The sequence below is a fragment of the Salinibacterium sp. genome (assembly GCF_031364185.1).
Classification (GTDB): domain Bacteria; phylum Actinomycetota; class Actinomycetes; order Actinomycetales; family Microbacteriaceae; genus Rhodoglobus.
Window position 1 is genome coordinate 1 of record NZ_JANLVV010000200.1, and the last position, 49,759, is coordinate 49,759.

At 63.5% G+C, this 49,759-nt stretch carries 52 protein-coding genes, 2 tRNA genes and 1 pseudogene; 16 read left to right on the forward strand and 39 right to left on the reverse strand.

Going from position 1 to position 49,759, the window contains the following annotated elements:
* The coding region (locus RMN95_RS08565) for a DUF6791 domain-containing protein (protein ID WP_309616512.1) at nucleotides 1–627 on the reverse strand (627 nt) is incomplete at its 3' end.
* On the reverse strand, nucleotides 602–889 hold the full coding sequence (locus RMN95_RS08570; RefSeq protein ID WP_309616513.1) for a multiubiquitin domain-containing protein: 288 nt from the start codon (nucleotides 887–889) through the stop codon (nucleotides 602–604). The genes RMN95_RS08570 and RMN95_RS08565, both read right to left, overlap by 26 nt.
* 247 nt (nucleotides 890–1,136) lie before the next feature.
* Here RMN95_RS08570 and RMN95_RS17155 point away from each other — a divergent pair, with 247 nt between their 5' ends.
* From RMN95_RS17155 to RMN95_RS08585, 3 genes are all read left to right on the forward strand, one after another.
* Nucleotides 1,137–1,358 carry a hypothetical protein gene (locus RMN95_RS17155; RefSeq protein ID WP_397545271.1) on the forward strand — a complete coding sequence of 74 codons (222 nt, stop codon included), beginning with the start codon at nucleotides 1,137–1,139 and terminating at the stop codon, nucleotides 1,356–1,358.
* A 14-nt stretch (nucleotides 1,359–1,372) separates the two neighbouring features.
* The gene (locus tag RMN95_RS08580; protein ID WP_309616515.1) at nucleotides 1,373–2,500 is read left to right on the forward strand and encodes a HigA family addiction module antitoxin; all 1,128 of its coding nucleotides are present in this window, start codon (nucleotides 1,373–1,375) and stop codon (nucleotides 2,498–2,500) included.
* A 166-nt stretch (nucleotides 2,501–2,666) separates the two neighbouring features.
* Entirely contained in the window at nucleotides 2,667–3,353 is a 687-nt protein-coding gene (locus RMN95_RS08585; protein WP_309616562.1) for an Abi family protein, read from the forward strand.
* A 265-nt stretch (nucleotides 3,354–3,618) separates the two neighbouring features.
* Here RMN95_RS08585 and RMN95_RS08590 read toward each other — a convergent pair.
* Nucleotides 3,619–3,694 (reverse strand) — tRNA-Arg (locus RMN95_RS08590).
* A gap of 217 nt (nucleotides 3,695–3,911) precedes the next feature.
* Between RMN95_RS08590 and RMN95_RS08595 the strand changes: the two genes are divergently transcribed.
* From RMN95_RS08595 to RMN95_RS08605, 3 genes are all read left to right on the forward strand, one after another.
* Entirely contained in the window at nucleotides 3,912–5,141 is a 1,230-nt protein-coding gene (locus RMN95_RS08595) for an aminotransferase class V-fold PLP-dependent enzyme (RefSeq protein WP_309616516.1), read from the forward strand.
* 67 nt (nucleotides 5,142–5,208) lie between these two features.
* Nucleotides 5,209–6,855: a hypothetical protein gene (locus tag RMN95_RS08600; protein ID WP_309616517.1), complete on the forward strand. Its 1,647-nt coding sequence runs from the start codon at nucleotides 5,209–5,211 to the stop codon at nucleotides 6,853–6,855.
* Nucleotides 6,856–7,266: 411 nt separating this feature from the next.
* A complete protein-coding gene (locus RMN95_RS08605) occupies nucleotides 7,267–7,902 on the forward strand; it encodes a hypothetical protein (protein WP_309616518.1) in 636 nt (211 codons plus the stop codon).
* A 4-nt stretch (nucleotides 7,903–7,906) separates the two neighbouring features.
* Here RMN95_RS08605 and RMN95_RS08610 read toward each other — a convergent pair whose 3' ends face one another.
* The 6 genes and pseudogenes from RMN95_RS08610 to RMN95_RS08635 all read right to left on the reverse strand — a co-directional run bounded on the left by RMN95_RS08610 (nucleotide 7,907) and on the right by RMN95_RS08635 (nucleotide 16,234).
* Complete coding sequence (locus RMN95_RS08610) at nucleotides 7,907–8,515, reverse strand: DedA family protein (protein ID WP_309616519.1); 609 nt, start codon at nucleotides 8,513–8,515, stop codon at nucleotides 7,907–7,909.
* Between the two features lie 935 nt (nucleotides 8,516–9,450).
* Nucleotides 9,451–10,011, reverse strand: coding sequence for a hypothetical protein (locus tag RMN95_RS08615; RefSeq protein WP_309616520.1), 561 nt, complete (start codon nucleotides 10,009–10,011; stop codon nucleotides 9,451–9,453).
* A gap of 2 nt (nucleotides 10,012–10,013) precedes the next feature.
* Nucleotides 10,014–11,852: a DUF1349 domain-containing protein gene (locus RMN95_RS08620; RefSeq protein ID WP_309616563.1), complete on the reverse strand. Its 1,839-nt coding sequence runs from the start codon at nucleotides 11,850–11,852 to the stop codon at nucleotides 10,014–10,016.
* A 12-nt stretch (nucleotides 11,853–11,864) separates the two neighbouring features.
* Nucleotides 11,865–14,783: a ThuA domain-containing protein gene (locus tag RMN95_RS08625; protein WP_309616521.1), complete on the reverse strand. Its 2,919-nt coding sequence runs from the start codon at nucleotides 14,781–14,783 to the stop codon at nucleotides 11,865–11,867.
* Between the two features lie 502 nt (nucleotides 14,784–15,285).
* Nucleotides 15,286–15,795: pseudogene (locus tag RMN95_RS08630) on the reverse strand (IS21 family transposase); the annotation flags it as partial.
* Nucleotides 15,796–16,144: 349 nt separating this feature from the next.
* Nucleotides 16,145–16,234: transfer RNA gene (locus RMN95_RS08635), tRNA-Ser, on the reverse strand.
* 45 nt (nucleotides 16,235–16,279) lie between these two features.
* Here RMN95_RS08635 and RMN95_RS08640 point away from each other — a divergent pair.
* Nucleotides 16,280–17,005 carry an SGNH/GDSL hydrolase family protein gene (locus RMN95_RS08640; RefSeq protein ID WP_309616522.1) on the forward strand — a complete coding sequence of 242 codons (726 nt, stop codon included), beginning with the start codon at nucleotides 16,280–16,282 and terminating at the stop codon, nucleotides 17,003–17,005.
* Nucleotides 17,002–17,358, forward strand: a complete 357-nt coding sequence (locus RMN95_RS08645) for a hypothetical protein (RefSeq protein ID WP_309616523.1) — start codon at nucleotides 17,002–17,004, stop codon at nucleotides 17,356–17,358. The genes RMN95_RS08640 and RMN95_RS08645 overlap by 4 nt, the downstream gene beginning before the upstream one ends.
* Here the strand turns inward: RMN95_RS08645 and RMN95_RS08650 are convergent.
* Nucleotides 17,345–17,629 carry a hypothetical protein gene (locus tag RMN95_RS08650; RefSeq protein WP_309616524.1) on the reverse strand — a complete coding sequence of 95 codons (285 nt, stop codon included), beginning with the start codon at nucleotides 17,627–17,629 and terminating at the stop codon, nucleotides 17,345–17,347. The two genes, RMN95_RS08645 and RMN95_RS08650, sit on opposite strands and share 14 nt — an antisense overlap.
* The gene (locus tag RMN95_RS08655) at nucleotides 17,626–18,117 is read right to left on the reverse strand and encodes a hypothetical protein (protein WP_309616525.1); all 492 of its coding nucleotides are present in this window, start codon (nucleotides 18,115–18,117) and stop codon (nucleotides 17,626–17,628) included. The genes RMN95_RS08650 and RMN95_RS08655 overlap by 4 nt, the downstream gene beginning before the upstream one ends.
* A gap of 167 nt (nucleotides 18,118–18,284) precedes the next feature.
* Here RMN95_RS08655 and radA point away from each other — a divergent pair, with 167 nt between their 5' ends.
* Nucleotides 18,285–19,631 carry a DNA repair protein RadA gene (gene radA / locus RMN95_RS08660; RefSeq protein ID WP_309616526.1) on the forward strand — a complete coding sequence of 449 codons (1,347 nt, stop codon included), beginning with the start codon at nucleotides 18,285–18,287 and terminating at the stop codon, nucleotides 19,629–19,631.
* A 55-nt stretch (nucleotides 19,632–19,686) separates the two neighbouring features.
* On the opposite strand, the gene RMN95_RS08665 is transcribed toward radA, so the two are convergent.
* The gene (locus tag RMN95_RS08665; protein WP_309616527.1) at nucleotides 19,687–20,865 is read right to left on the reverse strand and encodes a DUF2510 domain-containing protein; all 1,179 of its coding nucleotides are present in this window, start codon (nucleotides 20,863–20,865) and stop codon (nucleotides 19,687–19,689) included.
* Between the two features lie 147 nt (nucleotides 20,866–21,012).
* Here RMN95_RS08665 and RMN95_RS08670 point away from each other — a divergent pair, with 147 nt between their 5' ends.
* The 4 genes from RMN95_RS08670 (at nucleotide 21,013) to RMN95_RS08685 (ending at nucleotide 23,152) form a co-directional block, all read left to right on the forward strand.
* A complete protein-coding gene (locus RMN95_RS08670; protein ID WP_309616528.1) occupies nucleotides 21,013–21,711 on the forward strand; it encodes a hypothetical protein in 699 nt (232 codons plus the stop codon).
* Between the two features lie 6 nt (nucleotides 21,712–21,717).
* Complete coding sequence (locus RMN95_RS08675) at nucleotides 21,718–22,287, forward strand: ATP/GTP-binding protein (protein WP_309616529.1); 570 nt, start codon at nucleotides 21,718–21,720, stop codon at nucleotides 22,285–22,287.
* Complete coding sequence (locus RMN95_RS08680; RefSeq protein ID WP_309616530.1) at nucleotides 22,280–22,678, forward strand: roadblock/LC7 domain-containing protein; 399 nt, start codon at nucleotides 22,280–22,282, stop codon at nucleotides 22,676–22,678. Before RMN95_RS08675 ends, RMN95_RS08680 begins: the two co-directional genes overlap by 8 nt.
* Nucleotides 22,679–22,792: 114 nt before the next feature.
* On the forward strand, nucleotides 22,793–23,152 hold the full coding sequence (locus RMN95_RS08685; protein ID WP_309616531.1) for a hypothetical protein: 360 nt from the start codon (nucleotides 22,793–22,795) through the stop codon (nucleotides 23,150–23,152).
* A gap of 49 nt (nucleotides 23,153–23,201) precedes the next feature.
* Here the strand turns inward: RMN95_RS08685 and RMN95_RS08690 are convergent, their stop codons facing one another.
* From RMN95_RS08690 to RMN95_RS08730, 9 genes are all read right to left on the reverse strand, one after another.
* Entirely contained in the window at nucleotides 23,202–23,339 is a 138-nt protein-coding gene (locus RMN95_RS08690) for a hypothetical protein (RefSeq protein WP_309616532.1), read from the reverse strand.
* A 76-nt stretch (nucleotides 23,340–23,415) separates the two neighbouring features.
* Complete coding sequence (locus tag RMN95_RS08695; protein WP_309616533.1) at nucleotides 23,416–24,567, reverse strand: DUF2510 domain-containing protein; 1,152 nt, start codon at nucleotides 24,565–24,567, stop codon at nucleotides 23,416–23,418.
* Nucleotides 24,568–24,664: 97 nt separating this feature from the next.
* Nucleotides 24,665–25,555: an aminodeoxychorismate lyase gene (locus RMN95_RS08700; protein WP_309616534.1), complete on the reverse strand. Its 891-nt coding sequence runs from the start codon at nucleotides 25,553–25,555 to the stop codon at nucleotides 24,665–24,667.
* Nucleotides 25,556–25,568: 13 nt separating this feature from the next.
* Nucleotides 25,569–27,050, reverse strand: coding sequence for an MFS transporter (locus RMN95_RS08705; protein WP_309616535.1), 1,482 nt, complete (start codon nucleotides 27,048–27,050; stop codon nucleotides 25,569–25,571).
* A gap of 47 nt (nucleotides 27,051–27,097) precedes the next feature.
* On the reverse strand, nucleotides 27,098–27,487 hold the full coding sequence (locus tag RMN95_RS08710; protein WP_309616536.1) for an SseB family protein: 390 nt from the start codon (nucleotides 27,485–27,487) through the stop codon (nucleotides 27,098–27,100).
* Complete coding sequence (locus RMN95_RS08715; protein WP_309616537.1) at nucleotides 27,487–28,098, reverse strand: hypothetical protein; 612 nt, start codon at nucleotides 28,096–28,098, stop codon at nucleotides 27,487–27,489. Before RMN95_RS08715 ends, RMN95_RS08710 begins: the two co-directional genes overlap by 1 nt.
* Before the next feature lie 63 nt (nucleotides 28,099–28,161).
* On the reverse strand, nucleotides 28,162–28,932 hold the full coding sequence (locus RMN95_RS08720) for an LLM class flavin-dependent oxidoreductase (protein WP_309616538.1): 771 nt from the start codon (nucleotides 28,930–28,932) through the stop codon (nucleotides 28,162–28,164).
* On the reverse strand, nucleotides 28,929–29,435 hold the full coding sequence (locus RMN95_RS08725; protein ID WP_309616539.1) for an amino-acid N-acetyltransferase: 507 nt from the start codon (nucleotides 29,433–29,435) through the stop codon (nucleotides 28,929–28,931). The genes RMN95_RS08720 and RMN95_RS08725 overlap by 4 nt, the downstream gene beginning before the upstream one ends.
* Before the next feature lie 76 nt (nucleotides 29,436–29,511).
* On the reverse strand, nucleotides 29,512–31,989 hold the full coding sequence (locus RMN95_RS08730; protein WP_309616540.1) for an ATP-dependent Clp protease ATP-binding subunit: 2,478 nt from the start codon (nucleotides 31,987–31,989) through the stop codon (nucleotides 29,512–29,514).
* 418 nt (nucleotides 31,990–32,407) lie between these two features.
* Between RMN95_RS08730 and RMN95_RS08735 the strand changes: the two genes are divergently transcribed.
* Complete coding sequence (locus tag RMN95_RS08735; RefSeq protein WP_309616541.1) at nucleotides 32,408–33,037, forward strand: hypothetical protein; 630 nt, start codon at nucleotides 32,408–32,410, stop codon at nucleotides 33,035–33,037.
* A complete protein-coding gene (locus RMN95_RS08740; RefSeq protein ID WP_309616542.1) occupies nucleotides 33,037–33,258 on the forward strand; it encodes a helix-turn-helix domain-containing protein in 222 nt (73 codons plus the stop codon). The genes RMN95_RS08735 and RMN95_RS08740 overlap by 1 nt, the downstream gene beginning before the upstream one ends.
* A gap of 513 nt (nucleotides 33,259–33,771) precedes the next feature.
* Here the strand turns inward: RMN95_RS08740 and RMN95_RS08745 are convergent.
* The 17 genes from RMN95_RS08745 to tilS form a co-directional block, all read right to left on the reverse strand.
* Entirely contained in the window at nucleotides 33,772–34,662 is an 891-nt protein-coding gene (locus RMN95_RS08745; RefSeq protein WP_309616543.1) for a hypothetical protein, read from the reverse strand.
* 180 nt (nucleotides 34,663–34,842) lie between these two features.
* A complete protein-coding gene (locus RMN95_RS08750; protein ID WP_309616544.1) occupies nucleotides 34,843–35,043 on the reverse strand; it encodes a hypothetical protein in 201 nt (66 codons plus the stop codon).
* 98 nt (nucleotides 35,044–35,141) lie between these two features.
* The gene (locus tag RMN95_RS08755) at nucleotides 35,142–35,285 is read right to left on the reverse strand and encodes a hypothetical protein (protein WP_309616545.1); all 144 of its coding nucleotides are present in this window, start codon (nucleotides 35,283–35,285) and stop codon (nucleotides 35,142–35,144) included.
* Nucleotides 35,285–36,811, reverse strand: a complete 1,527-nt coding sequence (lysS, locus tag RMN95_RS08760; protein ID WP_309616546.1) for a lysine--tRNA ligase — start codon at nucleotides 36,809–36,811, stop codon at nucleotides 35,285–35,287. The genes RMN95_RS08755 and lysS overlap by 1 nt, the downstream gene beginning before the upstream one ends.
* A 12-nt stretch (nucleotides 36,812–36,823) precedes the next feature.
* Nucleotides 36,824–37,180, reverse strand: coding sequence for a TraR/DksA C4-type zinc finger protein (locus tag RMN95_RS08765; RefSeq protein WP_309616547.1), 357 nt, complete (start codon nucleotides 37,178–37,180; stop codon nucleotides 36,824–36,826).
* Between the two features lie 150 nt (nucleotides 37,181–37,330).
* Nucleotides 37,331–38,194 carry a pantoate--beta-alanine ligase gene (gene panC / locus RMN95_RS08770; protein WP_309616548.1) on the reverse strand — a complete coding sequence of 288 codons (864 nt, stop codon included), beginning with the start codon at nucleotides 38,192–38,194 and terminating at the stop codon, nucleotides 37,331–37,333.
* A 94-nt stretch (nucleotides 38,195–38,288) separates the two neighbouring features.
* Nucleotides 38,289–39,005: a DUF2520 domain-containing protein gene (locus RMN95_RS08775; protein WP_309616549.1), complete on the reverse strand. Its 717-nt coding sequence runs from the start codon at nucleotides 39,003–39,005 to the stop codon at nucleotides 38,289–38,291.
* Nucleotides 39,005–40,594: a PH domain-containing protein gene (locus RMN95_RS08780; protein ID WP_309616550.1), complete on the reverse strand. Its 1,590-nt coding sequence runs from the start codon at nucleotides 40,592–40,594 to the stop codon at nucleotides 39,005–39,007. The genes RMN95_RS08775 and RMN95_RS08780 overlap by 1 nt, the downstream gene beginning before the upstream one ends.
* A complete protein-coding gene (locus RMN95_RS08785; protein WP_309616551.1) occupies nucleotides 40,591–41,076 on the reverse strand; it encodes a PH domain-containing protein in 486 nt (161 codons plus the stop codon). Before RMN95_RS08785 ends, RMN95_RS08780 begins: the two co-directional genes overlap by 4 nt.
* Nucleotides 41,073–41,597, reverse strand: coding sequence for a DUF3180 domain-containing protein (locus RMN95_RS08790; protein ID WP_309616552.1), 525 nt, complete (start codon nucleotides 41,595–41,597; stop codon nucleotides 41,073–41,075). Before RMN95_RS08790 ends, RMN95_RS08785 begins: the two co-directional genes overlap by 4 nt.
* Nucleotides 41,594–42,103 (reverse strand): 2-amino-4-hydroxy-6-hydroxymethyldihydropteridine diphosphokinase, encoded by a 510-nt coding sequence (folK, locus tag RMN95_RS08795; RefSeq protein ID WP_309616553.1) that lies wholly within the window; start codon nucleotides 42,101–42,103, stop codon nucleotides 41,594–41,596. The genes RMN95_RS08790 and folK overlap by 4 nt, the downstream gene beginning before the upstream one ends.
* A complete protein-coding gene (gene folB, locus RMN95_RS08800) occupies nucleotides 42,100–42,519 on the reverse strand; it encodes a dihydroneopterin aldolase (RefSeq protein WP_309616554.1) in 420 nt (139 codons plus the stop codon). The genes folK and folB overlap by 4 nt, the downstream gene beginning before the upstream one ends.
* Nucleotides 42,516–43,325 (reverse strand): dihydropteroate synthase, encoded by an 810-nt coding sequence (gene folP, locus RMN95_RS08805; RefSeq protein ID WP_309616555.1) that lies wholly within the window; start codon nucleotides 43,323–43,325, stop codon nucleotides 42,516–42,518. Before folP ends, folB begins: the two co-directional genes overlap by 4 nt.
* Nucleotides 43,322–43,888 carry a GTP cyclohydrolase I FolE gene (folE, locus tag RMN95_RS08810; RefSeq protein WP_309616556.1) on the reverse strand — a complete coding sequence of 189 codons (567 nt, stop codon included), beginning with the start codon at nucleotides 43,886–43,888 and terminating at the stop codon, nucleotides 43,322–43,324. Before folE ends, folP begins: the two co-directional genes overlap by 4 nt.
* 7 nt (nucleotides 43,889–43,895) lie before the next feature.
* Nucleotides 43,896–45,899: an ATP-dependent zinc metalloprotease FtsH gene (ftsH, locus tag RMN95_RS08815; RefSeq protein WP_309616557.1), complete on the reverse strand. Its 2,004-nt coding sequence runs from the start codon at nucleotides 45,897–45,899 to the stop codon at nucleotides 43,896–43,898.
* Between the two features lie 143 nt (nucleotides 45,900–46,042).
* Nucleotides 46,043–46,594, reverse strand: a complete 552-nt coding sequence (hpt, locus tag RMN95_RS08820) for a hypoxanthine phosphoribosyltransferase (RefSeq protein ID WP_309616558.1) — start codon at nucleotides 46,592–46,594, stop codon at nucleotides 46,043–46,045.
* Nucleotides 46,595–46,613: 19 nt separating this feature from the next.
* On the reverse strand, nucleotides 46,614–47,594 hold the full coding sequence (gene tilS, locus RMN95_RS08825; RefSeq protein WP_309616559.1) for a tRNA lysidine(34) synthetase TilS: 981 nt from the start codon (nucleotides 47,592–47,594) through the stop codon (nucleotides 46,614–46,616).
* Nucleotides 47,595–47,644: 50 nt separating this feature from the next.
* Between tilS and RMN95_RS08830 the strand changes: the two genes are divergently transcribed.
* Nucleotides 47,645–48,139 carry an inorganic diphosphatase gene (locus tag RMN95_RS08830; protein ID WP_309616560.1) on the forward strand — a complete coding sequence of 165 codons (495 nt, stop codon included), beginning with the start codon at nucleotides 47,645–47,647 and terminating at the stop codon, nucleotides 48,137–48,139.
* A gap of 199 nt (nucleotides 48,140–48,338) precedes the next feature.
* Here the strand turns inward: RMN95_RS08830 and RMN95_RS08835 are convergent, their stop codons facing one another.
* A complete protein-coding gene (locus tag RMN95_RS08835; RefSeq protein WP_309616561.1) occupies nucleotides 48,339–49,646 on the reverse strand; it encodes a C40 family peptidase in 1,308 nt (435 codons plus the stop codon).
* Nucleotides 49,647–49,759: the final 113 nt, after the last annotated feature.

Here is a 49,759-nt window from a genome sequence, read left to right on the forward strand (position 1 = left end):
GACGTCGGAATCCCACAGGTGAATCGCTGGCACCGGTGTCTTGGCCACAAGATCGAGGATGTACGAGCCTGTTCCTCCGAGCCCTACAATCCCTACTGAGCGAACTCTCAATCTGTTCGTGATCGGGCTGATTCCGGCGCGGCTAGAGGCGGAGTCCGGGTAGGCAAAGACGGACTCTTCCGCATCCGATACGATCGGTCGGAAAGTTCGGGATGTAACCGACGGATCCACGGCCTCGGCCCATCCGCTGATCATCTTGATGTATTGGGTGAGCTTGGCGTGGTAGTCGTCGTAGTGGCCGATCTGCGGCTTGCTCGACAGATAACTCTGAGCGATGAGCCCGCCGACGGATTCCTGCGGCGCGATGCTGTTGATGATCTTGTGCAGAGGTTGCCCATCAAGATCGTGGGGCACCCCGGTAAAAAGCACCGTATGAGGATCGGGTCGCTCTGCCGCGTCCCCGGATATCTTGATTTCGGAGATCAAGGACCCGAACTGAACGGCGCGGGTCGCGGTCAGGAAGGGCACGTGATGCGCGATCACGTGCCCTTCGATGAACTCGAGTTCGTATCCCTCGTCGACCAGGCGCTGCAGATCGGGACTATGACTTACCAGTGGGAGAGACATCGAACGTCGTGCCCTTCTTCTTAACGGTGATCGACTGTCCCTGCACGAGTTCGCCTTCGTGACGACGACCCTTCGCGTTGCCGAACGTGACGGTGTAGGTGGTGTCCGGTGACGGATCTACCGGGAAGGCGATCGTGACTACCTGCTCGAAACTGACGAGCTCGTCGTCAACGATTGAGGATTCGCCGTTCACGACAATTGCGAACTTCTCCTTGGGCTTCTTCGCGTCTTCCGCTGCGAGACCTGTGGTTGTGCTACTCATGGGTGTGTCACTTTCTGCGCCAGTAAGCGCGATGGACGGCCTTCGAGAAAAGCGCCGCAATTTTGTTACACCTGTTCGGTGTAGAAAAATAATAACACACCAAGTAGGTGTATAGTTCTATTGGAGGAGCGACATGGACGTTGGCTTCTCATCGCCCCGTATCGCTAAGGTCTGCACAAACGCCGGCCTAAGAGTCCGCCGGCTAGGGTCCGAAAGGGCAGACAAAGTGCTTCGGCGACTCGACCAGATGACCGCAGCCCACGATCTAGCCGAATTCCGAGACCTTCCCCAGGCTCGGTGCCACCAACTCAAGGGTGACCTCGATGAACAGTTCTCGGTAGACCTCGATGGTCCTTACCGGCTCCTCTTCGAAGTTGCCGACTTTCCGGTACCTCGGCGGCCCGACGGCGGCATCGACCTGATACAGGTCCGAGCAATTCGGATCACCGACATTCAAGACACCCACTAATCGAGGAGAACCACATGTCTGAGCAAAGCTCGGAGGACCGAACCTGGATTCCCTATGCCCCCGACCGGGTGAGCAGCCCAGGGGAAACCTTGCGCGAAACTCTCGAAGCGCTACCCATGTCTCAGACTGATCTGGCGGTGCGAACCGGGCTGTCGATGAAGCACATCAACCAGATCGTCTCCGGAACCGCAGCGCTCTCGCATGAAACCGCAATCAAGCTTGAGCGGGCGACCGGAGTTTCGGCACGCTACTGGAACGCTCTCGAGTCCCAGTACAGGGATTGGCTCGCGCGTGAAGCGGAGAGATCAACATTGTCTGCCGATCTCAGCTGGCTCAAAAAGATGCCATTGGCCTCACTGAGAAAGCGCGGGATCCTCACCGCGACCGCAAAAGAACCGACCCGTCAACTCCAAGAGGTCCTCGCTTTCTTCGGGGTGTCTACGGTTGCGGCGTGGGAAGACGCGTGGGCGATTCCGTCCGCTGCGTTTCTGCAGTCGGCAGCATTTGAAGCCGACCCCGGGGCTGTCGCCGCCTGGTTACGGCTTGGAGAAATGCAGGCATCGAAAATGCCGACAAGGCCCTTCGATCGAAGCGGGCTGAAGCAGGCAATCCCCGAACTCAGGGCACTAACGGTGCTCCCCCCGGAGGAGTTCTGGCCGCAGGTTCAATCGATCTGTGCAGACGTCGGCGTTGCGGTGATTCTCGTGCCAGAGGTCACCGGGGCTCGCGCGAGTGGAGCGACGCTATGGCTGTCGCCAACAAAGGCGCTCGTCCAGCTCAGTGCTCGCCATAAACGAAATGATCACCTCTGGTTCGCGCTGTTCCATGAGCTCGCCCACGTCCTCTTTCACGGGAAGAAGGAAGTGTTCGTCGAGTACAAGCTGGGTCGTGACGGAGGTCGGATGGATGAAGAGCTCGAGGCGAACAACTTCGCATCTCGAACACTGATTCCCCTCGAAGCGAACGATCAGCTGGAAGGCGTCCTAACCCCTGGTGACGCAATCGCCCTCGCGACCGAACTTGGCGTGCACCCAGGCATCGTTGCTGGGCGCATTCAACACAACCGCGCAGAACATACGTTCGGCGTGCCAAAGCTGTTTACGTCGCTGGTGATTTCCGAGACCGTCGACCAACAGGAATGACTCAGCTCGTTCCGGACTCGTTGCATCTGGCACAGGAGAAATGAAAAACTCCGGGTTCGCCTGAGCGAAATACCGGAGCTTCCAATTCGTGGCCCAAGTAACATGAAACAGCGGTCATCAAGGGCTTGCCCTTAGATTCTAGCCGGGAGGGTGACAGTTGACAACCGTGCAACCCTCGGACGCGTGGATTGAAGATTGGCTCAGTGCAGGCAGATTTGCGACGTACCTGACCGTGTCTGGAGGGTCACGAGAACGCGCACTCGACTTGTATGAGTGGAACGCACGACTAAGCGCGGCCTTCCTGCATGACCTCAGCCATCTCGAAGTCGGCCTGCGAAATGCGTGCGACCGACAGCTGACGGAAGCTGTTGTCGCGGGCGACACGCACTGGACCGACCCAGCGACGCTCTTGATGCTGTTCCCTGTTGCAAGTCGGCGCGATCGCCCGTCCGGTCGGCTGTACGACGCGAATGCGATCCCGCGGTCCAACGTCGAACGGGCGAGGAAGAGCGCAACAACCGTTCGTAACGCTCCACCAGTTCCAGGCAAGACGGTTGCCGAGATCATGTTCGGGTTCTGGACGTATCTCTTCTCTGATTTGCACGAGAAGACGATCTGGGTTCCCTATCTTCACAAGCCATTTCCTCCGGGAACCGATCGAAACCAGCTCAACGCAACGCTCGCTTCCCTACGTGATTTCCGCAATCGAGTTGCTCACCATGAACACATTCTGACCGGGTCGGAAGCCGAACGTCGACGAATAGTGTCCGTCACCCGATTGCTGTCTCCGGATGCTCTCGCGCATCTGGTCAGCAATAGCGAAGTTTCGAAAATCCTCGCTGAGCGGCCATAGAGGGCTCACGGCATCACGCCCGCTGACAGATCGCACTCGCGATACAGCCTTGACAGCTTCCGGAGGGCAAGTGCTTGAAGGTCAATAGGCCAACTTCGTCCGGCAAGCCACAACCCAGACAAACACTGGGCTCCTTCCCCGCGTAAGGGCCGATTCTCCGCCCAAAATCCCCCTGAAACTTCTTGAGGTGTGGGCAGAATGTGGGCAGAAACCACAACGGGCCCGACCACATTCCAGAAGAAATGCTGATCAGACCCGTTATTTATGGTGCGCCCGGAGGGATTTGAACCCCCGGCCTATTGATCCGTAGTCAATTGCTCTATCCGCTGAGCTACGGGCGCATGTCATGCCGCCGGCCGAAGCCAACCTGAAAACTATACCAGCGCGAGGCGCGCCCCGCGGTCTGTTGCGCACGCGGCTGATGATTCTGGTCGCGACAGCGCGCGGAAGGTCACACAGCACAGCCACGCAATGGTGTGCTTCGATGGTGACCAGTAGAGTGCGGCACGGCCGCGAGGCCGCCCGCATAAGCACAACCCACCCCGGAGAACCCACGGCATGACCGCACACACCGCACCCCGCACTGCCGCAGACCTTGATGCTAATGACCCGCTGGCCGGGTTCGTGAGCCGCTTCATCCAGAGCGATCAGGTTGTTGCCTACCTGGATGGCAACTCGCTCGGGCGCCCCCTCAAAACTACCGTCGACCGGCTGGGTGGGTTCGTCACGCACGACTGGGGTTCGCGGCTGATTCGCTCGTGGGACGAACAGTGGATGGAGCTGCCGCTCACCCTCGGAGACCGCATCGGCCGCATCACCCTGGGCGCGGCGGCGGGGCAGACGGTAGTCGGCGATTCGACGACGGTGCTGCTCTACAAACTGATCCGTGCGGCGGTGGATGCGCGGCCAGGCCGCACCGAGATCGTCATCGACAGAGATAATTTCCCCACCGATCGCTTCATTCTGGAGGGCGTCGCGGCCGAACGCGGCCTCACCCTGCGATGGATCGACACCGACCCGCAGGGCGGAGTAACGGCGGAATTGGTAGCCGACGCCGTCGGGATGAATACCGCGCTCGTCGTGCTCAGCCAGGTCGCCTACCGCTCCGGGTTTGTCGCGGATGTCCCCGCCATCACCGCCGTCGCACACGCCGCTGGCGCCCTGATGCTCTGGGACGTGTGCCACTCCGCGGGTTCGGTGCCAACCAGCCTCGACGCCTGGGGTGTCGACATCGCGGTCGGCTGCAGCTACAAGTACCTCAACGGCGGGCCGGGCGCTCCCGCGTTCGCGTACGTGGCCTCCAAGTTGCAATCCTCGCTCAACCAACCAATTTGGGGATGGATGGGCGCCGCCGACGTGTTCGCGATGGCCGACGGTTTCGTGGCTGCCGAGGGCATGCGCCGGTTCCTGAGCGGCACCCCACCGGTGCTCGGCATGGTACCGATGGAGGACATGCTGGACCTGATCGAGGAGGCCGGCCTCGACGCCATCCGGAGCAAGTCTCTCGCCCTGACGACCTTCGTCATCGAGTGGACGGATGCACACCTCGCGCAGTTCGGCGTCACGGTCGGCAGCCCGCGTCGTGGCGAACGTCGCGGCAGCCACGTCACGCTCCTGCATCCCCGATTCCGCGAGGTCACCAGGCTGCTGTGGGAGCGCGACGTTATTCCGGATTTCCGGTTTCCCACCGGGCTACGCATCGGGCTTTCGCCCCTGAGCACCACGTTCGCGGAGGTCGAGCTTGGCCTCACACTGGTTCGCGACATCCTGGATCAACTCTCCGACTGAGAGATCTCTCTGTAGCCGATTACTCGGCTCATAGCCAGGTCATAGCAACGCATTTTACGGTGTGCTGGTGATCAACTCCCAGAAACAGTCGGTGGCGACGACTGCCTCAATGGCCCCGGATGCCCGTTTAGCCGCCCGGCTTCGCTCAAGCCCTCTGCTCATCCCGTTCGTGCTCATTGCGGTGTTCCATGCTGCGGGTTGGGGGCTCATCTCCACGACCGGGTCTACGGCGATCGGCGCTGGCGTGGTTGCATATCTCCTGGGGCTGCGGCACGCCTGTGATGCCGATCACATCATCGCGATCGATGGCGCCTCGCGCGCGGTCATTGCGCGAGGTCGGCCTGCCCCTGCGATCGGATTTTACTTCTCCCTAGGGCACTCGGCGGTGGTGCTCATGGTGACGGTGATGCTGACCGTCGGCATGGGGATGATCGGCGTAAACGTGGGCGACGACAGCCTTCGCCTTTTCGGCGCGACGATCGGGAGCGCCCTGTCTGGCGGGTTCCTGCTCGTCATTGGGGCACTGAACGTGGGAATTCTCGTGACGATCCTTCGTCGGCGCATTCATCCCGGCGCCGAAAGGAACGACCTGTTCGCCCACCAGCACCGAACTGCTGTCGGTGGGTTGTCGGTATTTCTGGGGCCGGTCGCGACCCGGCTGGATAGGCCGCGTCGGATGTTCCTGGTCGGCGTTCTCTTCGGGTTCGGTCTCGATACGGCCCTGTCGATCGGCGCGCTAGTTTCGGCTGCCGATGCCTCTCATTCCGCCGGCCCAATCCCGCTGGCATTCGGGCTGCCCGTGCTCTTTCTCGCCGGAATGAGCCTCGGCGATACGGTCGAGGGTCTCGCCATGAGCCGCGCTTACCGATGGGCGGCCGAGCAACCTGGCCGCCGATGGATTCCCAATGTGATTATCACCGGGGCCTCCGCGGTAGCCGCCGTGGTGGTCGGGATGATCGTGCTGGCGGGCGCGGGAATCGCCGGCACGGTCGCGGTAGCGATCGTCGGGGGTGTTGGACTCGGCCGGGCTGCGGTCGCGGGGGTGCGGCTGTTGCGTGACCCCCGAAATCCTAGGTCTAAATTTTTTATCAGAGCGCAGCGCGTTGCGGCCGCAGTGAGCATCGGCCTGATGCTCCTGACGGGATGCTCGGCAGTGGTCGGCGTTCCGTCGAGCGAGCCGACACCCTCCTCACCGACGACGCCCGTGCCGTCACCAACTCAGTCATCAAGTTCCTTGACGTCGGTGCCCCTGTCCCTCGTCAGTTCGGCCTTCGTCGACGGAGGAACGCTACCGATCACTTACAGCTGCGATGGAGACGGCGTCTCCCCACCGCTCGCCTGGTCCGGTGGGCCCGAAGCAACGGCCGCGTATGCCGTCGTGATGCACCACGTGCCTGACGACGGGGTGGCGCACTGGTATTGGGTTTTGTACAACGTGGATGCCACGGTGACCGAGCTGGCGGAGGGCGCAGTGCCGCCAGCGCTGGTTGGCACGAACTCCGTCAATTCCGATCTCGCCTACGCTCCTCCATGCTCGAAAGGCCCCGGACCAAAGCTGTATACCTTCACAATTTATGCTCTGGATGCCCAGCCGTTCTTTGCCGCAGACACCGCGGTATCCCGCGATGCGCTGCTCGCCGCCATCGACCGACACGTGCCCGAGCAAGCGAGCCTGACCGTGACATACGACCGGGCCACCGCGACGGAGCCCTGACCTGAGCGTCGAGCCGGACTCGCCTAGACCACCCACAATGACTACTTCGCTAAGCAGGTGACCGGGCCCGAAATACATCTTCGTCGTCGATCCCTATTGTCGGGCTGCACGGCCGCCTGATAGCGTTTGGTGGCTTTCGTGTCTACCCCGAATTGGGAGGTGCGCAGGCGACCACATGAGGCCCATAGTTGAACTCGTTCGGGCAGCACCGATGATGAACGTTGGCGTCACCCCGCCCAGAACATGCTCAAGGTTTCGCACAGGAGACGGATACGTGATGCACGCACAGGAATTTTACTGCAGGACTGCAGGTAGCCTCCGCCCCGCCACGGAGGTGCCTGGTCGCCGAGTGTGGTGCGGCTCCGGCCACGCTGGCGCTAGTCTCATGACCTGCCCGTCGGGACGTCAGAGATGAGCATGGAACCAGGCATCTCCAGGCTGTTTCGCCGTCGACCGGACAAAACAGTCGACGATCGCCCGGTGGAAGACGCTGACCCCACTGACCGACGCGGATCCATGTCGTGGGCCGCGAAGCTTGAAACTTTTACCACCATGCCGGCAGCGTCCGACACCAGTGGCGCCTCACAGCCAGCCTCAGCGGCGGACGGCAGCAGTTTCGCGCCGCCACGACCCGCAGCAGCGCCCGCGCCCGCGAGCCTGGTCACCACGGATCAGCCGCCGGTGAAGGCGTCGCCGGTCACCAAGGCCCTTGAATCTTTGATGATGGTGGATGGCGCCGTGTCGGCAGCGCTGGTCGACAGCGGCTCCGGGATGATCCTGGGGCAGGCCGGATCGGACCCTGACCTGGAAATAGCTGCGGCAAGCAACACACAGGTCGTTCGAGCGACTCTGGCAACAGTGAAGTCGCTCAGACTCCCCGACACCATTGACGACCTGCTCTTCACGCTGACCACTCAATTTCACATCATCCGGCCGTTGGCGAATAATCCCACCCTGTTCATCTACCTCGTGCTGGATAAATCAAGATCCAATCTGGCAATGGCCCGCTATAAAGTCACCGAGATCGACGCACAGCTGGTTCTCTGACTACTCATTCCTGAGGGGTTCGTCGCCGCTTAAGCCGGGAGACCACTGCATCGATTGCCAGCCCCAGTACTACGGCCACCACTACTGACACCACGACGGCCAGAAGCGGGTTCGCCGACAGCCATGTTCCGAAGAAAGCGCCTACGACACTGTTGTAAATCGCCCAAGAGGCTCCGGCGACGATCGTCAGCGGCAGGTAGCGCCGATAAGCAAACCCGGTCGCGCCCGCCGTGACGTTCACGGCGATCCGCGCAAAGGGGATGTAGCGCGCCGTCAGTATGAGCGACGCTGGCCTGCGCTCGAGCGCTCGAGCCGCGTAATCGAAGGCGGAGTGGATGCGCGGGCGGCGCATCCACTCACACCGCTCGGTGCCCACCCTTCGCCCGATCGCGTAGCAGAGATTGTCGCCGACGACCGCCCCCGCGGCCGCCACGGGCAGCAGCAACCAGATGTTGGGGGAGCCCGTCGAGAACGCCAGCGAACCGAGGGCTACTACCGCGGTCTCGCTGGGAAGCACGACGACGAACGCGTCGGCCACCACCAAGACGAAGAGCGCCGCGTACAGCCACGGGCCCTGCGCGGCAAGCTCGATCCACTGCACCACGCCATCCACACCGCACTGTCTACCTGTGTGAGATGAACAACAGGGGGACTGCAGGGAGGATGTGGCTGACGATCGTTTGGCGGAACCTGAGGGACACGAACGCTTATCCGATACCCGTGACCTATGAGGCACAGTTGAAGATCCCCGGGTTCTGGAAGGAATTTGGCACTCGTCAGCTCAGCTCGTCCCCGATTTCCTCACCATGCCGCAAGGTCACGAGTTTCTGTTTCGGCTGTTGATCTCCACGGTGCGAGAATACGAAATCGTCCCGTGGAGAGCGCGCCAGCCTGGTGGCACCAGGTCGGACCAACCCTGGACGCCGCAGCGAGGTCCACGAGCCCTGGTTGATGCTGGTCTCGAGATTCTGCATGCTGCTATGACGGTCGGGATCCTGCGGTATAGCTGTTCGACTGGCACGGCGAGCGGATCGGCATTCGAGCCTACCGGTGACGTGTAGGTGGCTTCCTCCGTCAGTGGGCGATACCGTGAGCCCCCCACAGTTTCCGAACATAGTGTGAACCCTCGACGTTAGGGAGTCTCGATTGGAGCTATAGCCGGGGCTGCCATGCCCGGATCACTGATTCGCGGGCAATCGCGGGGTGCGATAGGCCCAGCGACATCCGGGGCGCGGATTATTCTTCGAGCGCCGGTAGCCATTTCTTCTAGCATTCCCGGCTCGATGGGCTCATTTACCGCGTTGCTGTTGGCTTGACAGGTCTCTCCGTTTGCAACGCTGAGCTGGCGGACCGTTTCGAGCCGCTGGGCAGAGTCGTTCACGGAAGCCTCAAGCGCATCTTGGTGCTCGTCGCGTCTGGCCTCGAACCAAGGCGAGACACTCAAGAGGGGGTCGAGAAGCACTTGCGCCTGAAGTAACTGCACAACGATGAGCAATCGACCTAACCTGACTCGGAATGCCCCAGCATCAGCAAGTCACAGGAGTGTGGCTACAACACCGAGGTTTGGCGACGACGACGAAACAGAACAACCGCCGCGGCTAACGCCCCGATCCCGAGCACGGATGCTCCTGCCACGATCAGAACAGGAGGGCCGACAGCCTCAGCTTCGGTTGTCGGGGCTAGAACGATACCGTCTGAGCCGTCTGCCGGAACCTGATCCGTCGTGATCACCACCGTCATCTGCTCGGTTACTGACGCCTGAGAAGGCATAGTAATCGAGACGGTCACTGTCCACTCGCCAGCGGCCAGCAAAGCCTTCGGGCTCTGCCATACACCGATGCCCTCTTCGGAGGGGACAAGCGCCAGCGGTCCAACGCTCTCGCCCTCCGCTGACGTGGCAGTCAGCACAGGGTCAATCACGTCTTCAACCGGGTGCCCGTCGTCGGCGCGGGTTGCTACTACTTGCAGCCCGCCCCCGCCGTCTTGCGAGAGCGATAGCACGATCTCGCCGCCGTGCGCGCTGGCTGGGGTGGCCCCAGCCAGCAGCACTGTGATCAGAAAAGCTGCTCCGGCGAGCATGGAGCCGCCCGTTCTGGTCTTATGGCTCATGATCAGCCCACGACGCGGAAGTAGTCGAACTTGCTGGTGCGCGAGACAGGGCCTTGGGCGGAGTTGCCGAGGGCGTAGAGCCCGACTCGCGCACTCGCAAGAGCGGAGTTCGTCACTGACTGCGAGAACTGCGTCCACGTCACACCATCAGCGCTGAAATAGGCCGTGAACGTTGTGCCCGTTTTCTTCAACCGCAGCCAGACAATTCCGTTCGCCGGCGCTGGCGCCGTCGGTTGCACCAAACTGACCACACCGCCCGTCTCGCTGCGCATCTCCAGGCTGCGGGCAACAGTGGTACCCGCAACGTTGGTCGACAGCAGATCGAGCTTGACGTAGTTGTCGTTATCTCCGTAGAGGATGACGCCGCCCTGCTGATAGGCGCGGTCAAACGTAGAGCCATCGACCTTTGTCTCGACAGTCCAATCTGCAGAGGGCTGGGCTTGAACAATGAAGTTCGAGACCCCGGTGGTGTCCCCTCCGTAGATGTCGCCTGTCGAGGTGTCGATCTCCAGGTTGCCGCCCGTGACCCGGTACCCCGCTGGCTGCGAGTTCATCACAGTCCATCGGCACGACTCCAGCAGCGAACCGGCGAACTCGTCATTCGGCGATACCGTTGCCTCTGGGGTGACCGTGAACCAGTCGTATTGAGCGCTAACGACCGGAGTCGTTGCCGTCACAGCCGACGTCGATCCGAGAGCGAGCAAGCCGATCTTCGGCGATGCCAGCCCAGCCAGCGCGAACGATCCAACCGCGGTAAAGGTGACACCGTCTGCCGAATACGAGCCGGTGAGAGTCACGCCATCGCTGGCGAACCGCACGTAGTAGGTGTCCGGGAACGCGGCACCCAAGTTCGCCGTGTTGAGGTCCGTCGGCGTAGCACCAACCTCCTTCATCAGCTGGAACACCCGGTTGTCAGCGTCAGGCGAAGAACCCCGAGCCATCCGAACCAGCTTGATGTAGTCGTCGTCGCCGCCGTACACCACGATTCCGGCTTGTTGATACTGCAGAAGGCCCGCGAAACTGACCTTTGCGGTCGCAGTGAACGTACCCGTCGGCATGTCTTGCAAGACAATGTTCGGGGTTGTGCCGCCGGCGAGATAGATGTCCGAGCGCGCTGCCGGAATGGTGAGGATCCCGTTGGCAACAGTGAGCTGCTGGTTCACCCGCACAGACCGGTTCCAGCGAGTCGTATCAAGTGCTGAGCCGCCAAATGAATCAGAACGACCCGACAGGCACCCCGCTGATGGATCAGTGACGGTGATCGTCGTCGAGGCGTCGCTGTACGCTCCGCGAGAGTCGGTCGCCCGCACTGTCAGGGTGTATTGACCGCTCGATGGGTAGGTGAACTGTTGATTCGCGTTGCCTGCGACGAAGCCACCCCCCTGACCAGCGTTCCACTTGTAGGTGAGCGGCCCGTCACCGACTGCAGCGTCGGGATCGGTCGCCACCGCCGAAGCAGAGACAACTACCGGCGCGGTTCCAGAGGCCGGACTTGCGGTCAGTGTGACTACCGGTCGCTGGTTGGTTCTCAGGCCGTTACCACCGAAGTCCATAGAATTCACATTGACGCCACCCTGGGTCAGCACGAAGTAAAGCGTGCCGGTTCCCGTCGGGCGGTTAGCCGCCAGCGGAGCAGTGAAGTTCCCGTAGGTCTGCCACTGTGGAACTCCGCCGACAAGGGTCGGGCTGAATGGCACGGTTGCAATCGTCGGCCCGGTGGGAGAGTTCCACCGCACCGCAATAGAACCGTTTCCAGAGACGCCCGAAGCGAGGCGCATCGTGACCGAGTTGAGCCCGACCAAGTTCACCGGCTCATACGACCACCAGTCATTCGGCTCAATGTAGCCGAGGTTCTAGGCGCCGCCGGCCGAGTCTCCGGTCGTTTCACGCACCACACCGTCGCTGGCACCACCGGTGCCGCCGATGCGCCCGGTTGTGTCGAAGTACTCCGCCTCGAGGTGCTTGCTGTTGAGAACGTTGAGGCCATACCCAGTCAGGGGCACGCCAACGGCGCCACCGCTATCTTGGTACCTAACATCAACCACCCAGAACAGGTTGGCCTCCAGCCCATGCCCACTATCGCGGGAGGTCTGAATCGTGCCCTGGCAGCCAGAGAGCTCTTCCATTGGATGCTGGTGAGACGAGTGCCCGAGGGCCGGAAGCACCCGAACGCGTGAGCAATCGATGGGCCCCCCGGCGTCGGGGTCGTTGACCGTCACCGTGTAAGCAATCTGGTCACCCCAGTTGAAGAACCCACCGTTTTCTGGGAACTGGATCGTCACGATCGGCACGGCGTTGCCGACGACGATCGGTACGGTGGCAACCGCGATTCGACCGTCAACGTCGGTCACCGTCATCGTCACGTCGTATTTTCCGTTTGAGGTGAACACGTGGGTGGGGTTGGCCGCACTCGAGAAGGTGCCGTCTTTGAAGTCCCAACGAACCGTGAACGCCTTCCCGAGCGGGTGGCTTGTGCCCGTCGAGTTGAACACGACGCTCAGGGGAGCAGCCGCACCATTGGAGATATTCGATGCCGCTCGGGCGATAGGTGAGGCGTTGCCCTTGATGTAGTCGATTCGGTAGATGCCGGAGTCGCCGGTCGAACCGCCGAAGCCTGAACCCCAGTCGACAGCGTAGAGCGCTCCGTCCGGCCCGAACTCGAAGTCCATCGCGCGATGGAACGGACTGGCGATTGCTGGGTCGAAGATACCGGGCATCGTTCGGTCAATGTCGACAACACGACTGCCCGCAGCACCAGCGCCGGAACGGTTGAGTTGGAACGAGTACATCTTGCCTTGGTTCCACTCACCGAACAGGGCACGGCCCTCCCAGAATTCTGGCCACTTGGTAGCAGAGCTCAGACCAGGGTCGTAGTCATAGACCGGCCCGCCCATCGGCGCACCGCTGGCTCCAACTTCTGGCACGTTGGTTGGGCTGAGCCCGTTCTCCATCCAGATTTCTGGTGCCTTCACGGCGGGCAGGGTGGTCAGACCGGTGTTGTTCGGACTGTTATTTGTCGGGCCAGTGGCACTAAATACTGCGCCGGAGGTCACGGTCGCGAAGTTGAAGTCGTTGTAGCACTTCACGCCCACGCAGTAAGGCCAACCATAGTTACCGGGCTCGTCGACAATGTTCCACTCGACCGTGCCTCCAGGGCCGCGGCTGGCGCTAGCCCCACCCGCGTCTGGGCCGAAATCGCCGACCAAGATGCTACCGGTAAAGGGGTCAAGCCCAATCCGGAAGGGGTTGCGGAAGCCCATCGCGTAAATCTCTGGCCGGGTCTTGTTGGTGGTATCCGCCGACTCGGCAAAGAGGTTGCCCGCGGGGACCGTGTAGCCGCCGGCCTCCGTCGGCTTAATACGCAGAACCTTGCCCCGCAGATCATTGCTGTTGCCGGAGGTGCGCTGCGCGTCAAAGCTCGAGCGACCAGCCTGCTCATCTATCGGCGTGAAGCCGTCAGAGGAGAAGGGGTTGGTGTTATCGCCGGTAGCCAGAACGAGGTTACCCGCCTTGTCGAAGAGCATGTCGCCGCCAGCGTGGCAACACTCTTGACGCTGCGTGGTGATCTTGAGAACAACAATCTCCGAGGCAGGATCGAACACCTTGGTCGTGAAATTGTAGGTAAATCGCGAGATGCGGTTGTGGGGCCCGTCAGCGGTAGTCACCGAGGTCGGCGACCAGTAGAAGAAGGCGCGGCCGTTCGTCGCGAAGGCTGGGTCGAGCGCCAAGCCGAGCAGGCCATCCTCGTTACCGAGGGTCACGCCGAGGGTGAGGGCTGTGGTCCTCGCATTGGTTCCTGCGGCGATACGCTGCACACGCCCGTCGCGCTCTAGGTAGAAGACGGTGCCCTTCTCTGCGCCGGTCTGCACGATGTCCAGGGCCATCGGGTTGTCGGTGTTGTCGTCGAGAGTGACCTTTTGGAAGTTCGAACTCTGCGTCGCGCCGCAGCCAGACGGTACTACTCCCGCGGCGATCTTGATGCCGCCCAGAAGGTGAGCGAGGAAGGCTGGCTCAGAATAGGAAGTGTCACCGTGGCCCATGCCGGTGTACCACGAACGACCACCATCGAAGTCCTGGCACCATGCGATCGGGTGCTCCACGCCGTTAGTGCCGCCAGAATAACTCGACTCTGCAAGCGAAAGCAGCACGTGAACTTTGTCGGCCTGAAACGAGCGGTAGTTGTACCACTCGTCAAACCGCGTCCACGTGTCACCCGTCAGATGCTTCGTCGATTCGTTGACACGGTCATTGATTTTGACCGTGGCGTTCTGCTCTGCCGGGTGCGCTTCAAAATAGGCTCCGACCAGCTGGTTGTACCAGGCCCAGTCATACTCGGCATCGCTAGCCGCGTGAATGCCGGCGAACCCGCCACCCGCGCGAATATACGACTCGAGCGTGGCCTGCTGCTCCGTGTTGAAAAAATCGCCGGTAGTCGAATTGAAGATCACCGCGTTGTAGGTCGCAAGTGTTGCAGCATTGCTCGCGTTAAACTCTGCGGGGTCGTCAGTGAACGTCGCCGCGAAATTGTTGGCAGTGGCCATCGACTGGATAGCCGCCTTCGCGGCAGGGATCGAAGCATGGCGAAATCCCTGGGTGTGCGAGAACACCAGCACCCGGAAGGCAGGCGCGGCGGCGCTCGCCGGCGCAGGCGCAGAAACCACCGCGCTCGCAAACGAGACAGGCAAGACAACTCCGCCGACCATTGCCGCCGTCGCAAGCAGCGACACGATGCGGTTGCGGGTTCGCCGACTACGGGGGACTTCGTTGTTCACCGGGACTCCTTGAGTATAGAAAGCTCCGCGAAGTGAACGCAGTCCACAATGACAGTTGCCTCGGGGTGAACCTACTCCGACAAATTGTTGTCTGTCAAGATAAACGCTAGGAACGCATCGGCCGCTGGTCAGGGTCATAATTCCGGGTCTATGATCCCGCACTAGACACAACCGTGTTTTGCAAGCACTCACGGCGAAACATATCGACGTTCTTAACAACAAATCGTCGGTGATGGTCCCACTGGAGTCACATCGCAGTAAACGGCCCACCGTCAACCACCACGCTAAAGGGGTCAGCAAGAACCCCAGCAAAGGCGAGTTCGGCTGCGCCGATCATGAGGATGATCGAGCCAGGCGCCGCGCGCGAGATCTAAACAAGGTCGCTAAGGCCATGCCGCGTCACAGACCGAACTTGCTCCGAAACACGGTCCGGAGCAAAAGTGAATGTAGTGCCGAGGTGGCCTCCGAGCAGTATGCGCTCTGGATCAAAAATGTTGATTGCAAGGCCGGCGAACACCGACGGCGACGTCGGATCTCGTAACGCAATCACAATCCTCAACCTCGACACACAAGCCAGGCGACGAACAACACGGTCTTTCGTCCGTCGATCACAGGGCCGTCGCCGAAGTCGTCGTGAAATCAGAGACCAGGATCGGTGATCCATGCTCGGTGCACGCAGACATAACTGAGGCGCCATGCAGCGCGGACCTGAGCGATCGCACGGCGGGTTGAGCGCCCCAAACCGCATAGCCAAGCGCGACAAGTTTCGGGTGCGCTTTGTCGGCACGGATCTTGCCCCCCGAGGCCTCGACCCAGTCCTCAATCTTCGGCATGAACGCATCCGTGACCTTGTCCGATCCACCGGGACGGCGATCGACCAGCCGACGTCGCGGGCGGCGACACACCCCGCAACAGTGTGATGCGAACGACCTGATAATGCGGCCGCTGCACCCAGCGATCCGGTCAGATCGCATGCAGCAAGAATTTCCATGATCTCTCCATCGGACTTCAGTCAGAGCTTCTTCCTGGCGATGTGATGCGAGTTAGACACCGTCATCGAATCGAAGAAAGAGGCTCCCGCCGCTCAAGCGAGCGGGGATCGGAACAGAAATGGGCAGATCTCGTGGCCACCAGCGGGCACTTCTACTGGCCGCCCACGGGCCGATCAGATTGGCCGTTGACACCACAGAAGGACTCTGGCTAAGAAAAGGCTGGGCAGGACGAGAGTGACGCGCCCAAACCATCCACACGTTCTTGCCTATAAGCCCCAATGAGCCGCAAAATGCGGGCAAGAGATCCTGAAACCGACGCCTAAAGGGCGGAAAAGCCCCGTAATCACTGGGATGTACGGGGCATTCGCTTGGCGGAACCGGTGGGATTTGAACCCACGGTGGGCTCTCACCCACACAACTTTTCGAGAGTTGCACCTTCGGCCGCTCGGACACGGTTCCGGGGGAGAGTTTAGTACACGCGCGCGGGCACGTACGCTCGAAGGCGTGGAGATCGTGATCAGCGCAGCACTCGTGATGGTGGTCGGCAGTGCGATTGGGCTCTGGGCGCGGTGGCTGGTGCGCCGTCGGGGCCTATGGCGCATCCGGCTGGCCGAGAACATTCCGGCGAACTCGAAGTACTGGCGCGAACGGAAGAAGCTGCCCGGGGAGGTGCTCTATGTTGCAATCGGCGACTCGGCGGCGCAGGGCATCGGGGCGAGCAGGCCCGGTCACAGCTACGTCGGGGTGCTGGCGCAGGGCATCCGGAGTCGCACTGATCGCACCGTTCGCGTGGCGAACCTCGGCATTTCGGGGGCCACACTGAAACTTGCCATCGAATCCGAGTTGCCGCAGCTAGCGAAACTGGATCCCGATATTGTGACCGTCTGCATTGGCGCGAACGATATCGCCAACTTCGACGAGTCGCGCTTCGAGCGAGAGATCGGTGTGCTGCTCGATGCGGTTCCGCCGCACGCGATTGTCGCCGACCTGCCCAGCTTCTACTTTCTGCCGGGCCAGAAGACGGCGCGTGTCGCCAATCGGCTGCTACGAGCCGCGGCCGCCCAGCGGGGTCTCACCGTCGTCGACCTGCACAGGCTCACCGACCGGCAGGGGTTGTGGGGCATCACGACGCAATTCGCGGGGGACCTGTTCCACCCGAACGACCGCGGTTATCGGGTATGGGCGGCGGCCTTCGAGCCGTCGGTCGCGCGGAGGCTGGCGGAACTGTGATCGTCAGCTATACCGCGATCTACAACGCGAATGGCGGGATCGCGGGCGAGGTTCGGTACGTAATCGGGCATCTTTTTGGCACCGCCGAGTGTGCCCTGTGCGACATCACCCACTCCCCCATCAGGCGAAAGCCAGAATGGGACAGGATGCTCCAGCGCCTGGGTGTGCCGATGGCTGTGCTTCATCGCAACCAGCTCGACGCGGCCCTTATCGCCGCCCTCGGCACGACACCGTTGCCCGCAGTGTTCGCGCACCACCCGGACGGCAGCATCACGGTTGCCCTCACCGCGGGGCAACTGCGCACGCTGGGCGGATCCGTCAGCGAGTTCGAGAAGGCCCTTATCGGTCGCTGACGCGCCGCCCCCGCCAGAGCACTGCCAGCAGGAACAACGACGCGAACATCAGCAGGCTACCGGTCGTTATGAGGCTCGGCCCGACGCCGGGTTGGAAGGTGTCGTACGACACCAGACTTCCATCCGAGCTTTGGAAAACAGGCAGTCCCGCAGTGCTACTGATCGCCAAGGGGCTGTCGAGGTAGTCGGTGACGGTATACGCGAGCACGGCGCATCCCAGAATCATGATGAGCGCTGCGGCGCCCAGCATCGCCAGCGGCAGTCTGCTCATTCCGCTCGCCGCCAGCGCACCGCGTGCAGGAACACCACCCCCACGAGCGCCGCGAGACCGGTCAGGATCATCCACGGGCAGATCGACTGGGCGATAGTGGGAGTGACGTAGCTCGTGAGGACGTCGGAGGCCGATGAAGTGACTCCGCCCATGAAGCGCGACTGCGACCAGGTTTGCCCGACCACCCCGCCGATGATGAACACCGGCGCGATAACCCACAGCACTCGCACCCACGGGTTACCGTCGAGGGTGACGGCTGGCTCAGGTGTCGGATGCGCCGCCGGCGCGGCAGGGCTCGCAGGGGCATCCATCGCCGGCGCATCAGGCCGAGCCCGGGCATCCAGCGCCTGCGGTGGGTTCGTCCACTGCGGCGTCGGTTCGCTGCCCTGCCCGGCTGGGTTTTGAGTGGGAGCGGTCCCGTTGCCCGCCACGTAGCCACGCTGGAAAGCCGGATCGAACCGAGGGTCGAAATCTCGCTCATCACTCACGCTGCCACCCTATTCCCCACTTTCATCATTCAGGAGGTGCTGGTGCTGGTGGGCGTGGATGCGGCCAGAGTGATCTCATCCGCCCCACCAGTCCATCCGGTCACATCACCTCCCGAATGATGAAAGGGGAAGCCGGCAGTGTCGTCCGCCCGACCTAGGCTTACGGCATGGCACGAACCACCACCAACTTCCGATGCACCGAGTGCGGCTGGTCCAGCATCAAGTGGGTGGGCCGCTGCGGCGAGTGCCAGCAGTGGGGCACGGTTCAGGATTCCGCGGCGCCCGCCGCGCGCGTGACACCCGCCAGCATCCCCGAGTCTCGGGCCGCCCGGCCCATCACCGACATCGGCGCCGAATCCGTCGCCCACTGGCCGAGCGGCATCGCCGAATTCGATCGGGTGCTCGGCGGCGGGGTGGTGCCGGGGGCGGCGATCCTGCTGAGCGGTGAGCCCGGTGTCGGCAAGTCGACTCTGCTTCTCGAGGTGGCATCGCGGGCCGCCGCCTCGGGGCAGCGCGTGCTCTACGTCAGCGCCGAGGAATCGGTCAGCCAGGTGCGGCTACGGGCCGAGAGAACCGGCGCACTGCAGCCGTCGCTATTTCTTGCGGCAGAGACAGATCTCGCCACGATCCTCGGCCAGATCGATCAGGTGCAGCCCCACCTCGTCATCGTTGACAGCGTGCAGACCGTGTCGTCGGGACTGACCGACGGTCTGGCCGGAGGTCCGTCACAGGTGCGGGAGGTGGCATCCACTCTTATTCGCGTCAGCAAAGACCGCAATCTGCCGGTGCTGCTCGTTGGCCACGTCACCAAAGATGGCACCATCGCCGGCCCGCGACTGCTCGAACATCTCGTCGACGTCGTGCTGCAGTTCGAGGGCGATCGCCAGACGTCGTTGCGATTCGTGCGCGCCCACAAGAATCGCTTCGGGCCGACGGACGAGGTGGGTTGCTTCGAGATGACCGGCGATGGCATCGCCGAGGTGGCCGACCCCAGCGGGCTGTTCCTGTCGCGTGCGCGCACCCCCACGAGCGGAACGTGCGTCACGATCGCCGTCGAGGGCAAGCGCGCGATGCCCGTCGAAGTGCAGGCACTGATCGTCAAGACGCAGGCTCCGCAGCCGCGACGGGTGGTGAACGGGGTCGACTTGTCCCGTGTCGCAATGCTGCTGGCGGTGCTGGAACGACGGGCGGGCATCCCCCTGTCAGGGTTCGATGTCTATGTATCGACCGTGGGCGGCATCCGCGTGACAGAACCGGGTGCCGATCTCGCCATTGCCCTGTCCATCGCGAGCGCGTTCAAAGATAAGGCGTTCCCGATCACCCAGGCGGTGGTCGGCGAAATTAGTCTTGCGGGCGAGATTCGGCCAGCATCCAACACGCAGCAGCGAATCGCCGAGGCACGCAGGCTCGGCTTCTCGACCATCATCGATTCGGATGCCATGCACCTCCGTGAGGCGATGCGCCTGGCGTTCGCGAGCTCGATCGACGAGCGTGTCGACATTCCAGAGTTTTAGGAACGCCGGAGTTCTAGGAACGCTGACGCACAGCAGGCGGCACTTTCGCGACCGACTAATCGTCGAGCAGTCCGTTCCAATCATCGACCCGCCAGCTGATCCAACCGTTCTCACGGTGCAGGCTTACCTTGATGTCTGCCGTCTCACCGTCCGCGCGAAGCCCAGCACAGGAGATGGATTCGCCCAGGAGGATCGGTGGGGCATCGGAGCAGGCAACCGTGATCTCGGCACCGCTCGCCTGGGCATCCACAGAGACAACCGATTCGATCTCTCCAATGAAAAACGAAGGAGCAACCGAGATAATCAATCCGGGTATTGCGATGCACGCGCCGAACAGGGCCGCGAAGCTCAGCCCCACGATCAGCAGGAGGGGTGAGCCGTGGCCAGTCTCACGACGCACGCGGCGCCCACGCACGATCAGGTAGCTGACGGCCATGAGTAAAGCCCACCGAGGACTAGCGGGATTGCGGTGACCCCACAGAGTCAGCGTGAGTCTGTCGTGAGCGGCAAGTCCGAGCGCGATCAGGTGAGGCGCGACCCAGGCGCTGATGACCAGAGGCCAGTTGGTGCCCAGACCCGCCACCTGCACCAGCAGCATGATCACACCCAGCTGGAACAGGGGGGTGAGTGCGAGCAACCAGGCTGAGATTGTGTAGGAACGGAGCTGTCGATTTGGAGGCAAGAGTCGCGCCGGGTTGACAGCCCCGATAGCGGGTGGAATCCCAATGGCATCCGCGCTGGCGGCACTTCTCCACGCTCCGATGACATCGGCGTCGAGATCCTCCTGCAGAGGGGGCTCAAACTCCTTCAGGGTCATCTCCAGCAACCCCTGCGCGTCGAAGTCGTCGTCAGCGATCAGCGGCGAATCAGGCGCATCGTGGTCGACGGCATCATCGCCTTGATCGGTTTCGCCGGTGATGTCGTCGCGATTGTCGGTGCGCCCAGGCGCGGGCTCCAGGTCGTAGATCACATCGCCATCGGGCTGCTCGTCGAAATCATCTTCGAATTCATCCTCGAATTCGGCACGTTGGCGTTCGCGTTCGGCTCGACGTGACGGAAGTCCGGCACCGTCAACGTCGTGAGCGCTCGACATAGTAGCGAACTGCTCCACGATAGGAGCCCTGGCTTCAGACGTGTGTTCGGCCCACCCCTGACCATCCCACCAACGTAGCTGCGGGAGCCCGAGAGGGTCGGGGTACCACCCAGACGACACCCCGAATTCGTTCTGATTCACGGTCTGAGAATAGCAGCGGTTTTGCGCGCACCAGCCTGTATAGTCGGACCCAATACGGGGGTGTGCACGTCGTCACCGCTGTCACCTCTCCGGTCCGGTGAATCGGGCCACAGTAACGAATGGCACCAACGGAATGACAAGCAGTACATGACGGACGCGTCCGGGAAATCTCTCGAAACTGTGACGGGCGACGATGCGCCCGCGGAGGGCACCCCGCCAGTTTCGACCCCGGCACCGACGCTGCACAGCGGCAACGGCTGGGATGATGCTGCCCTCGCACTGCACTCAATCCAGCAGATGAACGCACCAATGCTGGTCATGCTCGAACCCGAGGGCTGCCCGCCCGTCTACATCGACCTGCCGCGGCGTGCGTTCCACTGGCGCAGCGCCATGGAGGAATTCCCCTTGGAGCCAAGCTCCGTGCGCATCGTCACCGAGGCCGTCGCGGTTGACGCTCCCACCCGGTTCCGGTCGGCTGGTCGAAGCCTCGACAAACTTCTGTGGGCCATCGGCCAGAGCGCCTTCCAGGGCAACCCGGCGCCGTGGCTCCGACCAGGAGAGCGCTACAGGCTCACGAGCTGGCCCAACTTCACCGAGCTCAACCACACGTTCGATCACATGCGCATGACCGCTCATATTGGCAACGCTCCCCTGTCTGCCAGTGAACTGGCGGCGGCGGCAACATCAGATCCCACAGCCGTGCAGCGAATGATCAATGCCTACAGCCTCCTGGGCATCCTGAAGGTGTCCGAAGGATCACCCGCCACTCCGGCGATAAATGCGCCAGATCAAACCAAGCCGACGGGTGGATTCCTCGCCCGTCTACGCAGTCGATGGGGATTGTGAAACACCGTGGCCGAACATGTAATTCTCTTTGCTGGCCCCATGGGCGCGGGTAAAAGCACGGCAATTCGCAGTCTGAGTGAGATCGAAGTCGTCGCCACCGAAGCAGGAAACTCCGACCGTGAGTCGGTGGACAAGCCCACGACGACCGTGGCGCTCGACTACGGCGAGATCACCCTTGGGGATGACGAGAAGGTTCGGCTCTACGGGATCCCCGGTCAACGGCGATTCGACTTCATGTGGGAGATTTTGAAGGATCGCGCCGTGGGCATGGTGCTGCTGATCAACAACGACTCCCCCGACCCGCTGTTACAGCTTCGCGAGTTTCTTGACTACTTCGCCGACCTCTATTCACGTGGCGGAATTGTCGTCGCCGTCACTCGAAGCGATATCGCCCGCACCCCCAAACTCGCCGAGTACTCTGCGGCGATTGCCGCCCACACGCCTGACATGATCATTCCGGTATTTTCGGTCGACGCGCGTAACACTGAGCAAATGCGTACTACCTTGATCACGCTGATTCTGAACGTTGAGACGCGAGCGGCGATCATCGGAGCGGAGACACTGAAAAATGACTGAACCGTTGCACCGCAACGCCGCCGTGATTCTGCATGGCGCAGAAGCCCTGGAAGAGCTCAGGAGCGCATGCCGGTCTCTTATCTACGCGACGCTCATCACCGACGACGGTTTTGAGGTGTCCGGCCTGATTGGCACCCAGCACAACCGCATGGCGAGCATGGCCAGTTCCATGCAGGCCCTTGGGGATGCCGTGGCGCGCGAGTTGAAAATCGGAACCAGCGAATACATCATCATCGCCTCGGAGTTGGGCCATGTGATCCAGTTGCGTATTCCCGGCCAGCCGCTTGTACTCTCTGCGCTGTTTGGAACAGAGGAGACCCTGGGCAAGGCACTGTCGACCGCGCGCAGTTCGGCATCGCGCGTGTCTGAAGTCCTCATCGGCATCCACTAGGAGCCATCGCGGAGTGGTCCACCCATAACTGGGGCCTCGTTCCGCCTCACACCTCGGCATATGGTCGAGCTAGAGTGTCACAGCCGACCCACACCACACCCAGAGGATCCCGATATGTCCAACATCAATGAATCACTTTCTACTCTTGTGGGCATCGATGGCGCCATGTGCGTCGCCCTCGTCGACAGCCGATCCGGAATGATCCTTGGCCAGGCAGGAACGGGACTTGACCTTGACGTTGCGGCCGCGGGCAACACCGAGGTGATGCGAGCCAAGCAGAGCACTATGAAGGCACTGGGTCTCAAAGACACAATTGATGACATCCTGATCACCCTCACCACCCAGTACCACATCATCCGCCCGCTGTCGGCGAACCCGTCCGTCTTCCTCTACCTTGTCCTTGAGTCTGCCCGATCGAACCTTGCTCTTGCGCGGTACAAGGTCGCCGAAATTGACAGGCTGCTCGTTCTCTGATCCAAGGATCGAGGCGTCAGGAGCCGCTCGCGGACCTGCGGATGGGCGGTCAGCTGTGGCTGTCCAGCCTGTCCCGTTCATCTTGCGAAAGGTCGGAGTTCTCCAGCTTTTCGCGGTCGTCAATGGCCTTCTGATTATCGGCTGCGCTGTGAATACGGTCGTCTGCCGCGGGCGTGATGTTCGTCATTCTTCTAGTTCACCCCGACGCGAAGCTTTCGTAAAGCCCCTGGCGCGAGGTCAAATTCTGTGGCACACCGGCGCAACTAGTCGGCGAGGGTCCAGGAACCCCAGTCCCTCACTCGCCAGGCTATCCATCCGTTCTCTCGCTCGAGACTGACGGAGATCGACTCCGTCTCCCCGCTGGGCTTGGTCGCCAAGCACGCGAAGGTGTCGCCGATCGCCAGGGGCGGGGTCGGGCACACCAGCGTGATGTCACCCCCGAGAGACATCGCTGTGCTGCGAACGGACTGCGCCGCCTCGGCAGCAAAGGGACCGGGCACCACCGCGAGCAGAATCCCAGGAACCACGAGAATGCCCGCGAACACCGACACGCTAGCGGACGCGAATAACGCCGCCGGCGCAAACCCTTTACCCGTCTGCCGATAGGTACGAACCGCACGCATGATCAAGTAGACCGGAGCCGTGAGTAGCGCCCACAGCCCGCTCGCTGGTTTCGTATGGCCGCGCACCTGCAAGTCCAGCCGATCGTAGAACGCGAATCCAAGCACGATGAAGTAGGGCAGGGCGACTACCGCTATCATCAGCGGCCAGTTAGCGCCGAGGCCCAGCCCGGTGACCAACAGGATGCTGATGGCGACCTGGAACAACGGCATCAGAGCGATGGCCCACACCACGGCGGTGTAGGTCTTCACCTTCTTGAGGGTGCGGACCGGAGCCTCATCTTCGACCAGCCGCACGTCAGATAACGCACTGAAAAGTGACTCCATGGGAAGGGCATTAGTGTGCGTGCTCGCTCGCCTGGGCCCTGGCGTAGCGTCGTCGACGGTGTCGGTCAACGGCGGCTCAAGCTCACGCAGGGTCATCGCCAGCAGCGGCTGAGCGCTTAGCTCATTGCGCTCCCCGTCGACGTCGAAACCGATATCGAGGTCTGCCTTCAGCCCAGACCCTGATTCGATCTCGATGTCGAGTGGCGCCTGAAGCAGGTCACCATTTTCGCGACGCTCGCGAGCGCGCTGTTCCCGGCGTGAGGGGAACTCTTCTTCCTCGCGCGTCGGGGTACGCTGCTCATCCTCGTCATCGTCAGCAAATCCGAGAATGGTCGTCGGCTGAAGCACGATCGGCGCGCGGGCGTCCGAGGTGTGCTCAGTCCACGCTTGTGAATCCCACCAGCGCAACTGGGGGAGACCGAGCGGATCGGGGTACCACCCCGCCGCCACACCGAATGCGTCATCCACGTGATCAGAGTATCGGGCGATCCCGTTTATAGAAAGCCTGTTCTACCCACTTCACACGCCCAGAACGGGGGACAGCGCCGGTTTTCGTGGCATGAATCTACTCGCGAAGGGCCAGCAGATACTCGTTCATGGCGGCACTGAGGTCTGCGTCGACGCGCAACGGCGTGTCGTCGATCTGGCGGATGGGCGCGACGAGTCTCACACTTGAGAGCAACCACGCGGCATCCGCTGTGCGCAGCGCGTCCGAACCTGCCACGCCGACCTTTGTTTGCATCCCGCGGGCGGCAGCGAATCTGAAAATGCTGGCCTGGGTCGTGCCATCCAGAATGCCCAGGTCGGGAGCCGGTGTCAGCAGGGTGTTTCCTCGCCGGTACACCAGGGTCGACGTTGGCCCTTCCAACAGGATGCCATCACTTGAGACGAATATGACATCGTCGGCACCGCGGCGCGCGGCTTCGCGCAGCACCGCCTTGTTCACCGCATAGCTGAGCGTCTTCGCTCCCGCGAGCAACCAGGGGGAGGTGCGAGCCACATCATGGCGATAGCCACGGTCAAGCAATACCACCCGGATTCCTCGCGTCCGAGCGTCGGAAAATTCGGGCGAATGCTCTGCATAAGCCCACCCGGTCGGAAGGTTTGTGCCCTCGACCCCTCGGGTGAGCACGATTTTCACGAACGCCTCGGCGGCGGGCTCGAGTTCCGCAACGGTTGCAAAAATGGCCGCTCGCCAGGCGTCAAGGTCGGGGGCGGGCAGGTCGAGCATCGCCGCCGAACGCGCAAATCTCGCCAGGTGGTGCTCACGTGCCAGCGGTACTCCGCCGCACACGCTGAGCGTTTCGAAGACGCCATCGCCGCGGGTCGCCGCCAGATCCATGACGCTGAGGTGCGGCTGCGCGACGTCGGCGAAGTGCACCGGCACGGCGTCGGGATCGTGAGCCGGGGCATCCAGCGACGGTCGATTCAGGATCGCGAGCACACGTTCAGGCATGGGACACAGTCTGTCAGGGGCCCAGCTGCACCGGAATACTCGAGGTGTCGTACCTCTGCACCCGTCGTGGAATGAACAGGGCGATCACCAACCCCAGCAGCACAACACCGGCGCCCATCACAAACACCCACGCGAAACCGTCGCGTGTGGGAACGCCAACCCCGTCGAGCACCACTACGTGCGTGGCTAGGATCACACCGACCAGGGTCGCCGAGAGGGTCGATCCCAGGGTTCGCATGACCGAGTTCAGACCGTTCGCTGCCGCTGTCTCGTTGGGCGGGACAGACTGCATGATCAGGGTCGGCATGGCGGCATAGGCGAATCCCACACCGATTCCCGTGATTGTCGAGACCAGAATGATGTGCCACACCTGATCAAGGAAAAAGATTGCCAGGGTGAACCCCACGGCGACGATGGCGGCGCCGATGATGAGGCTCGTGCGAGCACCCCTGGCCGCAGTCAGTCGCGCGGCGACGGGCGACATGAAGAACATCACGAGCCCGAGCGGCATCAGGCAAAGGCTCGCCACGATGAGCGGCTGGCCAAGGCCGAAGCCGGTCGACGCGGGCGCTTCGAGCACGAGGGGCAGCGAGGCGTTGACCACGAAGAACGCGAACCCGATCGAGATGGAGGCGAGGTTGGTGAGCAGCACCGGCCGCCTCGCTGCAACACGAAGGTCGACCAGTGGATGCAACGACCGCAGTTCGAAGAAGCCCCAGCCGACCAGCACCACGACTCCCCCCACCAGCAGTGAGACGGTGATCGGGCTGCCCCAGCCCCACACCGTGCCGTTGGAGATGGCCAGCAGGATACCGACGAGCCCCACGGCAAGTCCGACCGCACCGAGGTAATCGAACGCTCCTCCCGAGCGCAGGGTGCTCACCGGGATCACCACCGCGACCGCGACGATACCCGCGAGGCCGAGGAAGGTGGCCAGCCAGAACAGCGCGTGCCAATCGGCGAACTGGGCGATCGTGGCCGCGAGCGGCAGGCCCACCGCTCCGCCCACGCCGAGGGTTGCGCTGACCAGAGCCACGGCGCCACCAAGATTCTTTGGGTGGATGACGTCGCGCAGGATGCTGATCCCGAGGGGGATCACCCCGATTCCGACGCCCTGGAACACCCGACCGACGACCAGCGGCACCAGCGAAAACGAGATGGCGCAGATGATGGAACCGCCCACAAGAATCGCAAGCAGTAGCAGCATGACACGGCGTTTGCCATACATGTCGCCGAGGCGCCCACTGATGGGGGTGGCGATGGCCGCGGCGAGAAGAGTCGCGGTCAGCACCCACGATACGTCGGCCGGTGGCGCGTCGATCAATACGGGCAGTCGCGGATAAATCGGAGTGACCAGAGTCTGCATGAACGACACGACAAGCCCGGCGCTTGCCAGGGTGACAATGATCGTCCGGTCGCTTCGAACACGAGTCAGTGCTCTGCGCTGCCGGGGGGTCAGTGAGCCTGAATCTTCAGTTTCAGCGCCCTCAACCACCGGCCCAGCTTACGCTCGCCCGCGACGCCCCATTGTTGCCGCTGTGATCAGCGAGTGTCTAGCTGAAGGGCGTCGAGCACGTCCTGCGGGGCAGCCTGCATGGTGTGCGGGCCGGCAACGTCGAACCAGACGGCCTCCAGCACCCCGATGTTGTCGGCCAGAAACTCGCGCAGCGCCGCGGCGTCGTAGGCGAGCACACGATGGTCCGCCTCATCCGGAACCATCTGCTGATACGTTTCTGTCGACGAGAACAGCAACAGCATGTAGCGGTCCGCCTCGCCTCGGCGAAACACCCGCACCTGCGGCGGGCCGTCGACCGGCAGCATCGGCACCACCACGTGGTCGTTGCGCAGGGCAAAGGCCACCGCCACAGCATCCTGCGCCTTGAGCGCGGCGGCAAGCTGCAGGGACCCTGGAACCGAATTCTGGCCGATCATCAGTTGAGCAGGAACGCCTTCGAGGCGAGGGATGTCACGCCGCCGACGGTGACGTCAAGACGGTAGGTCGCCCCGCCGGCGCCGACCTGCGGTCGCTCGGCCTCGCAGGTGTCCGTCGCCGACCGAGTGCGATCCCAGGGAATCGGAGTTGCGTCAAGCGGAACTCCCGGCAGCAGGGTCGCGGTCGCTGCAACGGCGTCACGCTGGCAGTCTTTCGAGCTCCAGATGCGATCCGCGCCGCTGGTGATGACGAACTCCTGCAGGTCGGAACCTGCTGCCAGGGTGCACGGGTTGGTCATCGTGCTCTTGAGGCTGAATGACAGCGCTGGATTGATGCCAGCCTCATAGCTGGGGGCATCGGTGGTGGGCTCGAGCGTGATCATGGCCGGGTCGCATACGACTGTCTCACCGGGCTTCGGCGCCGGGGTCTGTGCCGCTGCCGATGGTGTGCCGCTGGTGGTCCCGGCGGGAACCGGCTTATTGGTGCCAGGCCGATTCACGATGAGAATCACGATGATGATGACGGCAACCAGGCCCAGGGCGAGGACGAGCCGGCGGCGCCAGTACACCTTGCTGGACTGGGGGCCGACTGGGGTGCGGAACGTCGACATGCTTACAGGCTAGGTGCGCTGGTGTGGCTCGGGCCTCATGGCACGCCCACACTGGCCGGATGCTCAGCCAGCCACCTTCTCGATGAACTCGAGATAGGCGCCGAGGGTGTGCTCAGCGGTAATTGCCCGCAGCACCACTTCGTCGACGTGCCGCTCATACTCGGTCACTCGCGCGGCCAGCGCTCCCGGCACCGAGCCGTCGATGGTCGTGTCGATCGCGCTGGCTCCGATCCGCTCGAAGTTCGCGGCATAGGCCGGAAAGCTGCCATAGCGATCAGACTCGGCGCGCAGCGCAGCACGGGCATCCACCGTCATCGCCGTCCGCACGTAGAGAACACCCCGAACATCGCGAGTGTCGGAGTCGCGTCGAAGATCGCTCATCGCCTCGGCCGCGGCTGCCGCAGTCAGCCAGTTGAAGAGCACGCCGTCCGCCGTTTGGGCGGCCATCCTGCGCATTTTCGGCCCCAGGGCGCCGACGGCGATGGATGCCTCGCTGCGCTCGGTCAGCTCCTGAACGCCACGCGTGACCAGCCCCAGCGGATGCCGGTCGGCGCCGGAGCCAACGCCGATCGTCAACCGCCCCTGGGGCAGCCCGCCCAGCGCACCGATGATCTCGGTCGGCTCGCGTCGGTCGAGCGGAATCACCCCGGTGCCGAGCTGCAGCGTGCTGGTGACCGCCGCGACGACGGCCAACCCGGCAAGCGCGTCCCCATCCGGTGTGTCGTTGAGCCACACACCGCGGAAACCCCGCGACTCGATGACGGGAGCCAGCCGGGTGAGGATGGCGTGATCCAGAGCCCCGGCCAACCCGATCGACACTCGCGAAATGTTCATTTCAGCATCTTGAGCATTCGCGTGTTACCCAGCGTGTTCTGCTTCACCCGGGAAAGGTCGAGAAACTCCGCGACACCCTCATCGGGCGAGAGGGCGAGCTGCGCGAATACCTCGGGAGCAACCACATCGTCGGCGATCGGCGTGAAGCCGTGCCTGCCGAAGAAGGTGGTCTCGAAGGTAAGGCAGAACAGTCGACTGAGCCCGAGTTCGAGCGCCCGCGTCTCGATGCTCTCCAGCAGTGCGTGACCGGCGCCGGTGCCGAGTGAGTCCTGCGCGACGGCGAGCGTGCGCACCTCCCCGAGATCCTGCCACATCACGTGAAGCGCCCCGCAGCCGACAACCTCGCCGGCATCGTTCTCGGCGATCCTGAATTCCTGCACGGCCTCGTAGAGCACCACCCGGTCTTTGCCGAGCAGGATGCGCCGCTGAGCCAGCGGCTCGACGAGAACCTGAATGAGGGGAACGTCACTGGTGCGCGCGGGACGGACGGTGAATGTTGCCACCCACCCACCTTAAACGGATCAAGCCCGCCGAGAACCTCATGACGAGATTCTCGACGGGCTCGACCCGAGATGGCGCTTAGGCTTCGACCGCTTCCGGCTCCTTCTCGGGGAGCCCGGCCTGCCTGCTGGTCGTTAGCACGAACTGCCCGTCGAGGTAGTCGACGTGCACGTGGTCACCAGCGTTCAGCTCTCCGTGCAGGATCTGCTCGCTCATCCGATCCTCGATCTCGTGCTGCACAGCGCGTCGCAACGGCCGTGCACCCAGTGACGGGTCGAAACCGATCTTGATCAGTTGCTGCTTAGCGGAGAGGGTGAGATCCACCGTCAGGTCGCGATCCATCAGGCGCTCACTCAGGCGTTTGATGAAGAGGTCGACTATCTGGAGCAGTTCCTCCGGGCTGAGCTGCGGGAAGACGATGGTCTCGTCGACGCGGTTCAGGAACTCGGGCTTGAAGTGCTTCTTCAATTCCTCGACTACCTTGCCGCGCATCCGGTCGTAACCAGTGGCGGTGTCTGTCGATGAGGTGAACCCGATCGGCGTGCCTGTGATGTCTTTCGTGCCGAGGTTGGTGGTCATGATGATCACCGTGTTCTTGAAGTCGACCACACGGCCCTGACCATCCGTCAGGCGCCCCTCTTCCAGGATTTGGAGGAGCGAGTTGAAAATGTCGGGGTGAGCCTTCTCGATCTCGTCGAACAGCACCACAGAGAACGGCTTGCGACGCACCTTCTCGGTGAGCTGGCCGCCCTCCTCGAAGCCGACGAATCCGGGAGGAGCACCGAACAGTCGCGAGACCGTGTGCTTCTCTCCGTACTCGCTCATGTCGAGGGAGATGAGCGCATTCTCGTCGTCGAAGAGGAACTCCGCGAGCGCCTTGGCCAGCTCCGTCTTACCCACACCGGTGGGCCCGGCGAAGATGAACGAACCGCTGGGGCGCTTCGGGTCTTTCAGGCCGGCGCGGGTGCGGCGGATCGTTTTGGAGAGCACCGAGATGGCTTCCTCCTGGCCGATGACGCGCATGTGCAGCGCCTTCTCCATAAAGATGAGCCGGCTCGACTCCTCTTCCGTGAGCTTGAAGACCGGGATGCCGGTGGCCGCCGCGAGCACTTCCGCGATGAGGCCCTCGTCGACCTCAGCGGTGGTCGACACGTCGCCGGACTTCCACTGCTTCTCGAGGCGGAGGCGCTCGCCGAGCAGCTTCTTCTCCTCATCCCTGAGCGAGGCAGCCTTCTCGAAGTCCTGGTCTTCGATCGCGCCTTCCTTTTGCCCACGAACGGCGGCGATCTTCTCGTCGAACTCGCGAAGCTCGGGCGGGGCCGACAGGATCGAGAGCCGCAGTCGTGCGCCGGCTTCGTCGATCAGGTCGATGGCCTTGTCCGGCAGGAAGCGGTCGGCGACGTAGCGGTCGGCGAGGTTTGCGGCGGCGACGATCGCGCCATCTGTGATGGACACCTTGTGGAACGACTCGTACTTATCGCGAAGCCCCTTGAGGATGTTGATCGTGTGCGGCAGGGACGGCTCGTGTACCTGCACAGGCTGGAAGCGTCGCTCGAGAGCGGCATCCTTCTCGAAGTGCTTGCGGTACTCGTCGATGGTCGTTGCGCCGATCGTCTGCAGTTCTCCGCGGGCCAGAAGTGGCTTCAGGATGCTCGCAGCATCGATCGCGCCCTCGGCGGCTCCAGCGCCGACCAGCGTGTGGATCTCGTCGATGAAGGTGATGATGTCGCCGCGGGTGCGGATCTCTTTCGTGACCTTCTTGAGGCGCTCCTCGAAGTCACCGCGGTAGCGACTACCGGCGATCAGCGATCCGAGGTCGAGCGTGTAAAGCTGCTTGTCCTTCAGCGTCTCGGGAACGTCACCACGCACGATGGCGATGGCGAGGCCCTCAACGACGGCGGTCTTTCCGACACCGGGCTCGCCGATCAGCACAGGGTTGTTCTTGGAACGGCGGGAGAGAATCTGCATCACCCGCTCCATCTCTTTCTCGCGCCCGATCACCGGGTCGAGTTTGCCGTCGCGCGCGGCCTGCGTGAGGTTGCGGCCGAACTGGTCGAGAATCTGTGAGCCCTTATCGGGAGTCGCATCGCTGCCGCCGACCGCGACGGCCTCCTTGCCCTGATAGCCCGAGAGCAGCTGGATGACCTGCTGGCGCACCCGGTTGAGGTCGGCGCCGAGCTTGACGAGCACCTGCGCCGCGACACCCTCGCCCTCGCGGATGAGACCGAGCAGGATGTGCTCGGTGCCGATGTAGTTGTGGCCGAGCTGCAGGGCTTCGCGCAGAGACAACTCGAGCACTTTCTTGGCGCGCGGGGTAAACGGGATGTGGCCTGTCGGCTGCTGCTGGCCTTGGCCGATGATGTCCTGAACCTGCTCGCGGACAGCATCCAGCGAGATATTCAGTGACTCGAGGGCCTTCGCGGCGACGCCTTCGCCCTCGTGGATGAGCCCGAGCAGAATGTGCTCGGTGCCAATGTAATTGTGGTTGAGCATCTTGGCCTCTTCCTGGGCCAACACGACAACACGACGAGCTCGGTCGGTAAAACGTTCGAACATCTTCTTCACTCCTTAGGCACCGGACTGGACTCGGTGCCGATATAAAGAGCGTAACTTCGCCGGGCCGTGAATGGTCGACTGTTCGCCCTAGGCGTGACGGGTTGCGCCGGTGAATGCCACTCGTGTTCGCAACTCGTGCAGATCGCCGGCGCGACTCCGGTTTTCAGCTCAATTGTGGGCTTCCGTCCGCCGCAAAGGGCTGAACTGCAGGAGTTGTGAACGCGCGACGGCATCGATGCACGCTCGGCGGCGGCTGCATCGATAGTGCAACTTGTGCTGTTACAACTCCGGCAAAGCGACAGTAACTGCACCATGGATGGCGGATGCCATTCACCGCCGCCACATCTCGAGCTCGCGACGCCTTGCAAAGCCCAAACGTATCGTTTATCGTTATTATCGACAATCGATAGGACGTGACATGACAACCTCAGCGGCCACGACAGAGTGGACAAAGTGGGACAGGGTGGGCCTGTGGATCTTGCTCTTCGCCAGCGCACTGCTTACCGCCGGTACTGTGATCTCCAGCGCGATCCGGATCATCACGAGACTGGCCACCGGCCGTTATTACCTCGGTCTCAACCTCAGCGTGCCACTTCCCCCCGAAGCGAGCGCCGGAACCGCAACCCTCGTCACCGGAAACTACGACTCGGCCTGGGTCGAGGTCGGCGGGCTCAGCACCGGCACCTCAGGACTGCTGATCGCTGGCGACGTCGTCAGCATGCTCACCCAGGCGGCCGTTACTCTCGCCTTCACCTACCTGGCATGGAGGCTACTCCGCCGCCGCCCCTTTACTACCTCGCTGACCACCCTGTTCATCGTCGCAGGCGCCGTGCTCACCTGTGGCAGCTTGATCTCGCAGTTCCTGATCGGGTTCGGTAGTTGGAACGTCATAACTGAACTGACCACAGGGCGCGTTGTCGATGGTTTCTGGCCGCTGGTCATGACGCTCGATCCGGCCCCGATTGCTCTCGGATTTGGCCTGCTGATCGTCGCCAGTGCTTTCCAGTTCAGCGGACGTCTGGGCCGTGACCTGGACGGCCTCGTCTGATGACGGATGACGACGGGACTAGCGGCATCCACTGCCGACTCGATGAACTGCTCGCTGAACGCGGGATGACGCTCGCGCGGCTAAGCGAACTGGTCGGGGTGAGCGTGGTTAACCTGTCGGTACTGAAGAATGATCGGGCACGGGCCATTCGGTTCTCCACCCTCACCGCGGTGTGCGAGGCTCTGGGCTGCGAGGTCGGCGACCTGCTCGCGCGCGCGTAACTCCTGCGGATCGCTCGCTGCGTCGCAAGCACATCGGCCTAGGCGTGACGGTGGTGCGCTCGTTCGACGGTCGAATCTTAGTGTGCGATCGAGCGCCGGTCTCCGTCGCTCCCGAGGCGACGGGACCACTGACCCGTGTTGATAACTCCTGCAGATCTTCCGCCGAAGATCTGCACTTCGGCTCGGATGCAGGCGCGGATGCTGGGTAGCGGGGTCTCGGCCGCTCGAATCTGCAGGAGTTATCAACACGAATCGGCGGCGCGGGCGGTATTCCACCCGACGCCATCCGTAGTCGAGCTTCACAGCGCAGCGGTGGCCCCCGACGCGCGGAGAATGGGGCGCAAAGTGCACTGTGAGAGGCCACGGCCTCCGGCTCGGACAGGCCGAACGTCGCAGGCCGTCCGGATGCCGGCTGAGTGGCAGACCCGGCAACAGGATATGCGACACCGTGGCAGGCAGTGCGTGCAACTCCCGTTGACTTTCCGATATTCGCCTTCGGCGCGAGGTCTCTCGCTACGGCGGAGGGCAAGCGCCCGAACCAGCGCCTGGCGGCAGAATCAACTCGGCGGCAGCAAGCTCATTGGCGACGTCTGGCTCCAAAGGGATGGGAACACTGCACGGTTCCAGATGTACGACGAAACGACGATTGCCCAGTGCCTCAGAGAACAACGACAGCGAAAGAGTCCCGACTGTGCCGTCCCAGGCCAGGTTAATCACCTCAGCGCCGGCGTCATTCTGATCCGGCAGCGAGATGGCCAGGCTGGTCGCCGTTTCCGGCGGTAGTGACCCAAAAGCGTCGATCCTGGGAAGGGCCCACGACCGCAAGGCAAGTGACTGATCCGGCACGGCCCGTGCGGCGTCCCAGTCGGCTGTATCCAGTGAGATCTGGGTCGAAAGTGAAGCGATCGCTCGATAGTAGGGCGCGTCAAAACCGTCACGGGGCTCGAGATCCATACTTAGAGGGATACCCAGCGCTGCTGAAAGACCAAACCAGTAGTCGACTTCGGCCGATAACGCCGTGTGGGCGATATCGAAGACTCCGATCGCCAGTATCCCGCCGTCGGCCGCGGTCAACGTGAAACTGAGCTGCTGTTCAGCCAGCGGACTCGAGCTGAACGCCGCCAGCACCGGCTCGACGATCGACATCGTCGTGGTCGGGGTCAGCACATCGGCGGTGACCTGTACATCAACTACGAAGGTGTAGGAACCGGTGATCTCATTGGTGAATTCGGCCGTGACTCCAGGTGACACCGATTCGATCTCTTCATCCATGCTAGTGAGTTGCGTTGTGATGGACTGCTCGGTGAAGATCGACTGCCCCACCTGCGCGACTCCGCAACCGGTGAGCGATGCGACGGTTGCCAGTGCGCAGACCACGGCATATCCCAGCCCCCGTAGTCGCATACACGTGACGGTATGTCAGCATCCCGGGAAATGCAACGCCCACAAGAGGGGCGCTCAGCCACAGCGTGACCTTTCCTTCAGTACTCGCGCGCATTGAGATCCTGCACTTCCGCAGCCTTGCGGGACGGAGCGGGGGTAGCTCGGCGGGCGCACACAGCTCGGCCCGCAAGGGCAGCCGCGTCAGGACGTCGGCTTGGCCGGGATGGTCTGCTCGGCTGTGACGGCCACCTTGGCTCGCTCCTCCGCCTCGATCTGCGCACGCGCTTTGCGCTCCGTGCTGTCTGCACGAAGAATCGCGCGGAGGATGAACCAAAAGACAAGCCCCACCAGAATCGTCGGGGTCACCGAGTAAATCGCGTTAGACCAGAATTCCTGAGGCACCTATCGAGCGTAACTCGTCAAGATGTACGCCACCGCAATAACTACAAGCATCCCCACCAGTGCGATGCCAGTGAGGAGCCGCGACGTCCGGCGGTTCATCAGCTCGCCTTGACCAGGATCCCGACGACACCTGAGATCACGAGGTAGAGGCCCACCCCGCCGACCAGGACCCAGATCACGATGCGAGTGAACGAGACGCCCTTCTTTTCGTTGTCCTCTCCCGGAAGTTTCAGGTCGGCCATCACTTCACCAGGGGGAACAGGATCGTCTCGCGGATACCGAGGCCCGTGATGGCCATGAGCAGTCGATCGATTCCGAGGCCGATGCCCCCGGTGGGCGGCATCCCGTGCTCAAGCGCTCGCAGGAATTCCTCATCGAGTCGCATCGCCTCAACGTCGCCCTGAGAGGCGAGCAGGGCCTGCTCGACGAAACGTGTCCTCTGGATGACGGGGTCGACTAACTCCGAATATCCGGTCGCCAGCTCGAAGCCTCGAATGTACAGGTCCCACTTCTCGACCACCCCGGCGATGGTGCGGTGGTCGCGCACGAGGGGGCTGGTATCGACCGGGAAGTCCTTCACAAAGGTCGGGCGCGTGAGGTCGGGCTTTACAAAATGCTCCCACAGCTCTTCCACGAGCTTGCCGTGAGTGGGGTGTTCGACCTCGATGCCCACCTTCGCGGCGTGCTCGGCCAGGTAGTCGAACGGGCTTTCGGGCGTGATATCGAGCCCGGATGCCGCGGCGGCAGACTCATACATCGACACCCGATCCCAGCTGCCGCCCAGGTCGTACTCGGTGCCATCGGCCCACGTCACGACGAGCTGGCCGGCCACCGCGAGCGCCGCGTTCTGCACGAGCTGCTGGGTGAGGTCGGCCATCCTGTTGTAGTCGCCGTAAGCCTCATAGGCCTCGAGCATCGCAAACTCGGGCGAGTGGGTTGAATCAGCTCCCTCGTTGCGAAAGTTGCGGTTGATCTCAAAGATCCTGTCGATGCCGCCGACGACCGCTCGCTTGAGGAACAGTTCGGGTGCGATGCGCAGGAACAGCTCGGTATCGAAGGCGTTGCTGTGGGTGGCGAATGGGCGAGCGGAAGCACCGCCGTGCATCACCTGCAGCATGGGGGTCTCGACCTCGAGGTAATCCTGCGCGGCGAACGTCGCGCGCAGCGAGGCATTGACCGCGGCGCGAGCACGCACGGTGGATCGGGCCTGCTCGCGCAGGATGAGGTCGAGGTAACGACTGCGCACCCGCGACTCATCGCTGAGGTCGGAGTGCATGGTCGGCAGCGGCAGCACCGCCTTCGACGCGATCTGCCAGGACTTCGCCAGCACGCTGAGCTCACCACGACGGCTCGAGATCACCTCGCCGCTGACAAACACGTGGTCGCCGAGATCGATGAACTCCTTCCACTCGTCGAGGGACTCCTGGCCCACCTCCGCGAGGCTCACCATGGCCTGGATCCGGGATCCGTCACCAGATTGCAGGGTCGCGAAACAGAGCTTGCCGGTGTTGCGGGCGAACACCACGCGACCGGCGATGCCGACGATATCTGCTGTGGTGTCATCCGCGACCAGGTGTGCATACTTCTCGCGCACCGCGGGGATCGTCGTTGTGATGGGCACCCCCACCGGGTACGCCTGGCGACCGCTGGCAATGAGCCGCTCGCGCTTGGCAAGGCGCACGGCCTTCTGCTCGAAAATCTCGGCGGCGCCGGATTCGTCGGCTCCGTCGTGGGAGGTGGGGGCAGGCTCGGTGTGATCGTCGCTCATAGCGATCCCATGTTACCGGGACGGCGCCGGTGCTCCCGGGGCACAGTCCACGTGGGCGGTAGCCGATGGGCGAGCCTCAAGCCGCGCCGGCGGGATGGGTAACCCGCAGTGGATGCAGATTCCGTAGGTGCCGTCATCCACTCTCGACAGCGCCGCGGCGAGTTCGGTGATCCGATGGCGAATCTCGACGATGGTGGCATCCAGTTGCGCGCGCTCGAAGGCGATGGTGGCGCCCTCGGGATCGTGCTCATCGTCGGCGTTCGACGCAATGGATGCCTCCACCATCGCCGTGCGCTGCCACTCGAGCGTGTCCACCAACGCTCGGGCGTCACGCAGGTGCTCTGAAAGGATCGCGCGGTGGTCTGACATGGAGCGACAGCCTACCCACGTTCGCGAAAAGCGATGTCAGTTCGGGTTGATGTCAGTCGCAACTGACATCACGAAAACGAGACACCGTGCCCCAGACCCTTGGCAGCGCCGCGGCGGCCGTGGGGCGCATCCGCCCAGGTAGGGGAACGGTCAGCCCAGGTAGATGGACTCGTTGTCGATGAGGCGAGTGCTGCCTAACTGCGCCGCGACAATGACGACGGCGGCGCCGCGGTAGTCGTCATCCACTGGCATAAAGGTCTGTGGATGCACGATTTTCAGATAGTCGAGCTGCACGAGCGACTCGCCCATGAGTGCCCCCTGCCCGGCCGCCAGTGCCGCGTCGAGACCGCGGTCGGCCGATGACGATACCGCCTCGAGCGCGACGGAGAGGGTTCGCGCCGCTCTGCGCTGGTTTGCGTCGAGAAACTGGTTGCGGCTGGACAGTGCGAGGCCATCCGACTCGCGGACCGTTTCGATCGCCTCGATGCGCACCGGAAGGTTCAGGTCGCCGACCATGCGGCGCACGAGAAACAGCTGTTGGGCGTCTTTCTGGCCAAAAGTAGCGACATTCGGGGTCACGATGTCGAGCAGTTTGGTCACCACCGTCAACACCCCGTCGAAGTGGCCGGGTCGCGAAGCCCCCTCGAACAGCCGCCCGACCGTGCCCGCAGTGACCGTGGTCTGGGTAGGGCCGCCGGGGTACATTTCTTCTACACTGGGCGCGAAGACGTAGTGCACACCGGCCGCGTCGAGCACCAACAGGTCGGCATCGAGGGTACGCGGGTACTTAGCAAGATCGGCGGCATCAGGAAACTGTGTTGGATTGACAAAGATCGAGACAACCAAAACGTCGGCGAGCTCGGCGGCGCGTTGGACATGGGCGAGGTGCCCGTCGTGCAGGGCACCGAGTGTAGGCGTCAGAGCGATGCTGTGGCCAGCAGCACGCTCGGCCGCGAGCGCCTCCCGCATCCCGCGGATCGTCTCGACTACGATCGGCCTCTTCGCCACAGTCACCGTGAATCCTCCAACGTGTCGTGCACAGCCCGGTGGGCAGGTCTGGCTACCTCGATCGTATAAGCGGTGTGCTGCGCCGGATGACCGGCCGCCGCTAGCGCTGGATGCCCCGCAGCAGGTCGAAGTCGCCCCCGGCTTCCTGCAGGGCTGTCTCGACCGACGAGCGCAACAGCGGTCCCAGCACCATTCCGGGAGACTCGATGCCAAGTTCGGCCAGCATTGCGGTGGACTGTCGCACTATTGATGCTGAGAAGCTGGCCGCGGTCGATACCGCGTCCGCATAGGCCGCCCGGTTGGCTTCGGCGATGATGATCGGCTCCCCGCCCATCTCGACCACGAGCGCCTGGCCGATGGGCAACACCGGGGTCGGCGCGGTGACGGCGAAGTAACTCTCGCGCATCCTGACCAGATCTAGTGAAGTGCCGGTGAACACCATCGTGGGGTGGACGGCCAGCGGAATGACGCCAGCGGCCACCGCCGGAGCGAGCACCGCACATCCGAGCCCCGGCGCCGTGTGCAGCACGAGCTGGCCCGGCTGCCATGACCCGGTGGCTGCGAGGCCCGCCACCAGTGACTCGATCTCAGCCTCCGGAATTGCCAGGATGACCAGCTCGCTGCGCTCCAGCAGCAAGGGAATCTCAAGGATCGGCACCTCAGGCAGCATGGCCCTCGCGCGATCGCGATTCTCTTCCGATACCGAGGCAATTCCGACGATGGCGTGGCCAGCGCCAGCGAGTGCGGCTGCGATAACGGGCCCTACCCTACCAGCGCCGATGATGCCGACGCCCAGGCGCCCGGAGGGAGTTGTCATCAGCGGCGGCCTGCCTGGGAGGGTTCGGTATGCTCCGGATCGCCGTCCACGGCCGAAGGCACGCTCGAGCGCCAACGATGGCTGGTGTCGGCATCCGCTGAGCTGACCGCCGCGCGTTCGATGGCGGCGAATGCGGCGACAGCATCTGCCGCATCTATGGCGCCCAGCCTTGCGACGACCGGGCCAGCCACGGTGTGCACGGTCAGCGAGGCCAGATGCAGTCGCCTCAGTAGCGGCCCCTGGTGCATCCCGAGGCTCTGCAATCGCGCCTGCGGCACCACGACCAGCTCGCGCCAAATCGCTCCGCGTCGAAACATCACCGCCCCAGGGACGATGGCAAAGCCATTGCGCTTCCACGAGAACCAGCGAATGATGCGGGCGCGACGTGGGGAGTTAGTGAACCCGTCGTCTCCACCCTTCGACAGCATTCCACGAATCAGCAGGTCGATCGCTGCGGGATCGACCAACCCGGGCAACACCAGCTCGAGCACACGCCGGGTGTCGGTGAGGTTGCCGACCGGCAGAATCGTGGTGTTCGCCTGGCCCCCCGCGCCGCTCGCCGACGAGTTCGAGGCGCGATTGACCTTGATCTCCCACCAGCCCGCGGCCCGCCACAACAGCGGCTGGTTGACCTGAACGGCATGGATGCGACCGGGCGGCAGAGTTTCATTGCTCGTCGACAGCAGACCGAAGCCCACTCGAATGCCATCCGGCGTACCCGCGATGCTGTACCTCAGCGACCGCGTGAACCGGGAAATGTAGTAGCCACTCATGCCGATAATTCCGGGCACGAAACCGAAAAGGAAGTAGGGTTCTCGCGTCGTCGCCGTTACCACCGTGAGTGCGATAATCCCACCGAGGATGATCACCGTGAATCCGCTGAGTAGCAGAGACCCGATGACCCTGCCCAGGTGCATATTCACCACGGATTCCGGCGGCGCGACGTTGGGGTCGCGTTCCGGGGCGAAAAGTTCGGTGACGCGCTGGCCGATCACACCGCCCGCCGCCGTCGTTTCGACGGCCGAAGATTGGGAGCCGGAGGCAAGGAGAAGTATCTCGCGGCGCAACTCATCCGCGGCAGCAGAGCCAAGGTAGGCAAGCTGCACGTTTGCGTTCTGGCCTGCCACGGTGATCTCGAGTCGTGCAGCGCCGAACAGTCGCGCCAGGAAGGGGCGGGTGAGGTTGATGCCCTGGATGCGATCGAGCCGACCCCGACGATTGGTGCGAAACAGGATGCCGCTGCGCACCTCGACCAGCTCTTCGGTGATACGGAAGGTATGCATGCGCCATGACACGTAGAAACCGCCCACGAAGAGCAGCACGCCGCCGAGGATGGCCAGCAGGACGAGGCCGGCGAATTCGTGCTCGTAGATCCAGACCAGCGGGTCATACTCTTCGCCGCCCGAGTCGCCACCGCCGATGATGATGTTGATGAACAGGTCGCGCAGGTTCACGATGATCACACCCACGATGGCCACCAGGGCAATGCCACCCTTCAGCACCGGCGTTGCCGGGTGTAGCCGGTGCCACTGGCCGTCGGCGAGTCTCGCGCCGGTGCCGATCCTCTCGCCTGGTGCGCGCCGACTCACAGCCCGGCCCTGCGGCTTTCGGCCAGCTCCACCAGCCTGTCTCTCAACTCATCGGCTTCGGCGGCGACCAGCCCGGGGATCACCACACCCGTCGCGGCGGCGGCGGTCACGAACTTCAACTCGCTGAGCCCGACCGCGCGATCGAGCGGGCCTCGATTGATGTCGACGAGCTGCATACGCCCGTAGGGCACGGCCACAAACCTCTGGAACAGCAGGCCCCGGCGAAACAGCAGGTCGTCATCCCGAAGCTGGTAGCCAATGGCGCGAACCCGACGCGGCGTGAGCGCGAGGGTGATGATGAAGATCACGGCGAGGGATGCCGGTATCGCCCAGAGGTAGACGTTGCCGGAGAGGATGGCGGGAATTGATGCCGCCCCGACGGCAATGATCGCAAAGAACAGCGTGCCGACGAGATCGACCACGATGTACCTGGGCGACACCCCGCGCCACTCGGTGCCCGGGATCTCAAGCATGCGTGTCATGTAATTCCTCGGGTATTGGGGCTGCCGCCCTGCCGTTCGTCGCCAGATCGTGTGTCGCCCGGCCTGGTGTTGCCGGGCCTCGTGTCATCGGGCGGAAGAGCACACATATGCTCAGCGACCAGCCCGGCCACCAGCAGCAGTATCGCACCCGCCGCCGATGTAACCGACATTGTCACCGCGCCGGGCGCGGCAACTACGGAGCGGCTCAGCAGAAAGCCCACAATGCTAATGCCGGCGCCGCCGAGGATTGCCCCGCCAAGGCTCGATGCCTTTGCGAGCATCACCACCCTGGTGGCGTAGAACGGGTCGACCCGCGCGTGGGCGACCCCTCGCGAAACCTTACGCACCGGCAGCGCCATCAGCACGATGATGATGCCGATCAGCAGCAGAGCCACGCCGAGAGTGATCGGAGGGATGATCACGGCGCGCCCCGAGGAGGCCAGCGCGGTCTCGATGAACCACATCACGCCGCCACCGAGGACGGCCAATAGCAGCAGGGTGAGGGGCGGGGTGCGGGTCACAGCAGCGTCTCCGATGGGTAGGGCACGGCCCGATCCTCGGTGTGCTCGAGCAGGTCGGTGATGCGACCGCGGCCGACGATGATGGCGTTGGGTTCAATCTGCGCCCAGGGCGCCAACACGAACGCGCGGTCGGCGGCACGGGGGTGCGGAATGGTCAGCTCGGGCAAATCCAGCTCGAGAGTTCCGAACGAGATGATGTCGATGTCGAGGGTGCGGTCTCCCCACCGGATGTCGCGCACCCGTCCATGCCCCGCCTCGATGGCATTGACGGCCGCGAGTAGCGCCCGCGGTTCGAAGGTGGTGCGAATGGTGACGACCGCGTTGAGGTAGGGCGGGGCATCCGGATCAACGCCGTCGGGCTTCAGAGCGGTGGTCTCGACGATTCCGGATGCCGCCACCAGCACGATCCCGTCCAAGGCCGAGATGTCGCGTACCGCCTGCCGCAGCGTCAGCTCGCGGTCGCCCAAGTTGCTGCCCAGCGCCAGGACTGCGGGGTGCTCGATCATCGCTTCCCAAACCCGATCGTGGTGCGCGGCGACGCGTCAGCGAACCGGGTGATCGTCACGGCGACGTCGTCGAATGGCACGGTGATTGGCGCACTCGGCTTGTGGATGGTGACCACCACAACCTTCACCGATGCGTGCGCCAGGGCCACGCTGGCAACGCGCTCGGCCACGGTCTCGATCAGGTCGACCGGGTCGCTTTCGACGGCGGCAACCACGTCCTCGGCGAGCGCCCCGTAGTGCACGGTCTGCTCCAGATCGTCAGTGTCCGCGGCGGCTCGCAGGTCAAGGTGCACCATGACGTCGATGACGAAAACCTGCCCGTTGCGGCGCTCTTCTTCCAGAACACCGTGGAACCCGCTCGCCCGCAGGCCGGTGAGCGTGATGGTGTCGAGCGGTGAATCGAATGCTGCGGTCATGCGTCACGTCCGTTCTGCCAGGCGGACCACACACCGAGTGCGGCCCTGGTTGATGCCACGTCGTGCACTCGCACGGCCCACACTCCCGCGTCTGCGGCGAGTGCGGTCACCACGGCCGTCGGCAGGTCTCGGTCGGCTGCTGTTGCGTCATCCGAGAGCAGATCGCCGAGAAATCTCTTGCGCGAGGCGCCCACCAACACCCGACAGCCGAGTGTCTCGAGCGCGCTGAGCCCCGCCAGCAGGCGCCAGTTGTGTTCGGGAGTTTTGGCGAAGCCGAGCCCGGGGTCGATGATCACCTTCGCCAGGTCGACGCCGGCGGAATCGAGGGCCGCCATCCGTTGGGCGAGTTCGGCGCGAACATCCGTCACGACATCGTCGTACTCGTCGATCGCCCCCGATCCTTTCGCGTAGGAACGCCAGTGCATGGCGATGTAGCCAAGACCGGTCTCGGCGACCCTCTCGTACATGAGCGGGTCGGCCAGGCCTCCCGAGACATCGTTGATGATGGATGCCCCGGCCGCTGCCGACGCGAGAGCAGTGTCGGCGTTCATGGTGTCAACGCTCACCGGCACCCCGGCGGCGACCAGGCCCCTGATCACCGGCAGCACCCGCGCCTGCTCCTCATCGATGTCGACAGGTGTCGCACCCGGTCGGGTGGATTCCCCTCCCACATCGACCACGTCAGCGCCCTGCTCCCACAGCTCGATCCCGCGACCGATGGCTTCGGCAAGGTCGGAGAACTGCCCGCCGTCGCTGAACGAATCCGGGGTGACGTTGAGAATTCCGAATACCCTCGGCCGCGTCACGAGTGGCCGCCGATGAGCGAAAGCACGCCGGCGCGCTGCACCGGGTCTGACAGGGTTCCCCTGGACGCCATCGTGACGGTGGAGCTGCCGATTTGCCGCGGACCGCGGGCGGTAACGCAACCGTGCACGGCATCAACCACGACGAGTACACCGAGCGGCGACAGTCCGGTGTCGATGGCGTCCGCGATCTGTTCGGTGAGTTGCTCCTGCAATTGGGGCCGTGCTGCTACGGTCTCGACGACCTTCGGCAGCCGCCCGAGCCCGACAATGCGATCACCGGGCACATAGGCGACGTGGGCGACCCCGACGAACGGAAGCAGGTGGTGTTCGCAGATGGAGCGGAACTCGATGTCGCGCAGCAGCACCAACTCGCCCAGCCGATCGCTCGGCACACTGTCGGCGAGGAGCCGGGCCGGGTCTGCGCCGACACCGGCGAAAAACTCGGCATAGGCCTCGGCGACTCGTTTCGGGGTCGCCACGAGGCCCGGCCGTGTCGCGTCCTCGCCGATGGCGGCGAGAATCTCGGCAACGGCAGCTTCGATGCGTCCGGAGTCGACAGCCATGGGCGTGCTAGGCGGTAGCGATGCCGGGGGTCTTGCGCGGGCGCGGCGGGCGCGAGGGGGCGGCAGAGGTGTCTGACTCGACACCGCCTTCGACAAGCCCCGAGTCGACCGGAGCCTTGGCCGGCACTTTCACGGGCGGACGGTCCGATAGTGGACGGGCCACGCTTGACAGCCATAGTGGGCGCTCGGGCAGCTTCTCGATACCCACGAAAATCTCGGCCAACTGGATGTGATCGAGCGTTTCTTTCTCGAGCAGCTCGGTAGCGAGCCTGTCGAGAGTGTCCCGGTTCGTGTTCAGCACCTGCCACGCCTCGTCATGCGCCTCGTCGATGAGCTTGCGCACCTCCTCATCGATCGTCTCGGCGATCGTGTCTGAGTAGTCGCGGCTGGCTCCCATGTCACGACCGAGGAACGGCTCGCCCGCGGTGAGGCCGAGTTTCACAGAGCCGACCTTGGCGCTCATCCCGTATTCGGTCACCATCCTGCGAGCGATCGCGGTGGCCTTCTCGATGTCGTTGGATGCGCCGGTTGTCGGGTCGTGGAACACGATTTCTTCGGCGACGCGGCCACCCATCGCGTAGGTGAGCTGGTCGAGCAGTTCGTTGCGCGTGATCGAGTACTTGTCTTCGAGCGGCAGCACCATGGTGTAGCCGAGTGCCCTGCCCCGCGGCAGGATAGTGACCTTCGTGACCGGGTCGGTGTTGCGCATACTCGCCGCAGCGAGGGCGTGACCACCCTCGTGATACGCGGTGATGAGCTTCTCTTTGTCGTTCATCAGGCGCGTGCGGCGCTGCGGGCCGGCCATGACGCGGTCGACGGCCTCATCCAGTGCCCGGTTATCAATGAGTTGCGCATTGCTGCGCGCGGTGAGCAAAGCGGCCTCGTTCAGCACGTTTGCCAGGTCGGCGCCGGTGAAGCCCGGAGTCTTGCGAGCGAGCACCTCGAGGTCGACTCCCTCGGCCATGGGCTTGCCCTTGGCGTGCACCTGCAGAATCTGTTTACGACCCTGGAGGTCGGGAGCGTCAACGCCGATCTGACGGTCGAAGCGGCCCGGGCGCAGCAGCGCGGGGTCGAGCACGTCTGGCCGGTTTGTTGCCGCGATCAGGATGACGTTTGTCTTGACGTCGAAGCCGTCCATCTCGACCAGTAGCTGGTTGAGCGTCTGTTCGCGCTCGTCGTTGCCACCGCCGATACCGGCCCCGCGATGACGACCGACGGCGTCGATCTCATCGATGAAGATGATGGCCGGCGAGTTCTGCTTGGCCTGGTCAAACAGGTCGCGAACGCGACTCGCGCCCACTCCCACGAACATCTCGACGAAGTCAGAGCCTGAGATCGTGTAAAACGGAACGCCGGCCTCGCCCGCGGTCGCGCGGGCGAGCAGTGTCTTGCCCGTCCCTGGAGGGCCGTACAGCAGCACCCCCTTCGGGATGCGAGCGCCCACGGCGAGGAACTTGGCCGGGTCTTTCAGGAAGTCCTTGATCTCTTCAAGCTCTTCGATGGCCTCATCCGCACCGGCGACGTCGGCGAACGTGACCTTCGGGGCCTCCTTGCCCACCAGCTTCGCCTTCGACTTGCCGAACTGCATGACCTTATTGCCACCGCCCTGCATGCGGCTCAGCAGGAAGTAGAAGATCACCCCGATGATGAGGAACGGCAACAGGATGCCGAGCAGGCTGGTAAAGAAGTTGGTCTGGGGCACCTCGTCATCGAACTTGACGTTGGCGGAATTGATTGCCGTGACTACCTCTGCACCACGAGGGGCGACGTAGTAGAACTGAACCTGCTTGCCGTTGTCGCCATCGGCCTGGGACAGGGTGAGGTCGACGCGCTGCTCGCCGTCGACGATCTTGGCCGACTTGACATTGCTGCCCGTCAGCAGGTCAAGCCCCTCCTGGGTGGAGATGACCTTGAAGCCACCGCCCATGAGCAGGGTCGACCCAATCCATACGGCGACGATGGCGAGCACGATGTAGACGATCGGGCCTTTGAAGATGCGCTTAAAGTCCATGATGTTCGGGCCGAAGAGCCCAGACCTTTCCTGCTGGAGAAACGTATCGCAAGGCTACCGTCACCGCGCTGCAAGCCGACTGGATGTTCGCCTTGGGCGTTACTCGGCACCTCAGTGCGTGGCCTAAGACCCGAGTTTGTGCCCTAGGAGTAGACGTGCGGCGCGAGCACCGCGATCCCGCGGAGATTGCGATACTTCTCCGCAAAGTCGAGGCCGTAGCCGACGACGAAAGCGTCCGGGATGTCGAACCCGAGGTATTTTACGTCGACCTCGACTTTCGCGGCATCCGGTTTACGAAGCAATGCCAGGATTTCCAGGGATGCCGGGCCGCGGCTCGCGAGGTTGGCCCGCAGCCAGGTAAGCGTCAGCCCGGAGTCGATGATGTCTTCAACGATGATGACGTGACGGCCACTCAGGTCGGTGTCGAGGTCTTTCAGGATGCGCACAACACCGCTCGACTGGGTGCTCATGCCGTACGACGAGACCGCCATGAAATCGATGTCGACGTGCATTTTCAGCTCGCGAGCGATGTCGGCCATCACCATAACCGCCCCCTTCAGCACCGCAACCAGCAGCACCCGCTCCCCTGCATAATCACGCTCGACGCGACGTGAGAGCTCGGCGATCTTGTCGTTGATCTGCTGCTCGGTCAGCAGCACCTCGGTGAGGTCGTCGGCAACATCCGCGAGTTCCATGTGGTCCTATTCTTTGTGCTCATTCATTCGTGCTGAACAACAGAAGGCCAGCGTGCCTTTCCACTTTAACGCCCGGCAGGTCGATCGGCCCCTGCCCATGCCAGTCGGTCACCAGCCGTGCCACCTCGAGGGTCTGGCTGCGGCTCAGCGAGACGTGGAACTCGCTCTCGACCGCCAGCCTGATCAGCCGCTGCCTGAGCGCCGCCGGGTTCGCGGCGAGCGCCCTCACCGGCAGCGAGATGCCCGCCTCCGAATGTTCGGCAAGATCTTCGGCGATCTCCTCGGCGAAGTGGTCGAGCGCCTCGGTGTCTTCGCGAAGCTGCTCAGCCGTGCGCGCCAGGGCCTCACTGATGCCCGGCCCCAGCTCGGCCTCGAGCGTCGGAAGCACCACCTTTCGCACTCGAACTCTCGAGAACGCGGGGTCGTCATTCTGTGGATCCAGCCAGGGCGTGAGACCAGAGTCCTTGCAGAACTGCACGGTCTGCGAGCGCCGGATGCCCAGCAGCGGCCTGCGGTAGATGCCGGTCTCGGCGGCCATCCCCTGCAGGCTCGCGGCGCCACTGCCGCGCGCCAGGCCCAGCAGCACGGTCTCGGCCTGGTCGTCGAGCGTGTGGCCCAGCAGCACCGCGGTCGCGCCCAGTTCGCGCGCCGCCTCTGCGAGCGCGCGGTAGCGAGCGGTGCGGGCCGCGGCCTCGGGCCCGCCGTCCACCCCCACGGTGACGGTCTTTGCCACCACCGGGGCGAGCCCGAGGGCGGTGGCATGGTCGCGGGCGTTTGCCGCGGCATCCACTGAACCGGGTTGAAGCCCGTGGTCGATGATGATCGCGCCCGCCCTGGCACCGGCCCTGGGCGCCTCGAACGCGGTGGCCGCCGCCAGCGCGAGGGAGTCGGGGCCACCGGACAGCGCGACGAGCACCACCTCACCCTCGGCGATGCTCACGCGCACGGCACGGCGAACGTCGGCAATCGCTGGGGTCAGTCTCGGTCGCTCGTTCTGCATCCGATAACGTTATCGGCAGCATTCACCAGACTTTTTGAGGAGCACCAACCATGACCGCTTACGACGTCGTTGTCGAGATCCCCCGGGGGAGCCGCAACAAATACGAGGTCGACCATGAGACTGGCCGCGTATTCCTTGACCGTTATCTTTTTACGAGCTTCGCCTACCCCACCGATTACGGCTACTTCGAAAACACCCTCGGCCTCGACGGCGACCCGGTCGACGCGCTGATTCTGCTCGACGCTCCGACCTTCCCCGGTGTCGGTATCTCCGTTCGACCGGTCGGCGTCTTTAATATGACGGATGACGGCGGCAGCGACGCGAAGGTCATTTGCGTGCAGGCGAAAGACCCGCGCTGGGCCCACATTCAGGACCTCGGAGACATTTCGGAGTTCACCCGCAAAGAGATTGAGCACTTCTTCGAGCACTACAAAGATCTCGAGCCCGGCAAGTGGGTCAAGCTCGACGGCTGGGGCGATGCGGCCGAGGCCGAGGCAATCGTGCAGGCCGGAATCGCGAAGCTGGCCGCCGAGGGCAAGCACTAGACCTCGGTCGCCTTTGCCCTGTGGGGCCGCGCGGCCGCTGGTGACCACGTGGGCCGCCGCTGGGCCTGCCGCCGCCTCCGCCGCGCTGTGGCCGCGCTGGCCGACACCTTCGCCGAGACCGCTCAAACTGCTGCTACGAGTACGTTCGTAGCGACACTTTGAGCGGTCTCGCTGACAGTCACGTCCCTGTGACGACCGCTCAGCCAGTGGGGCGCCCCACGTACGACACGAGGTCGTAGTAACGCACACTCGACACCTTGACAGGAATGCCCTCGTACTGTGCCTCGATCATGCGTCCATCTCCGAGATAGAGGGCTGTGTGGTAAATGTATGAGCCGTCTTCGGAGTAAAAAAGCAGGTCGCCGCGCTGCAGTTGGCTGATCGGGATGAGCCTGTCCTGACCGCTGAGGTAGCGGTACTGGCTGGTGGATCCGTGCGCCCCGATATACACGCCAGCCGCGGAATACGACGCTTTCGTGAGGCCCGAGCAATCCCATTCGTCCGGGCCGTACCCGGAGAACTTATAGCGGTCGCCGAGCTGGGCGGTCGCGAACGCGATGGCGGCCTCGACGGCAGAGGGGGAAGGCGCGGGAGGCGGCGTCACGACTGGCGCGGTCACCACGGGCGGCGTGACTGGCGGCGTCACGACGGGTGGGGCCACTGGTGGCGCGATCGGTGGCCCGACGACCGGCGGCACGACGGGACCCGGGCCGGGGTTCGACGGACTGGTCGGCCGCGGCACGACCGGCAAGCCCGGGGCCGGCCGCACGTCAGTCTTGCCCTCGATGTAGAGCCGCTCGACGTCGGCGGTGCTCCCCTTGAGCGCGGCGAGCTGCTCGTACAACTGGTCGGCAGCGGCCCGTTGCTCAGCGAGGCGGGTCGACACTGCGATCGCCGCGCTGTTCGCATCGGCCAACGCGGCCTGGGCATCCCGAGCTAGCGACGTTCGAGCGGTCTCGGCCACTCGCGCCTGGTCGGTCAGCGATGCGGAGACGTTTCGGTCACGCGTCGCCTCGGTGAGAATTTGCGTCGACTGCTCGGTCAGCTTTGTCATCGTGGCGAGGCTGCCGAGTAGGTCATCGGCGTCCGGGCTGAGCAGGAGGCTCAGGCTGAGGCGTCCGCCGCCGGTACGGGCGAGCTGTGAGATGAGCTGCGCGGCACGCTGGCGCGAGCGATCGGCCCGCGCCGCGGCATCCTGCGCCTGGGATTCAAGCGTGCCAGCCCGGGTGGATGCCTCATCCAGCGCCTCACGCGCGATGATGTACGACTCGCCCCTGATCTGTGCTGTCCGACCGAGCTCGGCCGCCTCGGCCTCGAGCGTCACGAGGAAGACCTCGATTCCCGCCGCCGTTGACGCTGCCGCGGCCTGGTTCTGGCGCGCGGACTGCACGTCATCCCAGGTTGGATACTCCACCGCTGCGACCGAACTCGACAGCGAGACGGCCAGCAGCAAGCTCGACGAGACCACGATTATGAGCGCCCCCCAGGGGCGGCGACGCGCAGGCATTACCGCTCGAAGACCTGACCACGTCGGTTAGCCAAGCGTGATTCCCTGGTCAGCCATAAAGGGCACGGGATCCACTGGGTCGCCGTTGACCATTACTTCGAAGTGTAGGTGGC

Bases quoted from the DNA above. Each gene is read 5' to 3' on its own strand.
- radA (WP_309616526.1), top strand. From the start codon at position 18,285: ATGGCACGAACCACCACCAACTTCCGATGCACCGAGTGCGGCTGGTCC.
- RMN95_RS08680 (WP_309616530.1), top strand. From the start codon at position 22,280: ATGACTGAACCGTTGCACCGCAACGCCGCCGTGATTCTGCATGGCGCA.
- RMN95_RS08745 (WP_309616543.1), bottom strand. From the start codon at position 34,662: ATGCGACTACGGGGGCTGGGATATGCCGTGGTCTGCGCACTGGCAACC.
- RMN95_RS08740 (WP_309616542.1), top strand. From the start codon at position 33,037: ATGACGGATGACGACGGGACTAGCGGCATCCACTGCCGACTCGATGAA.
- folB (WP_309616554.1), bottom strand. From the start codon at position 42,519: ATGACCGCAGCATTCGATTCACCGCTCGACACCATCACGCTCACCGGC.
- RMN95_RS08670 (WP_309616528.1), top strand. From the start codon at position 21,013: ATGACGGACGCGTCCGGGAAATCTCTCGAAACTGTGACGGGCGACGAT.
- RMN95_RS08775 (WP_309616549.1), bottom strand. From the start codon at position 39,005: ATGACAACTCCCTCCGGGCGCCTGGGCGTCGGCATCATCGGCGCTGGT.
- hpt (WP_309616558.1), bottom strand. From the start codon at position 46,594: ATGGAACTCGCGGATGTTGCCGACGACCTCACCGAGGTGCTGCTGACC.
- RMN95_RS08690 (WP_309616532.1), bottom strand. From the start codon at position 23,339: ATGACGAACATCACGCCCGCGGCAGACGACCGTATTCACAGCGCAGCC.
- folE (WP_309616556.1), bottom strand. From the start codon at position 43,888: ATGGCTGTCGACTCCGGACGCATCGAAGCTGCCGTTGCCGAGATTCTC.
- RMN95_RS08730 (WP_309616540.1), bottom strand. From the start codon at position 31,989: ATGTTCGAACGTTTTACCGACCGAGCTCGTCGTGTTGTCGTGTTGGCC.
- RMN95_RS08615 (WP_309616520.1), bottom strand. From the start codon at position 10,011: ATGAGCCATAAGACCAGAACGGGCGGCTCCATGCTCGCCGGAGCAGCT.
- RMN95_RS08580 (WP_309616515.1), top strand. From the start codon at position 1,373: ATGTCTGAGCAAAGCTCGGAGGACCGAACCTGGATTCCCTATGCCCCC.
- RMN95_RS08835 (WP_309616561.1), bottom strand. From the start codon at position 49,646: ATGCCTGCGCGTCGCCGCCCCTGGGGGGCGCTCATAATCGTGGTCTCG.
- RMN95_RS08650 (WP_309616524.1), bottom strand. From the start codon at position 17,629: ATGAGCAGACTGCCGCTGGCGATGCTGGGCGCCGCAGCGCTCATCATG.
- RMN95_RS08755 (WP_309616545.1), bottom strand. From the start codon at position 35,285: ATGGCCGACCTGAAACTTCCGGGAGAGGACAACGAAAAGAAGGGCGTC.
- RMN95_RS08605 (WP_309616518.1), top strand. From the start codon at position 7,267: ATGAGCATGGAACCAGGCATCTCCAGGCTGTTTCGCCGTCGACCGGAC.
- RMN95_RS08595 (WP_309616516.1), top strand. From the start codon at position 3,912: ATGACCGCACACACCGCACCCCGCACTGCCGCAGACCTTGATGCTAAT.
- tilS (WP_309616559.1), bottom strand. From the start codon at position 47,594: ATGCAGAACGAGCGACCGAGACTGACCCCAGCGATTGCCGACGTTCGC.
- RMN95_RS08765 (WP_309616547.1), bottom strand. From the start codon at position 37,180: ATGTCAGACCACCGCGCGATCCTTTCAGAGCACCTGCGTGACGCCCGA.
- RMN95_RS08710 (WP_309616536.1), bottom strand. From the start codon at position 27,487: ATGATCGGCCAGAATTCGGTTCCAGGGTCCCTGCAGCTTGCCGCCGCG.
- ftsH (WP_309616557.1), bottom strand. From the start codon at position 45,899: ATGGACTTTAAGCGCATCTTCAAAGGCCCGATCGTCTACATCGTGCTC.
- RMN95_RS08570 (WP_309616513.1), bottom strand. From the start codon at position 889: ATGAGTAGCACAACCACAGGTCTCGCAGCGGAAGACGCGAAGAAGCCC.
- RMN95_RS08785 (WP_309616551.1), bottom strand. From the start codon at position 41,076: ATGACACGCATGCTTGAGATCCCGGGCACCGAGTGGCGCGGGGTGTCG.
- RMN95_RS08830 (WP_309616560.1), top strand. From the start codon at position 47,645: ATGACCGCTTACGACGTCGTTGTCGAGATCCCCCGGGGGAGCCGCAAC.
- RMN95_RS17155 (WP_397545271.1), top strand. From the start codon at position 1,137: ATGACCGCAGCCCACGATCTAGCCGAATTCCGAGACCTTCCCCAGGCT.
- RMN95_RS08715 (WP_309616537.1), bottom strand. From the start codon at position 28,098: ATGTCGACGTTCCGCACCCCAGTCGGCCCCCAGTCCAGCAAGGTGTAC.
- RMN95_RS08685 (WP_309616531.1), top strand. From the start codon at position 22,793: ATGTCCAACATCAATGAATCACTTTCTACTCTTGTGGGCATCGATGGC.
- folK (WP_309616553.1), bottom strand. From the start codon at position 42,103: ATGATCGAGCACCCCGCAGTCCTGGCGCTGGGCAGCAACTTGGGCGAC.
- RMN95_RS08720 (WP_309616538.1), bottom strand. From the start codon at position 28,932: ATGAACATTTCGCGAGTGTCGATCGGGTTGGCCGGGGCTCTGGATCAC.
- RMN95_RS08700 (WP_309616534.1), bottom strand. From the start codon at position 25,555: ATGCCTGAACGTGTGCTCGCGATCCTGAATCGACCGTCGCTGGATGCC.
- RMN95_RS08735 (WP_309616541.1), top strand. From the start codon at position 32,408: ATGACAACCTCAGCGGCCACGACAGAGTGGACAAAGTGGGACAGGGTG.
- lysS (WP_309616546.1), bottom strand. From the start codon at position 36,811: ATGAGCGACGATCACACCGAGCCTGCCCCCACCTCCCACGACGGAGCC.